Source organism: Diaphorobacter limosus, from assembly GCF_033100095.1.
Classification (GTDB): Bacteria; Pseudomonadota; Gammaproteobacteria; order Burkholderiales; family Burkholderiaceae_C; genus Alicycliphilus; species Alicycliphilus limosus.
This window is the reverse complement of sequence record NZ_CP136921.1, coordinates 1435700-1491032: the sequence shown is the minus strand read 5'-3', so window position 1 is coordinate 1491032 and position 55333 is coordinate 1435700. Positions and strand designations below refer to the sequence as shown.

General features: G+C 66.7%; 52 protein-coding genes (2 of these 52 cut by a window edge). 23 read left to right on the top strand and 29 right to left on the bottom strand.

Going from position 1 to position 55333, the window contains the following annotated elements; all coding sequences use genetic code 11:
* The 6 genes from P4826_RS07210 to P4826_RS07185 all read right to left on the bottom strand — a co-directional run.
* Positions 1 to 529 carry the 5' portion of an ABC transporter permease gene (locus tag P4826_RS07210; RefSeq protein WP_317703176.1) on the bottom strand. Its footprint begins 287 nt before the window's first position, so 529 of the gene's 816 nt are visible here — the first part of the coding sequence; the start codon lies at positions 527 to 529; its stop codon lies off the left edge, out of view.
* A gap of 25 nt (positions 530 to 554) precedes the next feature.
* Positions 555 to 1457: an ABC transporter ATP-binding protein gene (locus P4826_RS07205; protein WP_317703175.1), complete on the bottom strand. Its 903-nt coding sequence runs from the start codon at positions 1455 to 1457 to the stop codon at positions 555 to 557.
* Between the two features lie 10 nt (positions 1458 to 1467).
* Entirely contained in the window at positions 1468 to 2736 is a 1269-nt protein-coding gene (locus P4826_RS07200; protein WP_317703174.1) for a nitrous oxide reductase family maturation protein NosD, read from the bottom strand.
* Positions 2733 to 5354 (bottom strand): 4Fe-4S binding protein, encoded by a 2622-nt coding sequence (locus P4826_RS07195; protein ID WP_317703173.1) that lies wholly within the window; start codon positions 5352 to 5354, stop codon positions 2733 to 2735. Before P4826_RS07195 ends, P4826_RS07200 begins: the two co-directional genes overlap by 4 nt.
* 64 nt (positions 5355 to 5418) lie before the next feature.
* A complete protein-coding gene (gene nosZ / locus P4826_RS07190) occupies positions 5419 to 7353 on the bottom strand; it encodes a TAT-dependent nitrous-oxide reductase (RefSeq protein WP_317703172.1) in 1935 nt (644 codons plus the stop codon).
* A 12-nt stretch (positions 7354 to 7365) separates the two neighbouring features.
* A complete protein-coding gene (locus P4826_RS07185; protein WP_317703171.1) occupies positions 7366 to 7737 on the bottom strand; it encodes a DUF2946 family protein in 372 nt (123 codons plus the stop codon).
* A 224-nt stretch (positions 7738 to 7961) separates the two neighbouring features.
* Here P4826_RS07185 and P4826_RS07180 point away from each other — a divergent pair, with 224 nt between their 5' ends.
* Entirely contained in the window at positions 7962 to 8378 is a 417-nt protein-coding gene (locus P4826_RS07180; RefSeq protein WP_317703170.1) for a c-type cytochrome, read from the top strand.
* A 17-nt stretch (positions 8379 to 8395) separates the two neighbouring features.
* Positions 8396 to 9436, top strand: a complete 1041-nt coding sequence (locus P4826_RS07175; protein WP_317703169.1) for an FAD:protein FMN transferase — start codon at positions 8396 to 8398, stop codon at positions 9434 to 9436.
* A 100-nt stretch (positions 9437 to 9536) separates the two neighbouring features.
* Here the strand turns inward: P4826_RS07175 and P4826_RS07170 are convergent, their stop codons facing one another.
* Positions 9537 to 10382: a symmetrical bis(5'-nucleosyl)-tetraphosphatase gene (locus P4826_RS07170; protein ID WP_317703168.1), complete on the bottom strand. Its 846-nt coding sequence runs from the start codon at positions 10380 to 10382 to the stop codon at positions 9537 to 9539.
* Positions 10383 to 10647: 265 nt separating this feature from the next.
* Here P4826_RS07170 and P4826_RS07165 point away from each other — a divergent pair, with 265 nt between their 5' ends.
* From P4826_RS07165 to P4826_RS07155, 3 genes are all read left to right on the top strand, one after another.
* On the top strand, positions 10648 to 10944 hold the full coding sequence (locus P4826_RS07165; protein ID WP_317703730.1) for an H-NS histone family protein: 297 nt from the start codon (positions 10648 to 10650) through the stop codon (positions 10942 to 10944).
* Positions 10945 to 11243: 299 nt separating this feature from the next.
* Entirely contained in the window at positions 11244 to 14159 is a 2916-nt protein-coding gene (locus P4826_RS07160; protein ID WP_317703167.1) for an aconitate hydratase, read from the top strand.
* A gap of 31 nt (positions 14160 to 14190) precedes the next feature.
* Positions 14191 to 15387, top strand: coding sequence for an FAD-dependent monooxygenase (locus P4826_RS07155; protein WP_317703166.1), 1197 nt, complete (start codon positions 14191 to 14193; stop codon positions 15385 to 15387).
* Positions 15388 to 15397: 10 nt separating this feature from the next.
* Here P4826_RS07155 and soxB read toward each other — a convergent pair whose 3' ends face one another.
* From soxB to P4826_RS07095, 12 genes are all read right to left on the bottom strand, one after another.
* Positions 15398 to 17131, bottom strand: a complete 1734-nt coding sequence (gene soxB, locus P4826_RS07150; protein WP_317703165.1) for a thiosulfohydrolase SoxB — start codon at positions 17129 to 17131, stop codon at positions 15398 to 15400.
* Positions 17132 to 17219: 88 nt separating this feature from the next.
* Positions 17220 to 17900, bottom strand: coding sequence for a sulfur oxidation c-type cytochrome SoxX (gene soxX, locus P4826_RS07145; protein WP_425605242.1), 681 nt, complete (start codon positions 17898 to 17900; stop codon positions 17220 to 17222).
* A gap of 11 nt (positions 17901 to 17911) precedes the next feature.
* Complete coding sequence (gene soxA / locus P4826_RS07140; protein ID WP_317703163.1) at positions 17912 to 18721, bottom strand: sulfur oxidation c-type cytochrome SoxA; 810 nt, start codon at positions 18719 to 18721, stop codon at positions 17912 to 17914.
* A 78-nt stretch (positions 18722 to 18799) separates the two neighbouring features.
* Positions 18800 to 19111 carry a thiosulfate oxidation carrier complex protein SoxZ gene (gene soxZ, locus P4826_RS07135; protein WP_317703162.1) on the bottom strand — a complete coding sequence of 104 codons (312 nt, stop codon included), beginning with the start codon at positions 19109 to 19111 and terminating at the stop codon, positions 18800 to 18802.
* Between the two features lie 53 nt (positions 19112 to 19164).
* Positions 19165 to 19626, bottom strand: coding sequence for a thiosulfate oxidation carrier protein SoxY (gene soxY / locus P4826_RS07130; protein ID WP_317703161.1), 462 nt, complete (start codon positions 19624 to 19626; stop codon positions 19165 to 19167).
* 76 nt (positions 19627 to 19702) lie between these two features.
* A complete protein-coding gene (locus P4826_RS07125) occupies positions 19703 to 20776 on the bottom strand; it encodes a c-type cytochrome (RefSeq protein WP_317703160.1) in 1074 nt (357 codons plus the stop codon).
* Entirely contained in the window at positions 20760 to 22139 is a 1380-nt protein-coding gene (gene soxC, locus P4826_RS07120) for a sulfite dehydrogenase (protein WP_317703159.1), read from the bottom strand. Before soxC ends, P4826_RS07125 begins: the two co-directional genes overlap by 17 nt.
* 111 nt (positions 22140 to 22250) lie before the next feature.
* Positions 22251 to 22910 (bottom strand): ABC transporter ATP-binding protein, encoded by a 660-nt coding sequence (locus tag P4826_RS07115; protein WP_317703158.1) that lies wholly within the window; start codon positions 22908 to 22910, stop codon positions 22251 to 22253.
* Positions 22907 to 23878, bottom strand: a complete 972-nt coding sequence (miaA, locus tag P4826_RS07110; RefSeq protein WP_317703157.1) for a tRNA (adenosine(37)-N6)-dimethylallyltransferase MiaA — start codon at positions 23876 to 23878, stop codon at positions 22907 to 22909. Before miaA ends, P4826_RS07115 begins: the two co-directional genes overlap by 4 nt.
* Positions 23868 to 25112 carry a multidrug effflux MFS transporter gene (locus P4826_RS07105; RefSeq protein WP_317703156.1) on the bottom strand — a complete coding sequence of 415 codons (1245 nt, stop codon included), beginning with the start codon at positions 25110 to 25112 and terminating at the stop codon, positions 23868 to 23870. The genes miaA and P4826_RS07105 overlap by 11 nt, the downstream gene beginning before the upstream one ends.
* 201 nt (positions 25113 to 25313) lie before the next feature.
* Complete coding sequence (locus P4826_RS07100) at positions 25314 to 25751, bottom strand: HIT family protein (RefSeq protein WP_317703155.1); 438 nt, start codon at positions 25749 to 25751, stop codon at positions 25314 to 25316.
* 92 nt (positions 25752 to 25843) lie between these two features.
* Positions 25844 to 26869, bottom strand: a complete 1026-nt coding sequence (locus tag P4826_RS07095; RefSeq protein ID WP_317703154.1) for a porin — start codon at positions 26867 to 26869, stop codon at positions 25844 to 25846.
* Positions 26870 to 27140: 271 nt separating this feature from the next.
* Here P4826_RS07095 and P4826_RS07090 point away from each other — a divergent pair, with 271 nt between their 5' ends.
* From P4826_RS07090 to P4826_RS07055, 8 genes are all read left to right on the top strand, one after another.
* On the top strand, positions 27141 to 27764 hold the full coding sequence (locus P4826_RS07090) for a Crp/Fnr family transcriptional regulator (protein ID WP_317703153.1): 624 nt from the start codon (positions 27141 to 27143) through the stop codon (positions 27762 to 27764).
* A gap of 252 nt (positions 27765 to 28016) precedes the next feature.
* The gene (locus tag P4826_RS07085) at positions 28017 to 30110 is read left to right on the top strand and encodes a sensor domain-containing diguanylate cyclase (protein ID WP_317703152.1); all 2094 of its coding nucleotides are present in this window, start codon (positions 28017 to 28019) and stop codon (positions 30108 to 30110) included.
* A 139-nt stretch (positions 30111 to 30249) separates the two neighbouring features.
* Entirely contained in the window at positions 30250 to 31851 is a 1602-nt protein-coding gene (locus P4826_RS07080) for an ABC transporter ATP-binding protein (protein ID WP_317703151.1), read from the top strand.
* Positions 31838 to 32911 carry an ABC transporter permease gene (locus P4826_RS07075; protein ID WP_317703150.1) on the top strand — a complete coding sequence of 358 codons (1074 nt, stop codon included), beginning with the start codon at positions 31838 to 31840 and terminating at the stop codon, positions 32909 to 32911. The genes P4826_RS07080 and P4826_RS07075 overlap by 14 nt, the downstream gene beginning before the upstream one ends.
* Complete coding sequence (locus P4826_RS07070) at positions 32911 to 33831, top strand: ABC transporter permease (protein ID WP_317703149.1); 921 nt, start codon at positions 32911 to 32913, stop codon at positions 33829 to 33831. Before P4826_RS07075 ends, P4826_RS07070 begins: the two co-directional genes overlap by 1 nt.
* 24 nt (positions 33832 to 33855) lie before the next feature.
* Complete coding sequence (locus P4826_RS07065; RefSeq protein ID WP_317703148.1) at positions 33856 to 35010, top strand: BMP family ABC transporter substrate-binding protein; 1155 nt, start codon at positions 33856 to 33858, stop codon at positions 35008 to 35010.
* A gap of 64 nt (positions 35011 to 35074) precedes the next feature.
* Complete coding sequence (locus P4826_RS07060; protein WP_317703147.1) at positions 35075 to 36235, top strand: BMP family ABC transporter substrate-binding protein; 1161 nt, start codon at positions 35075 to 35077, stop codon at positions 36233 to 36235.
* Positions 36236 to 37175: 940 nt separating this feature from the next.
* Positions 37176 to 38225 (top strand): adenosine deaminase, encoded by a 1050-nt coding sequence (locus tag P4826_RS07055; RefSeq protein ID WP_317703146.1) that lies wholly within the window; start codon positions 37176 to 37178, stop codon positions 38223 to 38225.
* Between the two features lie 75 nt (positions 38226 to 38300).
* Here the strand turns inward: P4826_RS07055 and kynB are convergent, their stop codons facing one another.
* Both kynB and P4826_RS07045 read right to left on the bottom strand, forming a co-directional pair.
* On the bottom strand, positions 38301 to 38942 hold the full coding sequence (kynB, locus tag P4826_RS07050; RefSeq protein WP_317703145.1) for an arylformamidase: 642 nt from the start codon (positions 38940 to 38942) through the stop codon (positions 38301 to 38303).
* Positions 38939 to 39262, bottom strand: coding sequence for a YkgJ family cysteine cluster protein (locus tag P4826_RS07045; protein ID WP_317703144.1), 324 nt, complete (start codon positions 39260 to 39262; stop codon positions 38939 to 38941). Before P4826_RS07045 ends, kynB begins: the two co-directional genes overlap by 4 nt.
* 120 nt (positions 39263 to 39382) lie before the next feature.
* On the opposite strand from P4826_RS07045, the gene P4826_RS07040 reads away from it, so the two are divergent.
* From P4826_RS07040 to P4826_RS07030, 3 genes are read left to right on the top strand one after another with little or no spacing between them, the layout of a single operon-like run.
* Entirely contained in the window at positions 39383 to 39676 is a 294-nt protein-coding gene (locus tag P4826_RS07040; RefSeq protein WP_317703143.1) for a FeoA family protein, read from the top strand.
* The gene (gene feoB / locus P4826_RS07035) at positions 39673 to 41589 is read left to right on the top strand and encodes a ferrous iron transporter B (protein ID WP_317703142.1); all 1917 of its coding nucleotides are present in this window, start codon (positions 39673 to 39675) and stop codon (positions 41587 to 41589) included. Before P4826_RS07040 ends, feoB begins: the two co-directional genes overlap by 4 nt.
* 3 nt (positions 41590 to 41592) lie before the next feature.
* A complete protein-coding gene (locus P4826_RS07030; protein ID WP_317703141.1) occupies positions 41593 to 41862 on the top strand; it encodes a hypothetical protein in 270 nt (89 codons plus the stop codon).
* A gap of 55 nt (positions 41863 to 41917) precedes the next feature.
* Here P4826_RS07030 and P4826_RS07025 read toward each other — a convergent pair whose 3' ends face one another.
* Entirely contained in the window at positions 41918 to 42265 is a 348-nt protein-coding gene (locus tag P4826_RS07025) for a YkgJ family cysteine cluster protein (protein WP_317703140.1), read from the bottom strand.
* Positions 42266 to 42465: 200 nt separating this feature from the next.
* On the opposite strand from P4826_RS07025, the gene P4826_RS07020 reads away from it, so the two are divergent.
* Both P4826_RS07020 and P4826_RS07015 read left to right on the top strand, forming a co-directional pair.
* A complete protein-coding gene (locus P4826_RS07020) occupies positions 42466 to 42678 on the top strand; it encodes a hypervirulence associated TUDOR domain-containing protein (protein ID WP_317703139.1) in 213 nt (70 codons plus the stop codon).
* Positions 42675 to 43259 (top strand): DUF488 domain-containing protein, encoded by a 585-nt coding sequence (locus tag P4826_RS07015; RefSeq protein WP_317703138.1) that lies wholly within the window; start codon positions 42675 to 42677, stop codon positions 43257 to 43259. The genes P4826_RS07020 and P4826_RS07015 overlap by 4 nt, the downstream gene beginning before the upstream one ends.
* A 436-nt stretch (positions 43260 to 43695) precedes the next feature.
* Here P4826_RS07015 and argF read toward each other — a convergent pair whose 3' ends face one another.
* Together argF and P4826_RS07005 are read right to left on the bottom strand one after the other, a co-directional pair.
* Complete coding sequence (gene argF, locus P4826_RS07010) at positions 43696 to 44616, bottom strand: ornithine carbamoyltransferase (protein ID WP_317703137.1); 921 nt, start codon at positions 44614 to 44616, stop codon at positions 43696 to 43698.
* A gap of 10 nt (positions 44617 to 44626) precedes the next feature.
* Complete coding sequence (locus P4826_RS07005; RefSeq protein WP_317703136.1) at positions 44627 to 45823, bottom strand: aspartate aminotransferase family protein; 1197 nt, start codon at positions 45821 to 45823, stop codon at positions 44627 to 44629.
* Positions 45824 to 46052: 229 nt separating this feature from the next.
* Here P4826_RS07005 and P4826_RS07000 point away from each other — a divergent pair, with 229 nt between their 5' ends.
* Positions 46053 to 46367: a DUF3579 domain-containing protein gene (locus tag P4826_RS07000; RefSeq protein ID WP_317703135.1), complete on the top strand. Its 315-nt coding sequence runs from the start codon at positions 46053 to 46055 to the stop codon at positions 46365 to 46367.
* A gap of 122 nt (positions 46368 to 46489) precedes the next feature.
* On the opposite strand, the gene rpsT is transcribed toward P4826_RS07000, so the two are convergent.
* Positions 46490 to 46789, bottom strand: a complete 300-nt coding sequence (gene rpsT, locus P4826_RS06995; RefSeq protein ID WP_317703134.1) for a 30S ribosomal protein S20 — start codon at positions 46787 to 46789, stop codon at positions 46490 to 46492.
* 105 nt (positions 46790 to 46894) lie between these two features.
* Here rpsT and murJ point away from each other — a divergent pair, with 105 nt between their 5' ends.
* Both murJ and P4826_RS06985 read left to right on the top strand, forming a co-directional pair.
* Positions 46895 to 48460: a murein biosynthesis integral membrane protein MurJ gene (gene murJ / locus P4826_RS06990; protein ID WP_317703133.1), complete on the top strand. Its 1566-nt coding sequence runs from the start codon at positions 46895 to 46897 to the stop codon at positions 48458 to 48460.
* A 25-nt stretch (positions 48461 to 48485) separates the two neighbouring features.
* The gene (locus tag P4826_RS06985) at positions 48486 to 49334 is read left to right on the top strand and encodes a SirB1 family protein (RefSeq protein ID WP_317703132.1); all 849 of its coding nucleotides are present in this window, start codon (positions 48486 to 48488) and stop codon (positions 49332 to 49334) included.
* A gap of 51 nt (positions 49335 to 49385) precedes the next feature.
* Here the strand turns inward: P4826_RS06985 and P4826_RS06980 are convergent, their stop codons facing one another.
* The 4 genes from P4826_RS06980 to P4826_RS06965 all read right to left on the bottom strand — a co-directional run bounded on the left by P4826_RS06980 (position 49386) and on the right by P4826_RS06965 (position 54157).
* Positions 49386 to 49781 (bottom strand): universal stress protein, encoded by a 396-nt coding sequence (locus P4826_RS06980; RefSeq protein ID WP_317703131.1) that lies wholly within the window; start codon positions 49779 to 49781, stop codon positions 49386 to 49388.
* A gap of 127 nt (positions 49782 to 49908) precedes the next feature.
* Positions 49909 to 50994 (bottom strand): AI-2E family transporter, encoded by a 1086-nt coding sequence (locus P4826_RS06975; RefSeq protein WP_317703130.1) that lies wholly within the window; start codon positions 50992 to 50994, stop codon positions 49909 to 49911.
* A 19-nt stretch (positions 50995 to 51013) separates the two neighbouring features.
* Positions 51014 to 52063 (bottom strand): phosphoribosylformylglycinamidine cyclo-ligase, encoded by a 1050-nt coding sequence (gene purM, locus P4826_RS06970; RefSeq protein ID WP_317703129.1) that lies wholly within the window; start codon positions 52061 to 52063, stop codon positions 51014 to 51016.
* Positions 52064 to 52204: 141 nt separating this feature from the next.
* Positions 52205 to 54157 carry a gamma-glutamyltransferase family protein gene (locus P4826_RS06965; RefSeq protein WP_317703128.1) on the bottom strand — a complete coding sequence of 651 codons (1953 nt, stop codon included), beginning with the start codon at positions 54155 to 54157 and terminating at the stop codon, positions 52205 to 52207.
* Positions 54158 to 54525: 368 nt separating this feature from the next.
* On the opposite strand from P4826_RS06965, the gene hda reads away from it, so the two are divergent.
* Together hda and P4826_RS06955 are read left to right on the top strand one after the other, a co-directional pair.
* The gene (hda, locus tag P4826_RS06960; protein WP_317703127.1) at positions 54526 to 55218 is read left to right on the top strand and encodes a DnaA regulatory inactivator Hda; all 693 of its coding nucleotides are present in this window, start codon (positions 54526 to 54528) and stop codon (positions 55216 to 55218) included.
* Positions 55219 to 55245: 27 nt separating this feature from the next.
* On the top strand, positions 55246 to 55333 hold the start of the coding sequence (locus P4826_RS06955) for a histidinol-phosphatase (RefSeq protein WP_317703126.1). Its footprint extends 608 nt past the window's final position; 88 of the gene's 696 nt are visible here — the first part of the coding sequence; its start codon is at positions 55246 to 55248; its stop codon lies off the right edge, out of view.

The following is a 55333-nucleotide window of genomic DNA, read 5'->3' as shown; positions in this document are numbered from 1 at the left end:
TCGCCAGGCCCGAGGCACGCGTGCGCTCGCGCGCCAATACCGAGATCAGCACCGCCAGGCTCAGAAAGGCCAGGCCCAGCAGTACCGAGGACAGCATGAAGCCACCGTAGTGAAACAGCGCATTGGCATTCATGTGGCGCCACAGCAGAACGGCCACCAGACCGAAGCCAACCACGGTGGACAGGGACAGCGCCAGCGCCAGCCCCAGGTATTTGCCCAGCAGCAGCTCCAGCCGCGTGATGGGCAGGGCCAGCAGCAGGTCCAGCGAACCACGCTCGCGTTCGCCGACGATGGCGTCAAAACCCAGCAGCAGGGCGATCAGCGGGATCAGGTAGATCACCAGGCTCACCAGGCTGGCGATGGTGAACTCGATGGAGCGAAAGCCCACCTGGCCCTGCTGGGCGCCGCCAAAGTAGGCAATGACCAGCGAGAACACGGTGAACACCAGGGCCACAGCCAGCACCCAGCGGTTGCGCATGCGGTCGCGGAACTCCTTGGCCGCGACGGTGAGGATAGGGGTCAGTTCCATGAATAGCATTGCCCGAGAGCGGGCCTTAAGCGGAGATGCCGAAGAACATGTCTTCGAGCGAGGGCTCGTGCAGGCGCAGGTCCTGCACGCGTGCGCCCAGGGGCGTGAGCGCGGCCAGGGCTGCCATCTTGTGCTCGCGCGGACATTGCAGCTGCAGCCCGGACGGGGTCTGCGCCGGCTTCACGCCGGTGACCTGGTGCAGCACATGCAGGGCGTCGTGGCAGTCCTGGGGCGCGAGATCGACTTCGATGATCAGCGGCAGGCCGGTGCGCTCGCGCAACTCATGCACGCTGCCCAGGGCCTCGACCTTGCCCGACACAAGTATCGCCAGGCGGTCCACGCGCTCCTGCAGCTCGGCCAGGATGTGCGAGGTGATGATGACCGTCACGCCCTGCTGCTGCAGGCCGCGCAGCGTGGCGTAGAAGTCGCGTATCGCCTGCGGATCGAGGCCGTTGGTGGGCTCGTCCAGAAACAGCACGCGCGGACTGCCCAGGAGCGCCTGCGCAAAGCCCAGGCGCTGACGCATGCCCTTGGAATATTCGCGCACCGGGCGCTTGCCGGCGTGGGCCAGGCCCACTTTCTCCAGCATGGCCGGGCACTCGGCCAGCGGCGCGCCCTTGAGGCGGGCAAAAAAGTGCAGGGTCTCCAGGCCGTCCAGGTTGTCGTAGAGCACCACGTTCTCGGGCAGGTAGCCGAGCTGGCGGCGCGCGGCGCGGAAGTTGCGCCCGCCCACGGGCGTGCCGGCCACCAAAATGCTGCCGCTGGTTGGGGCCAGCAGGCCCAGCATCATCTTGAACAGGGTGCTCTTTCCGGCGCCGTTGTGGCCTATCAGACCAAAGATCTCGCCCTGGGGGATGTCCAGATCCACGCCGTCCACGGCATGCAGGGCGCCAAAATGCTTGCGCACGCCGCGCAGGGAAATCGCCATGCCCGGCGCGTTACTGGCCGGGGAAATGCTTGCCACGCCACTGACTCCAATCTTGATGATGAGGGCGCATGCGCGGGTGGGGATCGACCACCGAGGGCACACGCAAAACGGGAAACTGCTGGCCCACCAGGCGTAGCGCCTGCACGGCCGGGCTGGCCAGCAACAGCTTGATGCTGGGGTGACGCCAGGTCAGGCGATCAACCATGTCGTTGGCCTCGTACTGCACATCGCCCTTGCCGTCGTTGTTGCGATCCCAGCCGAGGTAGTTGCTCCAGTAGTTGCCACGCTGCTTGCCCCAGACCTCGTCGCGCGCGCCCACGTAGCGCACCTGCTCGCGGTTGGCGATGAAGTCGTTGCCCTCGACCTCGTTGCGCGTGGAGCCGGCCGACAGGTGCACGCCCACGACGTTGTCCACGACCAGGTTGTCGTTGAGCTTGATGTACTCCACGTCGTAGATGAAGAAGCCCCGGTTGTTGCCGGCGACCACGTTGCCCGAGATGTCGGAATCCTGCAGCGTGCGCAGCATGATGCCGTGGTCCGAGTTGCCCCAGGCACGGTTGTTGCGCACCTCCTGGTGGCGCACCTCCATCAGCGCCAGGCCGCCGCGGTTGTAGAACGTGTCGTTGTCCTCCCACAGGTTGTAGTAGGAGTTCATGTAATGCGTGCCGTAGCGGCTGTGGTGCAGCTTGTTGCCCTTGAACAGCGCGTTGTGCGAGACATCGACATACAGCGCGTCGCGCACGAAGCTGATGTCGTTGTTCAGGATCTTGGCGCCCTTGGTGTTGTACAGCTGCACGCCGTTGCCACGCTGGGGTGAGGCGTATTCGCGCTTGCCGGTGATGGTGTTGTGCTCGATCAGCACGTCGTTGGCCTTCTCTATCCACAGGCCGAACAGGTTGTAGGTCAGGTCGCAGCGGCGCACGATGGCGCGGTGCGCGCCCGGGTAGAGGTAGATGCCGGCGTTCTGGTCTTTCAGGCTGTCGCCCGAGTCGCGCACGATCAGGCCCTCGATGAGCACGTCCGGCGCCGTCACGCGTATGGTGTCGCCCTGGTTGCCGCCGCTGATGGTGGGGCGATCGAGGCCGCGCAGCGTGAGCGGCTTGTCGATCAGCAGGTTGGCGCGGTACTGGCCGCGCGCCACCTCGATCACATCGCCAGCCTGGGCCTTGGTGACGGCCTCGGCCAGATCGTCGCCGGGGCGCACCGAGATGGTGGCTGCCTGGCAGGCCCCGGCGATGGCCAGCGCCAGGGCCGCAGCTAAATGGGGCAGCATTGTCATGCGATGAGCCAGCCCAGGGTCTTGAGCATCAGGAACAGCGCAGCGCCAATCATCAGGTTCTTGAACCCTACGTAACTCATCATGTCCATCGCACCGGCGATGCGGTACTGGTCGCGCCACCATGGGCCATCCTTCACATAACGGCGACCGGACAGACGAATCAACACCTCGTACACGCTCCAGCCAAACCACCAGCCGATGATAGCGCCCGAGGACAGGTGGCCCAGGGCGGCCTGCACCCAGGCAATGGTGGCGGCGATGGCCAGCGCGAGGCCGGCGATCTGCAGGGTCTTCTGGCTGTGCCAGCCCTCGCGGCTCCAGGGCCAGAGGTGGTCGCGCAGCTCCAGCCACAGCCATTGCAGCAGGCCCACATCTTCCTTGTGCGCGGGCAGGGTGCGGTCGGTGGGCATGCGCGGATCGACGCCCTTCTTTGCCTTGGGGCTGATCTGGTCTTCCACCTTGGCCGGGTGAATGGGGATGAAGTAGCCGTTCTTGCCAATGGGCGTGATCTCCAGGCCATCGCGCTCGCGCCGTTTGCGCTCCATCGCCAGGGGCGGGCAGCCCTTGGTGTCGGTGTAAAGGATCATGCAGTCCAGGCAGTGCAGGCATTCGCGGTGGTCGATGCGGCCGTCGGCGTCGATGGCCTGCGCGCCGCAGCCCACGGCGCAGGCCTTGCAGCTGTTGCAGTCCTGCTTGCGCTTCAGGCCAAACCAGCGGAAGGTGCTGGGCATGGCCAGCGACGCGCCGAGCGGGCAGATGTATTTGCAGTATGGGCGCTCGATGAAGATGGACACGCCCAGGATGGCGGCCACGAACAGGCCGTAGGGCCAGGCGCGGTTCATCACGCCGACCAGGAAGGTGGTCTTGAAGGGCTCGACCTCGGCCAGCTTCTCGGCCAGGCCCATGGAGAACATGGAGACGGCCAGCAAACCGAAGAAGACCGCGTACTTGACCCACTTCAGCCGGTCATGCCATTTCTGCGGCAGCGCCGTCTGGAAGCGCTTCAGGCCCACCGCCTTGGCGATCTTGTAGATGCCCTCCTGCAGCGAGCCGAACGGACACATCCAGCCACAGAACAGGCCGCGTCCGAACAGGAAGACGGTGACGATGATGAAGATCCAGAACAGGAAGATGAACGGATCGGACAGGAACAGCGACCAGGTCCACTGGAACAGCAGCGAATGGAACCAGGTCAGCACCTGGGTGATGGAGGGCTGTGCCATGTAGCCAAAGCCGATCCAGAAGATGCTGATGGCCCAGAAGGTGTACTTGAAGCCATTCACCGGCCATTTGTTCTTGTGCGTGGACAGCCGCGTGAGCTTCTCGCGCAAGGCGTAGACCACGGTCACGGCGACCAGCAGCAGGGCGAACAGGCTGATCGGCAGGGCCTGGGACTTCCAGATGCGCACCCAGGGGGCTGCAGGCTCCTCGACCTTGGGGCGGCCGCCTTCGAGCAGGGCTGCGGGCAGCCAGTACTTGGACTCGAACATGGCAAAGCTGCGCTGGCCCGTGGCGCGATCGACGCGGTTACCCAGGAAGGCGAACTTCCACGGATAGGCGGCCGAGAACGAGTGTGAGCGGATGATGAAGATCGCCGACTCGGTGTAGCGCGGCGCACCCTGGGCCTCCAGGCCATAGAGGTTGAGCGAATCCAGGTCGCGGAAGGTGAACGAGTCCGCCCCTTGCTTGACCTGCACGCGGTCGTAAATGCCACCGCGCACGAAGCCCGAGCCCTTGAACGATTCCTGGCCCGCCGTCTTGATCACGAACAGGGCGTTTTCGCCTTCCTTCAGACTGGCATGCAGCCGCTCGTAGTTGTGCTTGCCCAGCAGGCTGGTGCCCACGTCGGGGTGGTTCAGGTCGCCGTACCAGAGCTCGATGAACGGCTCGGGGCCGCGCGGCAGGCCCACCTGTTCGGGTTTCACCAGCAGTTGCTTGACCACGCCCATCTGCACCAGCTGGGCCCAGTCGTAGTTCTGGCCACCGGCGATAAAACGCGCCGGCTCGCGTACCGTGGGGGCGATGATGCCGGTCTGGCGCGCGACGGCCGCGCCCGAGGCCATGACCACCTGGTTTTGCGCCACCACGGTGACGGTGGCGCCCGAGATGGCATCAACGCCAATCACGTTTTCATCGGGGCGCGAGGGGCCGACCTCGATGGTGTCGGTGACCGACTTGCCCAGGTACTGGTTGTTGAAGTTGATCAGGGCCGATTCGGGGATGCCCAGCAGCAGGATGGGCTCGGAATGCTTGAGTACCTGGATGCCGACGAAATGGCCTTCCTTGTCCATGCCGATCAGCGTCACCACGGGCTTGCCGGAATAGGCGGGGGTGTCCGTGATGTCGGTGGACAGCATTACGTAGCCGAGCAGCTTCTTGTCGGCTCCGTCGCTGTCGTAGGCCTCCACGTAAGGAGGCTGGCCCTTGCGTTCGGAAAAATGCTTGGCGCCAGGAAACACCTCGCCGCAGGGCAGCAGCGAGCACATGTCGGGTGTGGTTGCCAGGTTGGCGGGCAATTCCGCCTCATAGGCGCCTGCATGGGCGCGCGGGGCCGCCAGGGCAAGGACGAGAAGCAGGGCGGCCCAGAAGAACGCAAATCGCTGGCCAAAAGCAGACATCACACTATCCTGAAAAAAAATGGGCGCTGCGCTACCAGCGCAGCGCCCACTGTTGGCGAGAGGCTTATGCCTCGACGATCATACGCGTGCGCATTTCAAGGTGCAGCGCGTGGCAGAAGTGCGTGCAATAGCACCAGAACACACCGGGCTGGTCGGCGATGAAGGTTACCGACTTGGTCTCCAGCGGGTTGACGATGAAGTTGACGTTGTAGTTCGGGATGGCGAAGCCATGTGTCAGGTCTTCGATCTTGTCCAGGTTGGTCAGGATCAGAGTCACCTCGTCGCCCTTCTTGACCTTGAACTCGCGCAGGCTGAAAGCCGGGGCCTGCGAGGTGATCTTGACCGTGACCTTCTTGCCATTGCGTGTGACGCCGGACTCCTTGGGATCCTTGATGGCCAGTGGCGACTCGTCCAGGTCATACACTTGCTTGGGCTTGAGCAGATCGCGCTTGAAGATGATGAAGTCATGCGGCTCGCCACGCACCGGGTGGTCGGCCAGCAGCACCATCTTTTCGCCCGAGATGTCGATCAGCTGCTCGTTCTCGGCGTGCAGCGGGCCCACGGGCAGGAAGCGATCCTTGGAGAACTTGCAGCCCACGGCCAGGTATTTGCCGTCCGCGACCACGGTCTCGGACTGTGACGCGTTGATGTGGCCGGGCTGATAGTGCACGTCGATGCGATCCACCACGTACTTGGCGTTCTTGTCGCCCTTGTGGAAGGCGATGGCCTTTTCGATGTTCCACTTGACGATCTGGCTGTCCAGGAACAGCGTGGTGTAGGCGTTGCCGCGGCCGTCAAAGGCAGTGTGCAGCGGGCCCAGGCCCACTTCGACTTCGGCCACGATGGCATCGTCGAGTTTTTCCATCTTGCCGTCGAACCAGTCCAGCACCTTGACCAGCTCGATGGTGGTGGTGGTGGGCGAGAGCTTGCCGGCACAGATGAAGTACTTCTGGTCGGGGCTGGCGTTCACACCGTGCGGGTTCTTGGGAACGCTGACGTACGCCGTCAGCGCGGTGAGCGGATCCTTGTTGGAATCACGTGTGCCGTCAACCACGGGTACTTTGGACGTGCCAAAGGTTTTGAATTTGCCGGCCTTGACCGCTTCTTCGATGCGGGCCACGTTGAAGAACAGGCAGGCGTCGCGCTCGGCGGACATCATGTCCTCATAGTGCACGCCGCTCTCGGTGTTGTACTGGTTGGTGGCGGCCAGCTTGCCATCGAAGGAGGTTGCCACTAGGTCGCAGTTGCCGTCGATCAGCACCTGCCAGCGCACTTCCATGGTCTCTGCGTCCACGCAGGAGAACAGTGAGCGGTACTTGCTGCCGTCCTCGATGCCGGTGTTGTTGGGCAGGGGAATGCCGAACTCACCGCCGCAGAACACGCGCGTGGTGTAGTTGATGGCCGGATCGACCGGGTCGCGCTTGTCCGGGAAGATGCCGTGGAAGCCCTGCACGTTGGGCAGCTGCGTGATCTTGTCGCAGACGAAATAGTCCAGGCGGATGCGGGCGATGCGGCTGTTGATCTTGTCGTTGATCCAGGCGTAGCGGCCGTCGTAGTTGCCGTCCTTGTAGGAGGCGTGCGTGTGGTGGGTGTCGGCCACCGTGTACTTGAGGTGGCCATCGGGCTTGGTGCCCATGACCGCCTTGGATTCGTTGGTGACGCCCCAGCCGACCAGGGCATCAGGCACAAAGCAGGGGATGCGGTGGAGTTCGCGACCCGAGGGCATGCCCAGCACGCGCATGTCGCCGGTATGACCGCCGCTCCACAGGCCGTAGTAGGTGTCGAGCTCACCGGGCTTGAGGTGGGTGCTGGCAGCAGCGCCGCTGGCCGCGGCAGGCGCGGGTGCGGGTGCCGGAGCGGATGCCGCAGGGGCTGCCGCGGGCTTGTCGTTGCACGCGGCAACGCCCACGGTCAGGCCGGCCAGGGCGGCGGTGTTGATGAAACGGCGGCGGCCAATGCCGGCGGTTTCGGTGCTCAGGCTGTCTTTCTTGTCGCTCATGAAGTCCTCTTTTCAGGATGGGTAAACGGAAGGGAAAACCGGGGGGGCTCGCGCCGGCGGTGGCGCAGCCATGGGGGGCAGGGCATGCGCTACTGACGGTGGAGCGAATGTGTAGTGGGGCAGGGGTGCGGCCTGCGGCAAGGGGCGGACAGGCGGCGGTGCCGACGCGCCCAGAAGGCACAGGGGGCAGTCCATGCCCAGGGTGTCGGGTGCGGCCTTGCCGTCGCTGGAATGCACGACCAGGCTCAAGCCATTGCCGCCGGTGCAGACCAGCTCCATGGTGCGCGCTTGCACCATGGGCGCCGCCAGCGCCGCGCCCAGGCTCAGGAAGAACCAGGCCACGATCCACCGGCGCTGGCGATTCAGGAGGCGGAGGAAGTCCATGACGGTGGTGCAGGTTCTGGTGGCGGAAATACGGGTCACCACTTTGGCGACGGTGTATAAATGTTCACTCCAAATGTTCCTTTTGATGTTGATGTAAATCAAATAGTGAATTCTGGAAAACACCAAACTGGCGTCCATGCCAGAAGGGGTGTGGCGCGCCGCATGGTGCGTCTGCAGCACTCGCCCTTGGGGCTTACCAACGTTTCCGTACAAGAAAGGCTTTCATGAAAAAGACATCTCTGACCATGGCGCTGGCCGCCGCAACGCTGTTGCTGGCTGCCTGCGGCAAGAACGAGGCGCCGGCACCCGCGCCCGCCCCGGCACCCGCTGCCGAGGCGCCCGCCGCGGCACCCGCGCCTGCTCCCGCACCCGCCCCGGCGGCGGAAAACACCGCCGGCAAGAGCGTGTACGGCAAGACCTGCGCCATGTGCCACGCCGCCGGTGTGGCCGGCGCGCCCAAGCCGGGCGACAAGGCCGACTGGGGCCCGCGCATCGCCCAGGGCAAGGACACGCTGTACAAGCACGCCATCGAGGGCTTCACCGGCGCCAAGGGCATGATGCCCGCGCGCGGCGGTGCTTCCGCGCTCAGCGATGACGATGTGAAGGCCGCCGTGGACTTCATGGCCGACCAGTCGATGTAATGCAAGGAGTGCGTGCCATGAACAACGCAAGGCAAGGCGGGCGGCTGTCGCGGCGGCGCTTCGCCCTGGCGCTGCCCCTGCTGGGCGCCGTGGCCTGGGCCAGCCCGGGCCTGGCGCAGGCCGCAGGGCCGCAGCGTGCAAGCCGCAACCTCATGGGCACGCGCGTGGACATCGTCGCCGACGGCGGCGATGCGCGCCGTCTGCAGGCCGCGATAGGCCTGGCCTTTGACGAAATGCAGCGCCTTGAGGCGCTGCTGAGCCGCTACCGCGAGGACAGCGTGGTGCGGCGCATCGGGCACGCGGCCGGGCGCCACCCGGTTGCCGTGTCGCCCGAGGTGCTGGCCATTCTGCGCAACGCCCAGCAGGTATGGCGCGAGAGCGCTGGCGCCTTCGATCCCACCGTGGGGGCCTTGTCCGGCTGGCATTTCGAGGCGGGCCAGCAGGCCATGCCCGCCGCCACAGACATCGCGGCCGCGCTGCGCCATGTGGACGCACGCAAGCTGCGCCTGGATGAGCGCGCCGGCACGGCCTATCTGAGCGAGCGCGGCATGCAGCTCGACCTGGGCGGCATCGCCAAGTTGCCCATTCTGGCTGCGGGCCTGCGCGTGCTCGAGCGCGAGGGCGTTGCCAACGCGCTTGTCAACGGCGGCGGCGACGTGCTCGCCAGCGGCCGCCTGCAGGGGCGCCCCTGGCGTGTCGGGGTGCGCGATCCGCGCGCGCCCGAGAAGCTGCTGGGCGCCATCGAGGTCGAGGGCTTCGGCATCGTGGCCTCCTCGGGTGACTACGAGCGTGGCTTCATGCACCAGGGCCGGCGCCTGCACCATGTGCTGGATCCGCAGTCCGGCTGGCCGACATCGGGCGTGCATGGCGTGGCGCTGCTGGCGCGTGACGTGCGGGCCGTCAACGGCTGGGGCACGGCGCTGATGGTGCAGGGCATGGCCGCCGTGCCTGCCTGGAGCGCTGGCCACCCCGACGTGGCCGTGCTGGCTGCGGGCAGCGATGGCGCGCTGTGGCAGTCGCGCGGCATGGCGGCTGCGCTCAAGTCAATTGCTGCATAAAAAGCATAGCTGTTTGCGCTTGATGGCAAATGTTTTTTGGCTATTTATTGCCTGAAAGTGGTATTGATAAAACGTAGGCAGCTTTTAATTTTATAGCGAACTACTCTCCTGGCCGCTGGGCTTGTGGGCATTGCACCTTGCAGTGCTCGCGCTCGGCCAGCGTGGCGCCAAAGCGCACGGCGCTCAGTGCGCCGCCCCAGACGCAGCCCGTGTCCAGCCCCAGGATGTCTGGCCGGCTGATCCAGCCCAGCGTCGACCAGTGACCAAAGGCAATCAGTGTGCCGCGGGTGCGCCGCCCGGGCGCATCAAACCAGGGCACCAATCCTTCGGGCGCCTGCGCGGCGCTTTCGGTGCTGTCGAAATCCATGCGCCCCTCGGGCGTGCAAAAGCGCAGCCGGGTCAGTGCGTTGACGATGATGCGCAGGCGATCCGCGCCCTGCAGGCCCGCGTCCCATAGATCCGGGTGGTTGCCATACATCCGGCGCAGGAATTCAGCCAACCCCGGGCCGCTAAGCTGCGCCTGCACCTCGCGCGCCAACGCCAGAACATCGTCCGCAGACCACTGCGGCAGCACGCCGGCGTGCACCAGCAGCAGGGGCTCGCCGCCATGCTCCACCTGGCGTGCCAGGGGTTGCTGGCGCAGCCAGTCCAGCATCGCGCCCCGGTCGCTCGCCTGCAGGATGCCGTCCAGCGTGTCGCGCCGTGAAGGGGGGCGCACGCCATGCGCCGTGGCCAGCAGGTGCAGGTCGTGGTTGCCCAGCAGCGCGCGCACGCTGTCGCCCATTTGCATGCAGCGGCGCAATACCGCGGCCGAGGCGGGACCGCGATTGACCAGATCGCCCAGCAGATAAATGGTGTCGCGGCTCGGAGAAAAGCCGATCACGGACAGCAGCCGCTCGAAAGCATCGCCACAGCCCTGGATATCGCCCGCACAGTAAAGCGCCATGTGTTAATCGTCGATGGTGGTTTTGAATGGGGCGATTGTCCCGCACCGGACAGGCAGGCGCTGCGAACGGGTGAATCGGGTGTGGTGGACAAATGCTTTCTGACCATTGAAGTTGGTGAATACTCATTCAATGAGCGGACGGGCGTGATGACTTGCCGGGTTCACCAACATTCATCAGTCATTCATGCCGATAAACTCGTTACATGAACGGAATTATTTATCTATAATCGCGCCGTCTATTAATTCTCAACCCAAGCAAACTATCATGAACCCCAGCTATAAAGACCTGTTGAAGCAGCGTGAAGCCCTTGAACTGCAGATCAGTGAAGCGCGCGATCGCGAATTGGCCGCCGCCGTTGCCCAGGTGCGCGGTTTGATTGCCGAGTTTGGTTTGACGCAGCAGGAGGTCTTTCCCGTGGGGCGTGGCGCGCGCACTTCTGCAAGTATCGGCGTGAAGGTGGCGCCCAAGTACCGCGATCCGGCAACGGGCCAGACCTGGACGGGCCGTGGCAAGGCACCGAAGTGGATTCAAAATGAGGATCGTGAGAAGTTCGCCATTTGATCCGGCATGGCCGGCGCCCCGGGCTGGCCTTTGGCACCGTGGCGCAGGCCCTCTTGGTTTGCCCTCGGTAAAAACCCGCCTTTGGCGGGTTTTTTGTTTATTGGGACAGAACGGCACAACCGGCGCCGCTTGGCCACGACATGCATTGACTGGCACCTGATCGCGGCAGATGTGCCGGATTTGCATGCCGATCGCCATTTTTAACCATGGCGTGGGCCAAAGGTATTGGCCCTGATCATTGGCGATACCGTCGCTCCCTGCCAGAATGGGACGTTGTCCTTCCCAACCGGAGTTGCTGTATGGCTGTCACCACCACCCCAAGCCACGCCTTTGCTTCCACCGTCAAGAATTTCACCACGGCGTCAGGCAAGAAAGGCAAGTTCTATTCCCTGCCGGAGCTGGCACACAAGTATCCCCGTGTGAGCCGCCTGCCGGTTTCCATTCGCATCGTGCTTGAATCGGTGCTGCGCAATTGCGATGGGCGCAAGGTGACGGCTGAGCATGTGCGGCAACTGGCCAGCTGGGGCGCCAATGCAGCGCGCAAGGACGAAATTCCCTTCGTGCTCTCCCGCGTCGTGCTGCAGGATTTCACCGGCGTGCCGCTGCTGGTGGATTTGGCAGCCATGCGCAGCGTGACGCAGCGCCTGGGCAAGGATCCGAAAAAGGTCGAGCCGCTGGTGCCCGTGGATCTGGTGGTGGACCACTCCATCATGGTGGATTACTACGGCAGCAAGAATGCGCTGCAGCTGAATATGAAGCTCGAGTTTCAGCGCAACCGCGAGCGCTACGAGTTCATGAAATGGGGCATGCAGGCCTTTGACACCTTTGGCGTCGTGCCGCCGGGCTTTGGCATCGTGCACCAGGTGAACCTGGAATATCTGGCACGCGGCGTGCACAAGAGCGCCGATGGCGTGTACTACCCCGACACCCTGGTGGGCACCGACAGCCACACCACCATGATCAACGGCATTGGCGTGGTCGGCTGGGGCGTGGGCGGCATCGAGGCCGAGGCGGCCATGCTGGGCCAGCCGCTGTACTTCCTGACGCCGGACGTGGTGGGCTTCGAGCTCACCGGCCAGCTGCGCGAGGGCGTGACGGCCACCGACCTGGTGCTCACCGTGACCGAGCAGTTGCGCCGCGCCAAGGTGGTGGGCAAGTTCGTCGAATTTTTTGGCGAGGGCACGCGCTCGCTGTCGCTGCCCGACCGCGCCACCATCGGCAACATGGCGCCCGAGTACGGCGCCACCATGGGCTTCTTCCCGGTGGATGAGGCCACCCTCGACTATTTCGAGGGCACCGGGCGCACGCAGGACGAGATTGAAACCCTGGAGGCCTACCTCAAGGCCCAGGGCCTGTTCGGCATTCCGCGCGCGGGCGATATCGACTATTCACAGGTCGTGCGGCTGAATCTTGCCGACGTCACGCCCAGCCTGGCCGGACCCAAGCGCCCGCAGGACCGCATCGACCTGGGCCAGGTCAAGCAGCAGTTCACCAGCCTGTTTTCCAAGCCCGTGGAGCAGGCCGGCTTCAACCTGGCGCCCGAGCGCCTGCATGAGCGCCATGCCGTTGCGGCGCATGCACCCGATGCCGCGCAGGCCGTGCCCGACGAGCGCCCGGCGACCGAGGGCGCGCCGCGCTTCGAGGCCGAGATGGTGCACAACAAGCCGCGCCTGGAGGTGCAGCATGTGGACGCCCCCATGCACGGCCACCAGGGCGACCGGCTCACGGTGGGCAGCGGCGATGTGTTGATCGCGGCCATCACCAGCTGCACCAACACCTCCAACCCCAGCGTGCTGCTGGCCGCCGGTCTGCTGGCCAGGAAGGCCGTGGAGGCGGGGCTGAAGGTGCAGCCGCACATCAAAACCTCGCTGGCGCCGGGCTCGCGCATCGTCACCGAGTACCTGACGGAAACCGGCCTGCTGCCCTATCTGGAAAAGCTGGGCTTCACCGTGGCCGGCTACGGCTGTACCACCTGCATTGGCAATGCCGGCGATCTGACGCCACAGCTCAACGAGGCCATCACCCAGCACAACCTGGTGTGCGCCGCCGTGCTGTCGGGCAATCGCAACTTCGAGGCGCGCATCCATCCCAACATCAAGGCCAACTTCCTGGCCAGCCCGCCGCTGGTCGTGGCCTATGCCATTGCCGGCACCATGCTCAAGGACTTGATGACCGAGCCTGTGGGCAAGGGCAAGGGGGGCAAGGACGTGTACCTGGGCGACATCTGGCCCAAGGCCGAGGAGGTGCAGGCGCTGCTGAAGTTCGCCATGAACGGCAAGGCCTTCCGCGAGAACTACGCCAAGGTCAAGACCGAGCCCGGCGCGCTGTGGGACAAGATCCACGGCGTGAGCGGCGAGGTGTACTCATGGCCCGCCAGCACCTATATCGCCGAGCCGCCGTTCTTTGCCGATTTTGCTCTTGATACTGTAGCTGTTGGCGAGCAAGGGGAGGGCGCTGGAGGCCAAAAACACTCTGAATCTGTCACCGGCATGCGCATCATGGCCCTGTTTGGCGACTCGATCACCACCGACCATATCTCGCCCGCCGGCTCCATCAAGGAGAGCTCGCCCGCCGGCCTCTGGCTCAAGGCGCATGGCGTGGCCAAGGCCGACTTCAACAGCTATGGCTCGCGCCGCGGCCATCACGACGTGATGATGCGCGGCACCTTCGCCAACGTGCGCATCAAGAACCTGATGATCCCGGCGCTGGCCGATGGCTCGCGCGAGGAGGGCGGCATGACCCTGTACCAGGGCGATGGCCCGCAGCGCGGCAGCAAGATGGCCATCTTCGATGCCGCCATGCAGTACATGGCCAGCAAGACGCCGACGGTGATCTTTGCCGGCGAGGAGTACGGCACCGGCTCCAGCCGCGACTGGGCGGCCAAGGGCACACAGCTGCTGGGCATCAAGGCCGTGGTGGCCAAGAGCTTCGAGCGCATCCACCGCTCCAACCTGGTGGGCATGGGCGTGCTGCCGCTGCAGCTGCGTGCCGGTGACTCGTGGGAGAGCCTGGGCCTCAAGGGCGACGAGATCATCGACGTGCTGCCCGACGCTGCCCTGACACCGCAAAGCCAGGCGCTGCTGGTGATCCGCCGCGCCGATGGCTCGCGCCAGGAGGTGGCGGTGACGCTGCGCATAGACACGCCCATCGAGGTGGACTACTACCGCGCCGGCGGCATCCTGCCCTACGTGCTGCGTCAGTTGCTGAGCAGCTAACCCGGGCCGCGCCTGCGCCGACAATCACGGCATGCAAAAACAAGTCTTGATTGCCGGTGGCGGCATAGGCGGGCTGGCTGCCGCGCTGGGCAGTGCGCGCGCCGGTTGGGAGGTGCGGCTGTTCGAGCGCGCCGGCGCATTCACCGAGGTGGGCGCCGGCGTGCAGATCGGTCCGAATGTGGTGCGGCGCCTGCAGGCCTGGGGCCTGCACCGGGCCCTGCTGGCGGTGGCCAGCTTTCCCGAGCGGCTGCGGGTGCGCAGCGCGCTCACCGGCGCCGAGCTGGGCGCGCTGCGCCTGGGCGCCACCGCGGTCGAGCGCTACGGCGCGGCCTACGCCACCATCCACCGTGCCGATCTGCACGGCCTGTTGCTGGATGTGGCGCGCAAGTCATCGCTGGTGCATCTGAACCTGGATCACCAGGTGGAACGACATGAGGAGCAGGGCGACGCCGTCACCGTGCGCCTGGTGCGCGGTGACGGCAAGGTTATCGAGGTCGAGGGTGATGCGCTGATTGGCGCCGACGGCCTGCGCAGCGGCACGCGCACGCAGCTGCTGGGCGAGGCGGCCACGCGCGTGTCGGGCCATCTGGCCTACCGCGCCGTGCTGCGCCAGGATGCGCTGCCCCAGGCGCTGCGTTCGAATGACGTCACCGTCTGGCTGGGGCCAAACCTGCATGTGGTGCAGTACCCGCTGCGCCGCGGCGAGCTGCTGAACCTGGTGGCCATACGCCATGGCCAGCCGCCGGCCGATCTGGACTCCTGGGACCACGGCGTGAATGCCGCTGATCTGGAATCCGCCCTGGCGCAGACCTGTACGCCGCTGCAGGACTTGGTACGCGTCGTGCCTCAGGTGGGGGAGGGCTGGCGCCTGTGGCCGCTGCTCGACCGCCCGCCCGTCGCCGGCCCGCAGGAGATGGCGCGCGGCCTGGTGGCGCTGCTGGGCGACGCGGCCCACCCCATGCGCCCCTACCTGGCCCAGGGCGCCGGCATGGCCATCGAGGATGCGGTGGAGCTGGAAAAATCGCTCGCCATGCACGATGTGGATGTGGCCCTGTGCCTGCGCCGCTATGCCTTGAACCGCTGGCAGCGCAACGCCCGCGTGCAGGAACGATCGCGGCGCAACGGGCAAATTTTTCATGCCAGCGGCCCGCTGCGCTGGGGGCGCGACGCGGCCATGGGTCTGCTGGGCGAGCGCCTGCTCGATCAGCCCTGGCTCTACCGCGGCTGACGCGGCTGCGTCAGTCTGCGTAGCCGGGGTTGGGCAGGCCGGCCGTCAGGCGCGGCACATTCGGCTGGCGCGCTGTGACCTTGCCGCCGCGCGCCTTCAGCCATTGCTCCACCAGCTCCCAGACCATGGGGTTGCCGGCCTTGGCGGCATCCTCGGCCACGGGGGCCCAGCCGGCCACCTTGTAGGTCTTGTTCGGGTCGATCAGCTCGCCCTTCAGGCGCATGTCGCTGACGCGCTTGCCCATGCCCTGCAGCGGGTCGAAGGCATAGGTCAGGCCGCCCACGCGCACCATGTCGCCGCCCTGCTGGTAATACGGGTCGGGGTTGAACAGGTTGTCGGCCACGTCCTCCATCACCGTCTTGATCATCTCGCCCTTCATCTCGGTGAGGGTGGCGAAGCTGTAGGTGGTGGCCGTCATGTCCAGCAGCCATTCGCGTGTGATGGGCTGGCCGGGCAGCAGCGTCGTGCCCCAGCGGAAACCGGGTGAGAACGCCAGATCGGCGCCCTGCACCTCCATCAGCGCATCGACGATGAGCTGGTCGCCCGTGCCGTTGAAGTTGCCGCGCCGGTACAGCAGGCCCTCGGTGATGGCCAGTTGCTCGGCCAGCTTGCCCTCGTAGGGGGCGCGGATCTTGGTGATGAGCGCGTCCATGTCCTTGTCGGGCGGCAGCATGTTGGCAAACACCGGCAGCAGCTTGTAGCGAAAGTCCGCCACCTTGCCGCCCTTGACGTCGAAGTCCAGCACGCCCAGAAACTTGCCGTTGCTGCCGGCGTTTGTGACTATGGTCTGGCCGCCGGCGTTCTTCACGATGCTGGCCACGGGCATGCCGTCGTGCGTGTGGCCGCCCAGGATGGCGTCTATGCCGCGCACGCGACTGGCCATCTTCAGATCCACGTCCATGCCGTTGTGGCTGATGACGACGACCACCTGCGCGCCCTTGGCGCGGGCCTCATCGACCACCTTTTGCATGTTCTCGTCCTGGATGCCGAACTCCCAGTCCGCCACCATCCAGCGCGGGTTGGCGATCGGTGTATAGGGAAAGGCCTGGCCGACGATGGCGCAGGGCACGCCGTTGATCTGGCGAATCACGTAGGGCTTGAACACCGGGTCGCCAAAGTCGGTGGTCTTGATGTTCTGCGCCACGAAGTCCACCTTGCCGGCGAAGTCCTTCTCGACGATCTCCTGCACCCGCTTCATGCCCAGGGTGAACTCGAAGTGGCCGGTCATGGCGTCCACGCCCAGCAGCTTGCAGGCGTCCACCATGTCCTGGCCGTGGGTCCACAGCGCCGTGCCGCTGCCCTGCCAGGTGTCGCCACCATCTAGCAGCAGCGCGCCGGGGCGGCTGGCGCGCATGCGCTTGACCAGGGTCGCCAGGTGGGCAAAGCCGCCCACCTTGCCGTAGCGCTGGGCGGCCTGCTCAAAATCCAGGTAGGTCAGGGCGTGCGCCGCCGCCGTGCCGTTCTTCATGCCGGCGGCCTTCAGCAGTTGTTCACCCACCAGGTGCGGCAGTCGCCCCTGCATGTCGCCCAGGCCCAGGTTCACGCTGGGCTCGCGAAAGTAGATCGGCTTGAGCTGGGCGTGGCAGTCGGTGATGTGCAAAAAGGAGACGTTGCCGAACTTCGGTATGTCGTACAGGCCCTGGGCGGCGCTGTCGGTGCTGGCGTGGGCATAGCGGCCCAGGCCCATGCCGGCGGCACTGGCGGCGGTGAGCACTTGCAGGAATTCGCGTTTGGTCAGGTTCATGGCGGGCTCGCAGGGCTGGTATGTGGCAGCGGCCTTGGGCGCGGCGGGTTTCCACCGCAGCCAAGGCCGCAAACGGTTGCTGAAAAGCTTATTGATTCACGGGAGACTGGGGGTCGAGCAGCAGCGCCACCAGGTCGGCCACCTGGCTTTTGGTCATGATGCCCATGTGGCCCGCGCGCGGCATGTTGGAGCAGGCGCTGTAGGCCTTGCTGTTCCAGATCTTGCCCCAGGTGTATTCGACCATGGCCCGGGCTTCCGGCGCGTTCGGGTCTTTCACGCCGCGCAGCTTGCCGTAGTGGTAGAGGCTGGGGCCAATGGTGCCGAAGGAGATCTCCTTCTTGTCGATCTGGTGGCAGTTGTAGCAATTGCCGCCGTTGGGCGTCTTGGCCGTGTCGGTGAAGGTCAGGCCGCGGCCACTCTGGGCCAGTTTTTCCCCCTCCTTCCAGCTGCCCAGGAACTTGCCATCGCTGGGCCACTGCACGGTCTTCATGTTCAGGGCCTCCAGGCGCTTGGCGGTGGCGTCGTCCAGCGGCTTGCCGGCCGCGTCGGCGGCGTTGCACGCGCTGATGGTTTCGTCGTCGGCGAAGACGTTTTTCACCTTGACGATGCCGTGGTCCTTGAATGATTCCTGCACGGCCTTCTGCGTCAGGGCATCCAGCTCGGCGGGCGAGGGCAGGCCGGCGGTGCGGCTGGCACCGGCACAACCGGCCAGTGCCGCCGCGGCAAGCAGGCCGAGGCAGGCGGTGGTGATCTGTGGCTTCATGGTCATCCTCCTGCGGTTCAACGCTTGATGGTGGGCACGGCCGACTTGTCGCCCGTGGCGTTCACGCCCAGGAACACGCCAAGGGCCACGGTCACGTCGCTGGCAAACACCACTTCCGGAAAGCGCTGCTGGCGGTAGCAGTCGTGCAGGCGGTGCTGCATGCTCCACATCTGGCCGTTGGAGACGCGGTAGGCGGGCCAGGCGGCAAAGCCTATGCCGTCGCCGGGGGCCTTGCGCAGGTCGGGCAGGTCTTGCAGGCGGATGCGCTTGCCCGCCTCGCCATGGCAGGAGGCGCAGGAGAAATCATGCGCGCCGCCGCGCTGGTAGAACAGGCGCTTGCCCACTTCGTACATGGTGCGCTCCTGCGCATGGCCTTGCGGCAGGTGGAAGGCCATGCCCTTGGACTGCGCGGCAATCCAGGTGGCCAGGGCCGTGGTGTTGGCACGCTCGCCCTTGCCCCACTGGCCGTCGATGATGACCTTGGGGTCTATGCCCTGCAGCGCGCTCATGCAGGTGAGCAGGCGTGACTCCAGATCCTGCACCTTGCCGGTGTCGGCAAACCAGCGCGGCAGCTCGACGAAGGCGCCTTTGACCACGCCCGGTCCCAGGCCCAGGTCGCAGCCTTCCAGCGACGCGTTCTTGGGGCCGCGCTTTTTCTTCCACAGGTCTTCGCCCTTGGCCTCGAACAGGTCGGCCGGGTTGCCGTCCTGCAGCATCTCGCGGTACTCCTCTATGGCCTCTATCGATGTCTTCTGTGCCAGAGCCAGGCCCGATAGGCCCATCAGGCCCAGGGCCGCCGTGATCAACGCGATGGATTTGCCTCGCATGGTGTTTGTCTCCTCCGTGTGTAGCAAGAAAGCGGGGCCTGGCCTGGTGCAGCGCGGCCCGCCCGGGCGAGAGATGGGTCAGGACACCGTGGCCTCGTCGGTGCGGCTCTCGCCCTTGTTGTCCTTCCAGGTGACGCTGAGCTTGTCGCCGGCCTTGGCGCCCTTGACCACGAATTGCAGGAAGGGATTCTTCGAGACCCCGGGGCCCCATTCGCAGGAAAACACCTGCTTGCCGTTCAGGCTGGCGCTCACGTCCTGGATATGCCAGGCGGGCACCAGATTGCCGGAAGCGTCCTTGCGTTGGCCGGACTCCATTTCGTGGCTCATGAGCACACGTACCGTGGCCTTGTCGCCCTGTGCCTGGGCGCGGATGCGCATCGGATCTGCCATGTCGTTTCTCCTTGATTTCTTGATAGGGGTGCTGGTGCTAGTGCTGGTGCTGGTCAGCCGCCGCAACCACCCAGGGTGACCTTCACTTCCTTCTTGGCAAAGTGCGCCTTGCCGTCGCCGGTGATGGCCACCGCGTACACGTCGGACGATTCCCCCATCTTGGCGCGCGTGGCAAAGCTGGCCTCCAGCTCGGGGCCCATGTTGAACACGGCCACCAGGGCGTTCGGGTTCTTCTCGACCAGCAGCACCAGCTGCTTGATGCCCGGCAGCGTGCTGGCCACGGCCAGTGGCACCACGGCGCCGTTTTCGGCGATGTCCGGTGCCGTGAGGGTCACGGCGCTGCTGGCTTCAGGAGCGCCGTTGGCGCCCAGGGCCTTGAGCGCGTCCGCCAGGCTCTTGGCGTCGAATGCGGCCTTGTTGAAGGCCAGCGCATATTGCGGGAACAGCCCCGTTCCCGCCAACAGGCCGGCAACGACGGCGCTGTGCTTGAGGACTTGCCTGCGTGTGGTTTGCATGAAGAGGTACTCCTTGGATTGAAGCGAACGCGGATTTGCGTGTGGTGATGGAATGTGTGTCAACGCCCGCGGCCTGTCACTTGCCGGCGCCACCGGCCAGCCAGGCGGCAATGGCCCCGGTGTCATCCTGTGGCAGGGTTTGCGGCGGCATGGGGATTTCGCCCCAGAGGCCGGAGCCGCCGGACTTGATCTTCTCTGCCAGGTAGTCGGCCTTGCCGCCATGTTTCTTGGCGATGTCGGCAAAGCTCGGGCCGACCAGCTTGCCCTCCATGTTGTGGCAGGCGGTGCAGGCGTGCTTGTGGGTGAGCGCGATGGCGGCGGCATTGGGGCTGTTGTGGCTGGCCGGGCCCACCACCTTCACCGGGCCGGCGGCGTCGCCCAGCCAGCCCTCGGGCCGGGTGGTGTCGGAGCCGCGCTGCGCGCCCACGGTGCGGTTTTGCTCGCGCAGATTGCCGTGGTTGTTGCGCGCATGCTCGGGCAGCACCGACGTGACCACGGGCTCGGGGCCGCAGTTGCTCATGCAGGCCTTGGCCTGTATGTCGGGTTGGGTCGCCAGGCCGGGCATGTCCTTGCCGGGCCACAGGGCGTGGGCCAGGGTCATGCCGTTGCGGTTGGGCATTTTTTGCTGCACTTCGGCGATGTTGTCGTTGGACAGCGTGAAGCTGTCGGGGACGACATGAGCCAGGTTGAGCAGAAAGGCAGTGACGGCGTAGACCTCGTCGGGCTTGAGTGACTTGGGCTTGTCCCAGGGCATGGCGCGGTGGATGTAGTCCCACAGCGTGGAAACCGTGGGCACCTTCATCAGCGTGGTGCGGCCGGGGTAGTCGGTGCGCCGCAGGGTGGCGACGCGGCCGGTCTTCACGTCATCGGCGGTGGTGCCGCCCACGAGCGGCATGAAGACCGAGTTGGACTCGCCAAAAAAGCCATGGCAGCTGGCGCAGCGCTCCTCCCAGATATCCTGACCCTGGGCCACCGTGCCCTTGCCGGGTGGCAGGCCTTTGAAGTCGGGGCGCACGTCGATGTCCCAGGCGGCCACCTCCTTGGGGGTGGCGGCGCGGCCGATGCCGGGGAACTTGTCCTGCGCCAGGGCCGGCAGGGCGACGCCCGCGGCCAGCAGCGCGGCGGCGAGGGTGTCACGCAATCTGAACATTTTTCACCTCGCCGTTTTCCTGCACCAACCAGGACTGGATGGCGTTGTTGTGATAGATGGAGCGTGTGCCGCGCACCGCGCGCAACTGCTTGTAGCTGGGCTGCACATAGCCCGTCTCGTCCATGGCCCGGCTTTGCACGATGGTGGGCTTGCCGTCCCAGACCCAGTCCAGGTTGAAGCGCGTCAGGCATTTGTCGAGCACCGGCGTCTCCAGCCGCGCCGTGCGCCAGTTGCGCCCGCCATCGACGGACACGTCCACGCGCTTGACCTTGCCGCGCCCTGACCAGGCCAGGCCGGTGATGTTGTAGAAGCCTTTGTCCAGCAGCACCTGGCCGCCCGAGGGGGTGGTGATGACGCTCTTGCACTCCTGGATACTGGTGTACTGGCGGTGCTGGCCGTCGGGCATCAGGTCGATGTAGTGGATGGCCTCGTCCTTGCTGGCCCAGGGCTGGTCGCCCAGCTCGATGCGGCGCAGGTACTTCACCCAGCTCACGCCCTGCACGCCCGGCACCACCAGGCGCAGGGGGTAGCCGTTTTCGGGGCGCAGCATCTCGCCGTTCTGGCCATAGGCCACCAGCACCTGGCCGCTGGTGACCAGGCTCATGGGGATGGTGCGCGTCATCGACGAGCCGTCCGCCCCTTCGGCCAGCACGAACTTGGCCGCTTTCAGGTCGGCGCCGGCATGTTCGAGTAGCGTGATCAGCGGCACGCCGGTGAATTCGCTGCACGACAGCATGCCGTGCGTGTACTGGCAGGTGGGCACGGCCACGTTGCCCCAGTCCACGGCGGTATTGGCGCCGCATTCGATGAAGTGAAAGCGCGACACGCTGGGCAGGCGCATGATCTCGTCCATGGTGAAGACCTTGGAGGTCTTGACCATGCCGTTGATCATCAGCCGGTGCTGGGCGGGATCGACGTCCCACCAGCCCTGGTGGTGGCGCTCGAAGTGCAGGCCGCTGGGCGTGACGATGCCAAACAGCGACTGCAGCGGCGCAAACGACACCGAGGCCTGGTTGGTCTGCGTCAGCCCCGGGCTCTGGCGGCGCTGTACATTGCCCTCGTACTGCGAGGGGCGGCCGTAGCCATCGGTGGCCACGGGCTGGCCCAGGCCGGTGCTGTGCACGGGCAGGTTCAGGATGGCGGGGTCACCATCGCCCGTGTCCCTGGCTTGCGCGGCCGCATGGCTGGCGGCGCTGCCCGCCATGGCGGCGGCAAAGGCGCTGCGGATGAAGTTGCGGCGCCCCTGCCTGCCCTCGGCGAACACGGTGCGCACGCCCGTGGCGTCAAGAAAATGCTCGGGTGCCTTGCGCAGCCGCCCGCGCTCTTGGCTGGCGGGTGCGGGCTGGGCCTGTATCTGGGCCATGGGGTTGTCCCTCCATATATTAGCGACCGCTGATGTTATCTACTATTGCGGTAGCGCAACCCAGGGTTTATGCGGTCGATGTAGCCAACCAGGTCATGGATTTCCCTGGATTCAGCGTATTCCCTGGGCCGTCAGCTGCAGCACGCGGGCGGCGCGCGCCGCTGCCGCGGCCGAGTGGGTGACCAGCACCAGCGCTGCACCATGCTCCCGGGTCTGGGCCAGCAGCAGATCCATGATGCGTGCCGCCGTGCCGGGGTCGAGGTTGCCGGTGGGCTCGTCGGCCAGCAGCAGGGCGGGGCGGTGCACCAGCGCGCGGGCAATGGCCACGCGCTGCAGCTGGCCGCCGCTGAGCTGGTGCGGCAGCCGGTCGCCCAGGCCGTCCAGCCCCACGGCGGCCAGCATCTGCCCGACGCGCGCGGCATCGGGGCGGCCCTGCAGCAGCAGCGGCAGGCCGACGTTCTGCGCCACGTCCAGGTGCGGCAGCACATGGAAGGCCTGGAACACAAAGCCCACATGGCTGCGCCGCCACAGTGCGCGCTGGGTATCGTCCAGCCTGCCCAGATCGACGCCCTGGTGCAGCACCTGGCCCGCGTCCCAGCGGTCCAGCCCCGCCAGGCAGTTGAGCAGCGTGGACTTGCCCACGCCCGAGTCACCGACGATGGCGACGAACTCACCCGCGTGCACCTCCAGGTGGACGTTCTCGAAGACGCTCTGCGCGCCGTAGCGCCGGGCCAGGCCGCGCACCTGCAGCAGTGGCGCGGCGCCGGTCATGCGCCGGTGCCGAGCACATGCGCGCAGACGGCGCGCACCAGTTGTGCGCCGGCGTCGGGCGCGTCACAGGCGATGGTGTGGCGCCCCGGCATGCCGCGCAGCCAGGTGATCTGGCGCTTGGCCAGCTGGCGCGTGGCGGCAATGCCGCGTTCGGGCAGGCTGGCCATGGGGTGCAGACCGTCCAGCGACTCCCAGGCCTGGCGATAGCCCACGCAGCGCATGCTGGGCAGGTCGGGGTGCAGGTCGCCGCGCGCGCGCAGGCGCAGCACCTCGTCGAGAAAGCCCGCCGCCAGCATGGCGTGAAAGCGCTGGGCGATGCGCTCGTGCAGCCAGGTGCGGTTCTCTGGCTCCAAGGAAAAAAGGCTTGTAGCGCTTATGGGGCGGGCGTTAGCAGCTTCTGTTTTGATAGTGTGAAAGCTCGACAGCGGCCGGCCCGAGACATGCCAGACCTCCAGCGCGCGCTGTATGCGCTGGCTGTCGCCGGGCGCCAGGCGTGCGGCCGTCTGCGGATCGACGCGCGCCAGCTCGGCGTGCATGCCGGCCCAGCCTATGGCTGCGGCCTGCTGTTCCAGGCGCGCGCGCACGGCGGGGTCGGCGGCCGGCATGTCGTCCAGGCCATCCAGCAAGGCCTTGAAGTACAGCATGGTGCCGCCCACCAGCAGCGGCAGGGCGCCGCGCGCGTGGATCTCGGTGATCAGCCGCGTGGCGTCGCGCACGAACTCGGCCGCACTGTAGGCCTGCAGGGGGTCGCGGATGTCGATCAGGTGGTGCGGCACGCGGGCCAGCTCATCGCGCGTGGGCTTGGCCGTGCCGATGTCCATGCCGCAATACACCAGGGCCGAATCGACGCTGATGATCTCCACCGGCAGCCGTGGCGCCAGCGCCTCGGCAATGGCGAAGGCCGCCGCCGTCTTGCCCGAGGCCGTGGGGCCGGCCAGGGCGATGGCGGGGATGGGGTTACGGGGCATGGGCGCTCTCCTGCGGGGCGTGGCGCTGCACCAGCGTCCAGGCAATGGCAGCCAGCAGCAGCGACCACAGGGCCACGCCCTGCACCAGCGGCCAGACGGTTCCGTCCAGCGCGCCGCCCAGCCAGCGGCCAATGGCAAAGGCCGCCAGCATCATCATGAAGCCATTGAGCGCCGATGCCACGCCAGCCGCCTGCGGAAACGGCCCCACTGCGCCCGATTGCCCGCAGGGCTGGTGGATGCCATGGCCCAGCATGAACAGGTAGAACGGCGGCAGCAGCGCCGCCACGCTGTGCCAGCCCAGGGCGGCGGCCAGCAGCATCAGCAGCCCGCCGCTGGCGCTCAACAACCCGGCAATGGCCACCGTGCGCTTCAGGCCATGGCGCGCCAGCAGGCGCCGGCACAGCAGCGTGCCCAGCAGGTAGGCCGCGGCGGTGGACAGCAGCGTCAGCCCGTACTGCGTGCGCGAGCTGCCCAGCACGTCCAGGTACACGAAGGACGAGGCCGCCAGAAAGGTGAACAGCCCGCCATAGCTGGCCGTGGTCAGCAGCGAGAAGGCCCAGAACGTGGGCGTGCGCAGCACCAGTGCCCAGGTGCGCACCAGCGTCGCCGGGTGCAGCGCCCGTGGGTTGCGCTGGCCCAGCGTCTCGGGCAGGCGCAGGGCCACCAGGGCCAGCGTGGCCACGGCATAGGCGGTGAGCACTAGCAGCGCCGCGCGCCAGCCCAGCCATTCGGTCAACAGGCCGCCCAGCGGGGCGCACAGGCAGGCGATCAGCCCCAACCCGGTGAGCGCTTTGGACATGGCGCGCGCCCCCGCCAGCGGCGTGTACAGGTCGCGCACGATGGCGCGCGCACACATCACCACCGCGCCCATGGCCAGGCCCTGGGCCGTGCGCCAGGCCACCAGCAGATCCATGGACGGCGCCAGCACCGCACCCACCGAGGCCAGCGTGTACAGCCCCAGCCCGGCGAGCAGCACCGGCCGGCGGCCAAAGCGATCCGACAGCGGTCCCCAGGCCAGCTGCGAGCAGCCAAAGGCCAGCAGCAGCGCCGACAGCGTGAGCTGGCCTGCGGCCACGTCCGCACCCAGGCCGCGCGTGAGCGCGGGCAGGGCGGGCAGGTACAGGTCGGTGGTGACGGGCTGGATGCTCAGCAGCAGGGCCAGCACCACGATGGCCAGGCCAGCGGGCACGGCCGGTGCCTGCTGCGCTCCTATGGCTGCGGACGGGACGGACATGATGCGCGCGAGGGTAGCAGAGTCTGATCGGCCGTGCAGGGCGTGCCAATACGATCAAAAATGGCTGCAGCGCACTGTAGTTAAGCGCAAACAGCTATTAATAATATAGTATGAATGGGCGCTGAAGAGGCGCTGTTCAGGGGGTGCAAGCTGCGGTGGGGCGTGCCGCGCGGCGGCTTTGCCACCGCTGGCGCACCGGGTTCACAGCGCCGCGCGCAGGCGTTCGGCGTAGCCGGCCAGCGTCTGGGCCGGCGGCTCCTGGCGCGGCCAGGTCAGGCCCAGGCCATCGCCCTCGTGGCGCGGCACCACATGCATGTGAAAGTGGGCCACGGTCTGCCAGCCCAGTATGCCATTGGCCTGCAGCAGGGTCAGGCCCGGCGGGTCGAAGCTGGCCTGTATGGCGCGCGCCACGCGGTGCGCGGTCTGCATCACGGCGGCGGCCTCTTCGGGTGTGGCGTCCAGCAGCGTGGCCGCGTGACGCCGGGTGGCCACGAGCACATGGCCCGGTGTGACCTGGCCGATGTCCATGAAGGCGATGGTCAGCGCGTCCTCGTACACCTTGGCGGCGGGGATGCTGCCCTGCACCAGTCGGCAAAAGATGCACTGGCCGGGTGGTGAGGTATCGACAAACATGGGCATGGGGGGCTTCTCCGTCTTCGTGTGGTCAGGGGCAAAAACAAGGGGCACGCGGCCATCAGCCAGCGTGCCCCGTGCGCGAGAGCTTAAACCGATCAGAAGCGGTGGCGTATGCCCACGCCGAAGCTGTTGCCTGTCGGTTGGCTGGTGATGCGGTCGTTCATGAACATGGCGTACACGTCGGTGCGCTTGGACAGGTAGTAGTCGTAGCCCACGGTCAAGGTCTTGCGATCCAGGTTGGAGGCCGACAGCTCGGTCTTGGCCCAGGACGCCAGCAGGCTGCCGCCGCCCAGCGGTGCGGATGCGCCAAGCTGCAGCGTCTTGGCCTTGTCCGGGCTGTTGTCGGCCTTGGTCTGGCCATAGCTCAGGTAGGGCTTGACCGCCTTGAAGTCATAGGCGGCGGCCAGCATCCAGTCCTTCTTGGTCGTGCCCAGGTAGGTGTTGGGAACCGCGGGGTTGCTGATCTGGTCGCGTTCGTAATAGCCCGTCACCGTCAGGGGGCCGCCAAAGTAGAAGAAGTTGGCGCCAATGTTCTTCTTGCCGTTGTCGCCCGGCTGCTCGCCAAACTGGTATTGCAGGTTGGCCTTGAAGCCGCCGATGTTGGGCGTGCTGTAGACGATCTGGTTGCTCCAGCCGGTGTCGGACGGCGTGGTGGCCTTCCAGTTCGAGGCGTTGAACAGCGGCACGTTCTTGTGCAGGATCAGTGGTGAGAACTCGAACGAGTCGCCCAGCGGATTGCCGATGACCGAGGGCAGGAAGTTGGGCGCCATCCAGCGGCCCAGCAGCACCGAGCCAAAACCGCCCGACAGGCTGACGTTGGCGTCGCGCGAGAAAAAGGTGTCCTTCGGAAAGCGCCCCTGGGTACCGTCATCGACCTGGATGAACGAGGTCAGCTGGAAGCTGGCCTTGAGGCCGCCGCCCAGGTCTTCCGTGCCCTTGAAGCCGAACCACGAGGTGGTCATGCCGCCGCTGTCGACGACCGACTTGCGCTTGGCGTCGCCGGCCATCTTCATGGAGCCGGCATACACATCCATCAGGCCGGTGACCTGGACGGAGGATTGGGCGTGGGCGCCGGCGGCGCACAGCGCGGCGGTGGCAAGGGCAATCAGCTTGTGGTTCATGGGTTTGTCTCCGGTGGGGCCTGGCATGGCTGGGTGCCTGCAGGCGATCCTGTGGGGGGTGTTGCACGGCGCCGGGCCTGGCGCAAGCGTGTCAGCGCGCCATTTTGGTGACGCGCCATCCATGTCGCCAGTTTTTTCGGCCGTACGGGTGCAGAGTGTTGCGTGTATACAAAAATAGCATGCAAAGAGCCGCATATTGTTGACGGCCGTGCTAACCCACTATTGATATTCCTCAAAGTGCAAAAGTGGGTACGCCGGCACAGTGGCGCCTATGTTCCCCATTCCGTCCTCAGACCAGTCCGTGCAGATCGAGGTGGCCACCGCGGGCGAAGTGCTGCGTCAGCGCCACCAGCAACCCGCCTCCGTGCTCTACCTGGACAGTGGCCGAGTGCTGCTGGGCGTGCGCGAGGACGGCGTGTTGCGCCACCAGCTCGGCGTGATCGAAGGGCCGTTCTGGCTCGACGCCGCCACGGCCCTGCTGGACCAGCCCTGCGCCGTGGACATGGTGGCCGACACGCGCGTGCAGTTGCGCCGCGTGCCGCTGGAGGACTTCAAGCGCAGCTTTGACGATCTGCCCGAGCCGGCGCAGGCCCTGCTGCGCGACATGGCCACCGGCTATTGCCAGCAAACCGAGCTGGCCGTCAGCCGCCTGGCGCAGGACGCCGAGGCGCGCTGCGCCCAATGGTTGCTGCGCCACGCGCACAACGCCGAGGATGGCGGCCTGCGCGTCACCCTGCACCAGCGCAAGCGTCTGATCGCCGCGCAACTGGGCATCGCGCCCGAGACCCTGTCGCGTGTGCTGCGCCACCTGCGCGAGCATGGCTTGATCACCGGCACCGGCAATGTACTGAACCTGCCGCAGCCACGCGCGCTGCAGATGGTGGCGGGGTTTTAACCACCCCTGTCTTGCTTTCAGCAGGCAAAAGCGCTGAAACCCGGCGGTTTCAGCGCTTTTTGCATCTATTTGTTTCAAATATGACGTGCATTTGCCGCGTGTCAGGGTTTTCATCCGTGGCTCACAGGGTTCCACCCAAGCCGGGCCATGGAGGCGCTGCGTATATTGGCCCGAGGTCATTTTCTCGCCCGCCCATATGCAGCGCTTCACCTTCCATCTGCTTGCCACAGGCGCTTCAAAAGCGGAGTGGGTATGAACTTGCCTGCGCATCAACCCGCGGCGTGGGAGCCGGAGGCTGAGGAATCGACGGCCTCGGGCTGGTTCCCCGGGCCGCTGGTGCGCAAGCTGCTTCTGGTGGCGCTGGCCGCCATTGCACTGTCTGGCTCGCTTGCTGCCTGGTGGGTCTCGCATGCCATGGGCCAGGAGGCCATGGACAGGCTGGTGAGCCAGCAGAACGACGAGGTGGAGTTGGTCGCGCGCCTGCTGGCGAGCAAGATCGAGCAGAGCCAGAAGGTGCTGTCCACCGTGGCCGAGGGCATCACGCCGGAGATACTTGAATCGCCCGCGTCGCTGGGCTGGCTGCTGCAGCAGGGCCTGCCGGCGGTGCGCTTCTTCGATGCCATCCAGGTGGCGCGCAAGGACGGCACCCTGAGCGTGAATCTGCGCTATGGCCGGCTGGCCAAGGCCTCGGATCTCGACCCCACCGAGCGCGACTACCTGGTGCGCACCCTGGTCAACGGCAAGCCGCTGGTGTCGGGCCTGATCGGCAATAGCCCGACCGATGCGCGTGTGATGTTCACCATGCCGCTGCTGCGCGGCGAGGGGCGGGTCATGGGCGTCGTGTCGGGCGTGCTGCGGCTGCAGTCGCAGGGCTTGCTGCCGCATTCGCTGTCGTTGCCGGAACGCAGCGATTCACGGCTGGTCATTTTCACGCGCGACGGGGTCATCCTGTCGCACCCGAATCTGGAGCGTGTGCTGGGCCAGGTGAGCGATGAGCCCGGCCTGGCCCAGGCCTATGCCGATTGGCGCGCTGCCGGGCAAACATTCGCGGGTGGCGCGGCCGCGCAGCCGCAGGCCGATCATGTGGTCAGCCTGGCCGGCGTGCCCATGCCGCAGTGGATGGTGGCGCGGGTCAGCGACGCCCAGTCCATGTTGGCGCCGTTGCAGCAGGCCCAGCGCCGCGCCTGGGGGCAGGTGGCGGTGGCCGCGGGCGGCGTCTGCCTGCTGGCCACGCTGTTCATGCTGTGGCTGGCGCGGCCGTTGACGCTGCTGCGCCTGCGCGTACGGGCGGCGCTGGAGGCCGACGAGCGCTCGGCCTCGACCGCCGAGGGGGCTGACGAACCCTGGCCCCGCTCCAGCGGTGAAGTGGACGATGTGGTGCGCGTGTGCACCCGGTTGCTGGAGGGCCGGCGCAAGTCCCAGCGCGGCGCGGACACCCTGGTGCGCCAGCTGCAGGCGGTGCTTGAGCATGTGCCGCTGGGCATTGCGGTCACGCGTGCCGAGCAGGTGGAGGTGGTGAGCCAGCAGGTTTGCCGCCTGCTGGGTCATGCGCCACAGGAGTTGCAGGGGCGCAACCTGATCGACCTGCTGGCCCCGCATGAGGATGGGCTGGATACGGCCCAGCAGGTGCATGAGGCGTTTGCCGCGCATGGCGCGTTTGACGGTGAACTGCCCCTGCTGCGCAAGGACGGCAGCGTCTTGTGGGGCCATGTGCGAGGCCAGCTGGTGCAGCCCGGCGAGCCCGGGCGCGGCGTGGTCTGGACCGTGCAGGATTGCACCGCCGAGCGTGAGGCGCGCGCGCAGCAGGCCTGGGAGAGCAGCCACGATGCGCTGACCCAGCTGCTCGACCATGGCGAGTTCGAGCGCCGCCTTCGGGTGCTGCTGGCCGAGCGGGCCCAGCGCGCGGCGCAACCGGGCGCGCTGGCGCCGGAGCAGGGCGTGCTGCTGTTCATGGACGTGGATCATTTCACCGTGGTCAATGATCTGGCGGGCCGGGCCGTGGCTGACGATGTGCTGCGCCGCCTGGCACGCCTGCTGGAGGCCGAGGTCCAGCGCAGTGGCTGGGCGGCGCGCCTGGGTGGTGATGAATTCGCCGTGCTGCTGCCCGCCAGCAGCCTGGCCAATGGCCAGGCCGTGGCCGAGCGTTTGCGTGCCACGGTGCGGGCCTGGGAGCCCGCCTACCAGGGGCGCAGCTTCACGCTGGGCCTGAGCATAGGCCTGGTGCCGCTGGCGCCGGGGCTGCGCGACGCGGCCGCCGTGCTGCACGCGGCCGACATGGCCTGCTACGAGGCCCAGTGTGCCGGGCGCAACCGCGTCCACCTGGGAGCGGTGCGCGTTCGCGCGTGATGCACGATGCTGCGGCGCGGGGGGGCTGTGCCGGAGCGTTGATACTATTAAATAAATAGCTATCAGCACGCATTGGGGAAGCGCTATATGCCTTTTTCATTCAAAATCGCAAGACAAAAAACTAGGAGACAATCTCGGCATGAATCCACCCCCCCAATCTGATGCCGCCGCCATGCCCACGCGGGCGGCGCCGCGGCTGCAGTTGGCGGGCATCACCAAGCGCTACCCGGCCGTGCTGGCCAACGACGCCATATCGCTCACCGTGCAGCCCGGCGAGGTGCATGCCGTGCTGGGCGAGAACGGCGCCGGCAAGTCCACCTTGATGAAGATCATCTACGGCGCCGTCAAGCCCGACGCCGGGCAGATGCTGTTCGACGGCCGGCCCGTGCAGGTGAAGAACCCACAGGAGGCGCGCCAGCTCGGCATTGCCATGGTGTTCCAGCATTTCAGCCTGTTCGACACCCTGACCGTGGCCGAGAACGTCTGGCTGGGCCAGGACAGGCGCCTGCCACTGGCCGAGGTGGCGCGCCGCATCAGCGCCACGGCGGCCGAGTACGGGCTGGACATTGACCCGCAGCGGCCCGTGCACACCCTCTCGGTGGGCGAGATGCAGCGCGTGGAGATCATCCGTGCGCTGCTCACCGCGCCCAGGCTGCTGATCCTGGACGAGCCCACTTCGGTGCTCACGCCGCAGGCCGTGGACAAGCTCTTCGTGGTGCTGAGAAAGCTGGCCAGCGAGGGCTGCTCCATCCTCTACATCAGCCACAAGCTGCACGAGATCCGCGAGCTGTGCAGCGCCTGCACGGTGATGCGCGCGGGCCGGGTGACGGGCGTGTGCAACCCGGCGCAGGAGTCCAACGCCTCGCTGTCGCGCCTGATGATTGGCGCCGAGCCGCCACGGCTGACGCACCGCGCGCTGAGCGCGGGCGAAGTGGTGCTGCACACGCGCAACCTGAGCTTGCCGGCCACCGACCCGTTTGGCGTGCCGCTGCTGGCCATCGACCTGGATGTGCGCGCCGGCGAGGTGGTGGGCATTGCCGGCATCTCGGGCAACGGGCAGAAGGAGCTGCTCTACGCGCTGTCGGGCGAAGACCAGCGCGCGCAACCGGCCATGGTGCAACTGGCGGGCAAGAACGCCGGCCGCCTGAGCCCGCGGCGCCGGCGCGCCCTGGGCCTGCACTTCGTGCCCGAGGAGCGCCTGGGCCGTGGCGCCGTGCCCAGCATGAGCCTGGCGCACAACCTGCTGCTCACGCGCGGCAACGCGGTGGGCCGGGGCGGCTGGCTGCGCATGGGGCAGCTGCAGCACCAGGCGCGCGCCATCATCGAGCGCTTCCATGTCAAGGCCGGTGGGCCGAATGCGCCGGCCCAGTCGCTGTCGGGCGGCAACCTGCAGAAGTTCATCGTCGGCCGCGAGATCGACGCCGCGCCCAGGCTGCTCATCGTCAGCCAGCCCACCTGGGGCGTGGACGTGGGCGCGGCGGCGCAGATCCGTGGCGAAATACTGCAGCTGCGCGACAAGGGCTGCGCGGTGCTGGTCATCAGCGAGGAGTTGGACGAATTGTTCGAGATCTGTGACCGCCTGCATGTGCTGGCCAAGGGGCGGCTGTCGCCCAGCGTGCCGCGTGCCGAGGCGACGGTGGCGCGCATAGGCGAATGGATGAGCGGCCTGTGGCATGCCGATGTGCAGCAGCACCTGGGCGCTGGCGGCGCAGATCAGGGGGGCGGCCATGCTCAAGCTTGAGGCGCGGCCCCAGGCCTCGCGCCTGTGGGCCTATGGCTCGCCGTTGCTGGCGCTGGCGATCACGGTGCTGATCGGCGTGGCGCTGTTCGCCGCGCTGGGCAAGGACCCGCTGCGCGGCCTACAGGTGTTCTTCTGGGAGCCCATCAAGTCGCCCTATGCGCTGGGCGAGCTGGCGCTGAAGGCCACGCCGCTGCTGCTCATAGCCCTGGGTCTGGCGGTGTGCTTTCGCTCCAATGTCTGGAACATCGGTGCCGAGGGGCAGTTCGTCATCGGCGCCGTGGCCGCCGGGGGCGTGGCGCTGCTGGCCGACAAGGGCACGGGGCCGTGGATCGTGCCGGCCATCCTGGTGGCGGGCGTGCTTGGCGGCATGGCCTGGGCGGGCATCACGGCGCTCTTGCGCGACCGCTTCAATGCCAACGAAATTCTGGTCAGCCTGATGCTGGTCTATGTGGCCACGCTGCTGCTCGGCTACCTGGTCTATGGGCCGTGGAAGGACCCGATGGGCTACAACTTTCCGCAGACCAAGATGTTCGAGCGCGTGACGCAGATGCCCAAGCTGTTTGCCGGCTCGCGCGTGACCATCGGCCTGCCGCTGGCGCTCATCGGCGTGGCGCTGCTGTGGGCCTTTCTGTTTCGCACGCGCGCCGGCTTTGCGCTGCAGGTGGGCGGGCTGGCGCCGGCGGCGGCGCGCTACGCGGGCTTTTCGTCGCGGCGCGCGCTGTGGACGGCGCTCTTGATATCGGGCGGCACGGCCGGCCTGGCCGGCGCGCTGGATGTCGCCGGGCCGATCGGTCAGCTCACACCCTTCGTGCCGGCGGGCTACGGCTTTGCGGCCATCATCGTGGCCTTCGTGGGGCGACTGCACCCGGTGGGCATGGTGTTTTCGGCCCTGCTGATGAGCATGTTCTACATCGGCGGCGAGCTGGCGCAGTCGCGCCTGGGCCTGCCCAAATCGCTGACCGGCGTGTTCCAGGGCCTGCTGCTGTTCACGCTGCTGGCCTGCGACACGCTGATCGCCTACCGCCTGCGCTGGGTGGCAACGCAGAAGGGGCTGGCTTGATGGAATCGTACGCATTGCTGCTGGGCAGCACGCTGAGCGCCGGCACCGTGCTGGCCATTGCTGCGCTGGGTCTCTTGATCAACGAAAAAGCCGGCATCGTGAATCTGGGGGCCGAGGGCATGATGCTGTGCGCCGCCATCGCCGCCTTTGCCACCGTGGTGCATACCGGCAGCTTTGCGCTGGGCCTGCTGGCCGGCATGGCCGCGGGCGCGCTGCTGGCGGCGCTGTTTGGCTGGCTGGTGATCTGGCTGGGCACCAACCAGTACGCCACCGGGCTGGCGCTGTCGCTGTTTGGCGTGGGGTTCTCGGCCTTCGTGGGCATTGGCTACGTGCAGGCCAGGCTGCCGGATACGCCCAAGTTTGCCTGGCCCGTGCTGGGCGAGTTGCCCGTGCTGGGGCAGGCGCTGTTTCGGCTGCATCCGCTGGTGTATCTGACCATGGTGTTGGCGCTGTTCATGGTGTGGTTTCTGTTCCGCACGCGCGCCGGCCTGGTGCTGCGCTCGGTGGGTGAATCGCCCCAGTCGGCCCATGCGCTGGGCTACCCGGTGCGCCGCATACGCCTGGCCGCCGTCATGGCCGGCGGGGCGCTGTGCGGCTTGGCGGGTGCTTATGTCTCCACGGTCTATACGCCGCTGTGGGTCGAAGGCATGGTGGCTGGGCGCGGCTGGATCGCGCTGGCGCTGACCACCTTTGCCACCTGGCGGCCGGCGCGCGTGCTGCTGGGGGCCTATTTGTTTGGCGGCGTGACCATGCTGCAGTTCCACCTGCAGGCATCGGGCGTGCACGTGGCCAGCCAGCTGCTGTCCATGCTGCCCTATCTGGCCACTATCGTGGTGCTGGTGTTGATCTCGCGCAACCCGACCTGGATTCGTGCCAATATGCCGGCCTCGCTGGGCAAGGCCTTCCACCCCGGCAGCTGATTTTTTACCCCTCCGTTGACTCCCATGCAGCACCTGAACAAACGCACCCTGCTCAAAACCGCCGCCCTGTCGGCCATTGCACTGGCGGCACTGGCCGGCTGCGGCAAGAAGGAAGAGGCCGCCGCACCGGCCGCCGCTCCCGCTCCCGCCGCCGCGCCCGCGGCCGACAAGCTGAAGATCGCCTTCATGTACGTCAGCCCGATTGGCGACGGCGGCTGGACTTTCCAGCATGACCTGGGGCGCAAGGCCATCCAGGAAAAGTTCGGCGACAAGATCGAAACCTCCTTCGTCGAGAGCGTGCCCGAGAGCGCCGACGCCGAGCGCGTGATGCGTGACATGGCGGGCCAGGGCAACAAGCTGATCTTTGCCACCAGCTTTGGCTACCAGGAGTTCGTGCAAAAGGTGGCGGCCGATCTGCCGGACGTGAAGTTCGAGCACGCCACCGGCTACAAGCAGGCCGCCAACGTGGCCACCTATGACACCAAGACCTTCGAGGGTGCGTATCTCGCCGGCATCGTCGCCGGCGGTATGAGCAAGACCAAGACCGTGGGCGTGGTGGCATCCGTGCCCATCCCCGAGGTGGTGCGCAACATCAACAGCTTTGTGCTGGGCGCGCAGAGCGTCGATCCGTCGATCAAGGCCAAGGTGGTCTGGGTCAACGAATGGTTCAGCCCGCCGAAGGAGGCCGAGGCCGCCACCAGCCTGATCAACGGCGGCGTGGACGTGATGTACCAGAACACCAACTCGCCCGCGGTGCTCAAGACCGCCGAGGAGCGCGGCATGCGCGCCTTTGGCAAGGACGGCGACATGAGCGCCTTTGCGCCCAAGGCGCACCTGGGCTCGGCCGTGATCGACTGGACGCCGTACTACACCAAGGTGGTCACCGACATCCTGGGCGGCCAGTGGCAAAGCGGCAACTTCTGGTGGGGCGTGAAGGAAGGCGCCATCGACCTGCTGAAGATCGCCGACGACGTGCCCCAGGACATCAAGGACCGCGTGGCCAAGGCCCGCGCCGGCTTGAAGGACGGCAGCTTCGCCGTCTGGACCGGCCCGGTGAAGGACAACACCGGCAAGGAACTGCTGGGCGCCGGCCAGGTGGCGGACGACAAGTTCCTCACCGGCATCAATTTCTATGTGGCGGGCGTGGAGGGCAAGGTGCCCGGCACCGAAGGCAAGTAAACCCCAGCAACGCGCCTGACCACATTCAGGCGCGTTTTTTTGTGTTCATCATCTGAAAGAAAACATGACCGATCTGCACAAGCGCTCCCTGTTCAAGCTGGCCGCCCTGTCGGCCGTCGCCGCCACCGCACTGATGGGCTGCGGCAAGAAGGAAGAGGCCGCGCCGGCCGCCCCCGCCCCCGCGCCCGCGGCGGCACCCGCGGCCAAGGCCGAGCCGCTGAAGATCGCCTTTGCCTATGTCGGCCCGGTGGGCGACGGCGGCTGGTCCTATGCCCATGACCAGGCGCGCAAGAAGCTCGAGGCCGAGTTTGGCGACAAGATCCAGACCTCTTACGTGGAAAGCGTACCCGAGGGCCCGGACGCCGAGCGCGTGCTACGCGACCTGGTCACGCAGGGCAACAAGCTGATCTTTGGCACCACCTTCGGCTACATGGACGTGATGCAGAAGCTGGCCGGCGAGTTTCCGGACGTGAAGTTCGAGCACGCCACCGGCTACAAGACCAGCGCCAACATGCGCATTTACGACAGCCGCACCTACGAGGGTGCCTACCTCGCTGGCATCATCGCCGGCGCCATGACCAAGACCAATACCCTGGGCGTGGTCGGCTCGGTGCCCATCCCCGAGGTGCTGCGCAACTTGAACAGCTTCACCCTGGGCGCACAAAGCGTGAACCCGAAGATCAAGACCAAGGTGGTCTGGGTCAACGAATGGTTCAGCCCGCCGAAGGAGACCGAGGCCGCCACCAGCCTCATCAACGGCGGCGCCGACGTGCTGTTCCAGAACACCGACTCGCCCGCCGTGCTCAAGACCGCGCAGGAAAAGGGCAAGCGTGCCTTCGGCTGGGACAGCGACATGACCGCCTACGGCCCCAAGGCCCACCTGGGCTCGGCCGTCATCAACTGGGCGCCGTACTACATCAAGGCCACGCGCGACGTGCTGGACGGCAGCTGGGCCACGGCACAGAACTGGTGGGGCGTGAAGGAGGGCGCCATCGACCTGGTGTCCATCGCCGAGGATGTGCCCGCCGACATCAAGGCCAAGGTGGATGCCGCCAAGGCCGGTCTGAAGGACGGCAGCTTCGTGATCTGGAAGGGCCCCATCGTGGACAACACCGGCAAGACCGTGCTGGACAAGGACGCTGCGGCCGATGACAAATTCCTCACCGGCATCAACTTCTACGTCCAGGGCGTGGACGGCCAGGTGCCGGGCGGCGACAAGAAGTAAGCCTGGTCTGACCCTCTGAACCCGGAGGCCGCCGCAAGGCGGCCTTTGTTATGTGCGCCCAGCATGGGCGCACTCTTGGAGGTGCAAGTCCTCCCGTAAGTTGTTTACAGCGAACGAAGCGAAGCGCAACTGCGAGAGGGTGACTGACCGTGGAGAGGAAGCGTGGAGCGAAGCTGCGAGCCGATGAAAAAGAACCGGATAGAAGGCGGTGCCGAGCAGGGCGAGCGGGCATGAAACCGCAAAGCTCTCGTGATCAAGGCTCAGGCGGCGTAGATCCGGCGGCTGTGCAGCGAAGGAGTGCGTTCTTACCTGGGGAGATCTCGCCTTGTGGGTGAAAGCCCGACGCTCATGCCGGAGCGAGAAGTCAGCAGAGGTCGTAGTAGCTGGAGCCGGGGCCGATGAGGCCAGAAGGCGACAGCCAAGTGCCGAACGAGAGTGAGTGACCAAGGATCAGGAGATGTCAAAGGCCATGCGTCAGATGCCGGAGCAATCCGGGCGGGCAGGAGCACGCGGTGAAGCCGCGGGTGACTCTGTCAGTGACGAAGCCTGCGGCCCGCTCCTGCAGCACCGGGGCACAGGGTCGGCAAAGCCCAAGGCAGGCACCGGTGGCTTGCTGGAAGCGGCGCTGACGAGACAGAACCTGCAAGCCGCGTGGAAGCGGGTCAAGGCCAACAAGGGTGCGGCAGGGGTGGACGGGCTCGACATCGAGCGGGCCGCCCAGGTGATACGCCAGACTTGGCCCGACATCCGCCAAGCACTGCTGGCAGGAAGGTACCGGCCCAGCCCGGTGCGCAAGGTGATGATTCCCAAACCCGACGGCAGCCAGCGCGAGCTGCATCCGACAATGGAGGCTCCCTATGCCGATCGCGGTCATTGCAAACGCTCTTGCGCGGCCTGGCCGCCGGGGCATCATGGGGCCATCACGCCAAGGAAAGCCCCCATGCCGACAATCCCCATCATCGCTCCCGAACGCCTGCCGGCTCTGCTGGCCGCCATGCCAAAGGCCGAGCTGCACATCCACATCGAGGGCTCGCTGGAGCCCGAGATGATCTTTGCCCTGGCCCGGCGCAATGGCGTGGACCTGCCCTATGCCAACGTCGAGGCGCTGCGCCGCGCCTACGCCTTTACCGACCTGCAGAGTTTTCTGGACATCTACTACGCCGGCGCCAGCGTGCTTTTGAAGGAACAGGATTTTTACGATATGGCCAGCGCCTACCTTGCGCGGGCAGCTATGGATAACGTAGTGCACGCGGAAATCTTCTTCGACCCGCAGACGCATACCGCGCGCGGCGTGGCGATCGACACGGTGATCCAGGGCCTGCACCGCGCCTGCGTGGATGCGCGCGCCGAGCTGGGCATATCCGCCAGCCTGATCCTGAGCTTTCTGCGCCACCTGAGCGAGGAAGACGCCTTCGCCACGCTGGAGCAGGCACTGCCCTGGATGGACAAATTCATAGGCGTGGGCCTGGACAGCAGCGAGCTGGGCCACCCGCCAGAGAAATTTGCCCGCGTGTTCGCACGCTGCCGCGAGTTGGGCCTGCATGTGGTGGCCCATGCGGGCGAGGAGGGGCCGCCGGCCTATATCTGGGGCGCGCTCGATGTGCTCAAGGCCGAGCGCATAGACCATGGCGTGCAGGCTGTGCATGACGCGGCGCTGATGCGCCGCCTGGCAGAGGAGCGCATACCGCTCACCGTGTGCCCGCTGTCCAACCTCAAGCTGTGCGTGTTCCCCAGCCTCGCGGCGCACAACCTGCCGGCGCTGCTGGAAGCGGGCCTGGTGGCCACGGTCAATTCCGATGACCCGGCCTACTTTGGCGGCTACATCAACGCCAACTTCATCCAGACCTTTGCGGCCCTGCCCATCCTCACGGCGCGGCATGCCTGGCAGCTGGCGCACAACAGTTTCGAGGCCAGTTTCGCCCCGCAGGCCGAAAAGCGCGCCTGGGGCGACAGGCTGCAGGCATGCTTTGAGCATCATGCCTCGGCGTGAACGCTTCTTTTTTAATAGCTGCTGGTGCTTTATGGGTAAACTCTAGAGCCATAAATCGCTTGAAATTTGTAGTCCTCACGCCAGCGCCCGCAGCACGGCGCGCACCGGCGAGGCATCGGCCGTGGTCAGCTTGAGCGGCAGGGCGATGAGCTCGTAGTCGCCCTCGGGCACGGCGTCCAGCACCAGGTTCTCCAGCACGCGCAGGCCGCGCCGGCGCAGCACCTGGTGGCTGGGCAGCTCCCGGCTGTCAGCCGGGTCCACGCTGGCCGTGTCTATGCCCACCAGCAGCACGCCGGCGTCGGCCAGGCGCTCCAGGGTCTCGGGTGCGACGGCGCTCAGCTGCGCATCCCAACGATCGACGGGCGCGCTCGCATAGGTGCGCAGCAGCACGCGTGGCGGCAGGTCCGCGCTGACGGCGTGGGCGATGTGGCGCCATTCGACCAGCGGGCCGCAGCCCAGGGCGTGGATCACGCGGCAGGGGCCGATGAAGGCCTGTAGCGCCACGGCGCCTATGGCGACGCCTGCGTTGTCGTAGTGCAGCGGCGCATCCGCATGCGTGCCTATGTGGGGCGACAGGGTCAGGGTGCTGACGTTCACGGCGCTGTCCGGCCCGATGGTGGCGCTCCAGCGCTGCTCGTAGGGCGTGTCGCCGGGATAGACCGGGCTGCTGGCATGCAGCGGCGCCGAGATGTCCCACAGCAGGGGCTGGTAGCTCATGGTACCAGGCCTTCCAGCGGCGCCAGGCCGTGGCGCTGGCGCGCGCGGTTGCAGGCTGCGCTGCCGGCTTCGAACTCACGGCAGGGCGAGGGCCGCCACTCGTAGATGCCGCAGGCTGCGCGCTGGCCCACCTGGCCGGTGAGGGCGGCGCAGCGCGGCCGGGCATGGTCGGTGCCGCGCATGCGGGCGGTGTGGCCGGTCACCTCCACCACCAGGCCCTGGGGCACGCTGCCGCCCATGTCCTCGGTCTCGTGGACGGAGAAGTCGACGCGGAAACTGGCGCAGCAGGCGCCGCAGCTCAGGCAGGGATGGGTGCTCATGGGGTGACAGGAAGAAAGATGGGGATTGTGCAGTGCCTGCCAGGCGCTGAGCTGGATCAAGCCCAGGGCGCGCCGATGCATTAAAATGAGAACCATTTTTATTTGCAACACCCATAGAACATGCAACTCCAGGGCGATACCCAGGCAACCCAGCAAACCCAGGGACTCGACAGCCTGCCGCGCGGCGTGCCCGCCGTGGTGGCCGGCCTGCGCCAGGCCGAGGATGGGCGCGCCAGCGCCATGGCGCTGCGCCTGATGGAGATCGGCTTCCTGCCCGGCGAGCCGGTGCGCGTCATCGCCAAGGGCTTTCCCACGGCCGATCCACTGGCCGTGCGCGTGGGCCAGGCCACGTTTGCGCTGCGCCGCCATGAGGCCGCGCAGGTGCTGGTGCATGTGCCGAGGGGCGCGGCATGAGCGCGGGCCAGGCTGCGGCGGCAGCGTTTACCCATATCGCCCTGCTGGGCAACCCCAACTGCGGCAAGACGGCGCTGTTCAACCTGCTCACCGGCGCGCGCCAGAAGGTGGCCAACTACGCCGGCGTGACCGTGGAGCGCAAGGAGGGCGTGTTTGCCACCGCCAGCGGCCGGCGCGTGCGCGTGCTGGATCTGCCCGGCGCCTACAGCCTGCATGCGCAAAGCCTGGATGAGGCCGTGACGCGCGACGTGGTCACGGGCCGGCGCCCCGGCGAGGCCGTGCCCGAGCTGCTGGTCTGCGTCACCGACGCCACGCACCTGCGCCTGAACCTGCGCCTGGTGCTGGAGGCGCGCGAGCTGGGCCTGCCCATGGTGCTGGTGCTGAACATGAGCGACATGGCCCAGCGCCAGGGCATCGCCATAGACCGTGCGCTGCTGGCGCGCGAGCTGGGCATGCCGGTGCTGGCCACCGTGGGCGTGCGCACCGATGGCGCGCAGGAGCTGCTGCACTGGCTGGATCAGGCCAGGCCAGATGGCCCGGTACAACCACGGCCGCCGACCGATGCGCCGGCCCCGGCCCTGAACGCGCTGGAGCAGGATCAGCCGCAGCGCGTGCAGCGCCTGCACCAGGAGGTACGCCGCATCATGGGCCTGGCCGTGCGCGAGCCGGCGCAGCGCCTGGAGCAGGATGACCGCATCGACGCCGTGGTGCTGCACCCGCTGTGGGGCACGCTGCTGCTGGCGGTGACGCTGTTCTTGATGTTCCAGGCGGTGTTCAGCTGGGCCGAGCTGCCCATGGGCTGGATCGAGGGCGCCACGGCGCTGGCCGCCGAATGGCTCAATGCCCACATGGCCGACGGCCCGCTGCGCAGCCTGCTGGCCGACGGGGTGATTGCCGGCGTCGGCGGGGTGGTGGTGTTTTTGCCGCAGATCCTGATCCTGTTCTTCTTCATCCTGGCGCTGGAAGAGTCGGGCTACCTGCCGCGCGCGGCCTTTCTGCTGGACCGCATCATGGGCGTGGTGGGCCTGTCGGGGCGCTCCTTCATCCCGCTCTTGTCCAGCTTTGCCTGCGCCGTGCCGGGCATCATGGCCACGCGCTCCATCCCTGACTGGCGCGACCGGCTGGTGACCATCCTGATAGCGCCGCTGATGACCTGCTCGGCGCGCCTGCCGGTGTATGCGCTGCTCATCGCGGCCTTCATCCCCGAGCGCGAGGTGGCCGGCCTGTTCAACCTGCAGGGCCTGGTGCTGTTTGCTCTGTACCTGGGGGGCATCCTGAGCGCCATGGCCGTGGCGGCGGTGGCCCGGCTGGCGCGGCGCAGTGCCGGCGTGGCGCCGCTGCTGATGGAGCTGCCCAGCTACCGCTGGCCCAGCCCGCGCAACCTGGCGCTCGGCCTGTGGGAGCGCGCCGGCATCTTTCTGCGCCGCGTGGGCGGCATCATCCTGGCCGTCACGGTGCTGCTGTGGTTTCTCTCGACCTACCCGGCGCCGCCCGAGGGTGCCACCGGAGCGGCCATCGAATACAGCCTGGCCGGCCGCCTGGGCGCCGTGCTGGAAATGATCTTCGCCCCCATAGGCTTCAACTGGCAGATCAGCATTGCCCTGGTGCCCGGCATGGCCGCGCGCGAGGTGGCGGTGAGCGCCCTGGGCACGGTGTACGCCATTGCCGCCTCGGCCGACGACACGGCGGCGCAGCTGGCGCCGCTGCTGGCCGGCCAATGGTCGCTGGCCACGGCGCTGTCGCTGCTGGTGTGGTTCATCTTCGCGCCGCAATGCGTCTCGACCATCGCCGCCGTGCGGCGCGAGACCAACGGCTGGCGCTGGCCATTGGTGATGACGGCCTATCTGTTCGCGCTGGCCTATGGCGCCAGCTTCGTGACCTATCGCTTGGCCCTGGCATGGGGCGGAGGTTGAAGCATGTTGCAAGAACTCATCGTCGCCCTGATCGTTGTCGTTGCCGTGGCCTATATGGCCTGGCGCTATCTGCCTGCCGCCTGGCGCCAGCGCCTGGGCCGCGTGCACCCCGGGCTGGCTGCGGGGCCGGGTGGCTGCGGCAGTGGCGGTGGTGGTGGTTGCAGCAGCTGCGGCGGCTGCGGTACGCGGGCCAAGGCCGGGGTGCAGCAGCAGAGCGTGGCGCCGCCCGCGCCAGTGGCACGCAACGCCGATAGTTTGCAATCAAATCAATAGCTGTAGGCACTTGATGGACGGGTGTTAGAACCCATTTTTGCCCTATAAATTGGCATCAGGCCGCGAGCGGAAAATCTTCCCGGGGCGCATAAAGCGGCGGCAGGCCGTGGCGTGCACGCGCTTCGTTGCAGCGCTCTGTGCCCATCTGGAACTGGTCGCAGGTCGAAGGTCGTCGTTCGTAGATGCTGCAGATCGACTGCTTGCCGCAGCGTCCTGTCAGCGCCACGCAGCGCACCGGATGGCGCTGCGTGCCATCCATGCGCCAGCGGTTGCCATGCACCTCATGGGCCAGCGCATCGGGCACGCTGCCGCCCATGGATTGCAGTTCGTAGACGGGAAATTCGACACGGTATTCGTGGCAGCAGGCGCCACAGGTCAGGCAGGGATGGACGGAATCGGACATGGTTTCGGGCCAGGCGGACAGCCCGAAGGAGCGCGAGGCGCCTGTCAGGAGGGGGCTGCCGGTGGGCGTAGAGGAGGAAACGCGCCCGCGGACAAGCCACCGGGCGATCAGATCGGGGCGTGCATGCGATGCGGCGGGCGCATCATGTGGTGGCGGTAGGCGTCGGTCATGGGCGCGCGCCGCGTGCAGGAGGAAAAACCATGGGGCAGGATTTTCGCATCGGCGAGCATGTGCGCTGGAATTCCGAGGCCGGTTTCGTGACCGGCCGCATCATCGCCGTGCACACGCAGGATTTTGACTACAAGGGCCACCGGCACCGCGCGACGCCCGAGAACCCGCAGTACGAAATCCAGAGCGACAAGACCGAGCACATCGCCGCGCACCGCGGCGCGGTGCTGCAGCGCATCCCATGATGCCGACCGTCTACACCGTCGGCCATTCCAACCACAGCCTGGCGGATTTTCTGGCGCTGCTGGCGCAGGTCGATGTGCAGTGCCTGGTGGATATTCGCAAGCTGACCGGCTCGCGCGCGCAGCCGCAGTTCAACGCCGACGCGCTGGCCGCCGCGTTGGCCACGCAGGGCGTGGGCTATCTGCATTTGGCGGCGCTGGGCGGCCTGCGCGGACGCAGCCCAGGAATGGACGGCCAGCGCAATGGCTGGTGGAGCAACGCCAGCTTTCACCGCTATGCGGACTACGCCTGCACAGAGGCGTTTGCCCAGGGCCTGCAGCAGCTGCTGATGCTGAGCGAGCAAAAACGCTGCGCGCTGATGTGTGCCGAGGCCGTCTGGTGGCGCTGCCATCGGCGCATCGTCGCCGACCACCTGCTCGCGCACGGCTGCCAGGTGCTGCACATCATGGGACTTGGCAAGGTGGAGCCCGCGCACCTGAGCGCTGGAGCTGTCGTGGGGGAGCAAGGGATGGTGAGCTACCCGGGGGGTGATTGCAACCGCGTTGGCCTCACGCCACCCGGCCGAGCAGAAGGTACTCCATGAGTGCCTTTTGCACGTGCATGCGGTTTTGGCTTCGGCGCGCGGCCTGCGGCCGCTTCACATCCGCTGCGCGGATATGAGCCTGCGCCGGAATCGAATGCCTGCGCTGCGCGCAGCCGTGTGGCTTACGCCACCCGGCCGAGCAGAAGGTACTCCATGAGTGCCTTCTGCACGTGCATGCGGTTTTGGCTTCGGCGCGCGGCCTGCGGCCGCTTCACATCCGCTGCGCGGATATGAGCCTGCGCCGGAATCGAATGCCTGCGCTGCGCGCAGCCGTGTGGCTTACGCCACCCGGCCGAGCAGAAGGTACTCCATGAGTGCCTTTTGCACGTGCATGCGGTTTTGGCTTCGGCGCGCGGCCTGCGGCCGCTTCACATCCGCTGCGCGGATATGAGCCTGCGCCGGAATCGAATGCCTGCGCTGCGCGCAGCCGTGTGGCTTACGCCACCCGGCCGAGCAGAAGGTACTCCATGAGTGCCTTCTGCACGTGCATTCGATTCTCTGCCTCGTCCCAGACGACGGATTGGGGGCCGTCGATCACGTCGGCCATGACCTCCTCGCCGCGGTGCGCGGGTAGGCAGTGCATGAACAGGGCGTCACTCTTGGCCACGGCCATCATCTCGGCGTCCACGCACCAGTCGGCAAAGGCCTTCTTGCGCGCCTCGTTCTCGGCCTCGTAGCCCATGCTGGTCCAGACGTCGGTGGTGACCAGGTCGGCGCCGCGGCAGGCGTCCATCGGGTTGCTAAAAACTTTGTAGCAGTCTGCGCGCGGCTGGCGGGCGCCGAAGGCCAATTTTTCATCTACTTCATAGCCGCCGGGGGTGCTCACATGGACGGTGAAGCCAAGCAGGTCGGCGGCCTGCAGCCAAGTGTTGGCCATGTTGTTGCCGTCGCCCACCCAGGCCACCACCTTGCCGGCGATGGATCCGCGGTGCTCGATGAAGGTGAAGATGTCGGCCAGGATCTGGCAGGGGTGGAACTCGTTGGTCAGGCCGTTGATGACGGGCACGCGCGAATATTCGGCAAAGCGCGCGATCTTGTCCTGGCCGAAGGTGCGGATCATCACCAGGTCGGTCATGCGGCTGATGACGCGGGCGCTGTCCTCGATGGGCTCGGCGCGCCCGAGCTGGCTGTCGCCCGTGGTCAGGTGCACCACCGAGCCGCCCAGCTGGTACATGCCGGCCTCGAACGAGACGCGGGTGCGCGTGCTGGCCTTCTCGAAGATCATGGCCAGGGTGCGGTCAGCCAGCGGGTGGTACTTCTCGTAGCTCTTGAACTTGCCCTTGATGATGGCGGCGCGCGAGAACAGGTACTGGTACTCGTCGGCGCTGAAATCGGCAAATTGCAGGTAGTGCTTCATAACGGGGCTTTCATTCGGCCAGGAAGGCTTGCACCAGGGGCTTGAGCAGGGCGACGATCTCGTCGGCCTCGGCGGTCGTGAGGATCAGCGGCGGCACCAGGCGGATCACGCGCTCGGCCGTCACCGACAGCAGCAGGCCGGCGTCCGCCGCGCGGTCTATGAGCGCGCCGCAGGGGCGGTCCAGCTCCACGCCGATGATCAGGCCCTGGCCGCGCACCTCGTTCACACCGGCTATGCCGCCCAGCGCCTGCTGCAGCGCGGCCTTCAGGTGCGCGCCCACGGCCGTGGCGTTGTCCAGCAGCCGGTCTTCTTCCATGATGCGGATCGTCTCCACGCCGGCGCGCATGGCCAGCGGGTTGCCGCCGAAGGTGGAGCCATGGTTGCCGGGCTTGAGCACCTCGGCCGCCGCGCCATGCGCCAGCACCGCGCCCACCGGCACGCCCGAGCCCAGGCCCTTGGCCAGCGTCATCACGTCAGGAACGATGCCGGCCCACTGGTGGGCAAACCACTTGCCGGTGCGGCCCATGCCGGCCTGCACCTCGTCGAGCATCAAGAGCCAGCCGTTGGCGTCGCACAGCTGGCGCACCTGCTGCAGGTAGTCCACGCGCATGGGGTGCAGGCCGCCTTCGCCCTGGATGGGCTCCATCAGCACGGCAACGATGTTGGCGTTGCCCTCGGTGGCCTCCTGCAGCGCCTCGATGTCGTTGGGCGCCACGCGGATGAAGCCGTCGAGCAGCGGGCCGAAGCCGTTCCGCACCTTGGGGTTGCCCGTGGCCGTCATGGTGGCGATGGAGCGGCCGTGGAAGGCGTGGTCGTAGACCACGATCACAGGCTTTTCAATACCCTTGTCCACGCCGTACTTGCGCGCGATCTTGATGGCGGCCTCGTTGGCCTCCAGGCCGGTGTTGCAGAAGAACACGTTGGTCATCTGGGCGCGTTCGGTCAGCAGCGCAGCGAGCTGTTCCTGCCCGGGCACATGGTAGTAGTTCGACGTGTGGATCAGTTTGGCGAGCTGCTCCTGCAGCGCCGGCACCAGACGGGGGTGGTTGTGCCCCAGCGTGTTCACCGCGATGCCGCCCAGGCCGTCGAGGTACTGCTTGCCGTTCACGTCCCACACGCGCACACCCTGGCCGCGCTCGAGTGCGATGGGCACGCGGCCATAGGTGTTCATCACGTGGGGCGAGGCAGCCTCGATAAATGCGGTCATGCGGACTTCTCCTGCGGTACGGTCATGGCCCTTGTGGGCCGACAAAAGGGAAGCGCGATTCTAGGCGCTGGCCCCAAGCGCATCATTGAAGAATGCGCATCGCAGTCATGCGTACATCAACCATGCAGGGTGGGCAGCGGCTGTTATTAGGGTTAGCTCTTATATAAGAGTTAGAATCGGCGCCACGCTGACATACCAGGCCAGCGGCCTTTATTACGACCGGAACCCGATGGTTGCTCCCACCTCCAAAGAAGTCTTCATCCAAGGCATTACCCATGAAGGGCGAACCTTCCGACCCAGCGACTGGGCCGAGCGGCTGGCGGGAGTGATGAGCCAGTTCCGCCCTGGTGGCGCCCGGCCCGGCAGCCACCTGAGCTATTCCCCCTGGTGCATTCCGACGACGATGGGCGGCGTGAAATGCGTGGTGGTGAATCGCGAGCTACAGGACTTCGAGCCCATGGCCTGGGACTTTGTGCTCAACTTTGCCAAAGACAACAACCTGCAGATTGTCGAGGCTTGCCTGCTGCCCGATCCGCCGCGTTGACTGCGGGGCGCCATGCGCCAGACACAAAAAAACCGCCCTTGGGCGGTTTTTTGCTTTGCTGACAGCGCACCCGTTACAAACGGCGGGTGACTGCAATCACCCGGGCTGTTTGCCTGAGAGGGTCAGGCGGCCAGTGCCAAGGCCTTGACCTTGGCGGACAGGCGGCTCTTGTCGCGAGCGGCCTTGTTCTTGTGGAAGATGCCCTTGTCGGCAATGGTGTCGAGCACGGACTGGGCCTTGGCGAACAGCTCGGTGGCCTTGGTCTTGTCGCCGGCCAGGACGGCCTTCTCGACGTTCTTGACGGCAGTCCGGTATTTGGAGCGCAGCGAGGTGTTGGCTGCGTTGAGCTTCAGGCCTTGGCGGGCGCGCTTGCGGCCCGATGCCAGGCGGGGGTTCTTTTTCTTTGGCTTGGTAGATGCCATGGTATGTATTCCTTAGTGTCTGAGGATGTTGTCAGCAAAGCCGGCCATTATAGCCCGTGCGTTGCTTCGCGGCTAGCGCGGCGTCAAACGCATACACTTGCGCCGGTGTCACTGTTCAAAGCCGCTTCCACCGTATCCCTGCTGACCCTGGCCTCGCGCGTGACGGGGCTGGTGCGCGACCTGCTCATGGCCTCGATCTTCGGGGCGAATGTGTTGACCGACGCGTTCAACGTCGCATTCCGCATCCCCAACCTGTTTCGCCGCCTGTTTGCCGAAGGGGCTTTCAGCCAGGCCTTTGTGCCCGTGCTGGCGGCGCACAGGACGCAGCATGGCGAGGAAGCCACACACCAGCTGATCGACGCCGTGGCCACGGCCCTGTTCTGGGTGTTGCTGTTGACCTGCGCACTGGGCGTGGTGGGCGCGCCGCTGCTGGTGTGGGCCCTGGCGAGCGGGCTGCGCCAGGATGCAGCGGGTTTCGAGGCCGCGATCTTCATGACGCGCTGGATGTTTCCCTACATCGGCTTCATGTCGCTGGTGGCGCTGTCGGCGGGCGTGCTCAACACCTGGAAACGCTTTGCCGTGCCGGCCGCCACACCCGTGCTGCTGAACCTGTGCATGATTGCCGCCGCCTGGCTGGGTGCGCCGCAGCTGGCGGCGCGTGGCATCGAGCCCATTTACGCCATGGTCGGCGGTGTGATGCTGGGGGGCGTGCTGCAGCTTGCGGTGCAGCTGCCGGTGCTGTACCGCCTGGGCCTGCTGCCGCGCATAGGGATGAGCTGGGCCAGCGTGCGCAGCGCCTGGCAGAACCCGGGCGTGCGCCGCATCCTCACGCTGATGGCGCCGGCCTTGCTGGGCGTGGGGGTGGCGCAGATCTCGCTGATGATCAACACCCAGATCGCGTCCTATCTCACACCGGGCAGCGTGACCTGGCTGTTCTACGCCGACCGGCTGATGGAGTTTCCGACGGCCCTGCTCGGCGTGGCCCTGGGCGTGGTGCTGACACCGCAGCTGTCGGCGGCCAGGGCGGCGGGCGATGAGGAGCGCTATTCCGGCATGCTCGACTGGGGCCTGCGCCTGGTGGTGCTGCTGGCCGTGCCCTGCGCCGTGGGCCTGCTGACCTTTGCCACGCCGCTGGTGGCCACGCTGTTCCACCATGGCGCCCTGCAGGCCAGCGACGTGGGCCAGATCGCCGTGGCCCTGGCCGGCTATGGCGTGGGCCTGCTGGGCCTGGTGGCCATCAAGGTGCTGGCGCCGGGCTACTACGCCAGCCAGGACATTCGCACGCCCGTGCGCATCGCCATCGTGGTGCTGGTGTTCACGCAGCTCATGAATGCCGCACTGGTGCCGCTGTTGGCGCATGCCGGCCTGGCCTTGTCGATCGGCCTGGGGGCCATCATCAATGCGCTGTGGCTGCTCTCGGGCCTGCTGCGCCGCGGCAGCTTCCGTCCCCGGCCGGGCTGGGGGCGCCTGGGGCTGCAGGTGGTGGCGGCGAGTGCGTTGCTGGCGGTGTTTCTGGCCTGGGGCTCGCTGCATTTCGACTGGCTGGCGCTGCGCGCTCACAGCCTGGAGCGTGCAGGCTTGCTGGCGCTGCTGCTGGGCGTCGCGATCGTGCTTTATTTTGGTGCGCTGTGGGCCTGCGGGCTGAAGCCGCGCGAATTCCTGCGCCGGTAGGCCTGCGGATATTGGCGAGCAGCCCATGCCATCGAACTACTCTGTACCCACACCGCTGGAATATTTTGCTGCACTGGTGCAAGTGGGGCAGGGTGATGCCATTGCCCTGCTGGAGGCTGCGGCCTGCATTGCCCATGACACCTATCCAGACCTGGACGTGCAGCAGTTTCTGGACGAGATGGACAGGCTGCAGGAGCGCCTGCAGCGCCGCATGCCGCAAGACGCGCAGCCGCTGCAGCGGCTCAATGTTCTGAATCGCTTTTTCTATGGTGAGCTGGGGTTTAGCGCCAACCTGAACGACTACTACGCGCCCGACAACAGCTACCTGCATGTGGTGTTGAGCACCCGGCGTGGTATTCCGATATCGCTGGCCTTGTTGTGGCTGGAGCTGGCACAGGCTGTGGGGCTGAAGGCGTATGGGGTGTCCTTCCCCGGGCATTTTCTGGTCAAGGTGCTGTTGCCGGGCGGGCAGGCGGTGCTTGATCCGATTTCTGGCCACGCTCTTTCGCGCGAGGCGCTGAGCGAGCGCCTGGAGCCTTTTCGCCAGCATCAGGGCGCGGTACAGGAGGAGGTGCCCCTGGGTCTGTACTTGCAGGCCGCCAGCGCGCGCGACATGCTGGCGCGCATGCTGCGCAACCTCAAGGAAATTCACCGCACGCGCCTGGACTGGCAGCATTTCGTGGCCGTGCAGGACAGGCTGATCACCCTGCTGCCCGACGCCTGGGAAGAATGGCGCGACCGCGGCCTGGCACAGGCGGAACTGGGGCGGCCGCTGCAGGCGGCGCAGGATTTGGAGGTCTATCTGGCGCACGCCCAGGGCGCGGGCGATGTGCGGCAGATACAGCAGCGCATCCTGGAGCTGCGCAGGCCCTGAAAACGACAACGCCCGCCATGGTGGCGGGCGCGCAGGCGAGGGCGGCGCTCGTCAGGCTGTGGCCTTGACGGCCAGCACCGGGCATTCGACGTTGAGCAGGATTTCCTGCGCCATGCTGCCCAGCAGCAGCTTGCCCACGGGTGAGCGCTTGCGCAGGCCGATCACGAGCACCGACACCTGCAGCGCCGAGACCAGTTCCTCGATTTCATCAATGGCGCTCTTGCCGCGCACGAACTGGCGGAACTCGGCGGTGATGGGCAGCGCTGTGAGGCGTTCCTCGACGCGTTCGACTTCATAGCCGTTGACGATGCTGGGATCGTCCTGGCGCCCGCCAGGTCCGGCGTTGATGACGACCAGGCGCTCATTGCGGCGGGTCGCGATTTCTATCCCCTTGTCCAACGCGGCCCGGCCTTCTGGGCGAGGAACGTAGGCGACGAGAATGGTCATGCGGGTGTCTCCCTTGTGGTGAGTTGAAAAAATGTCGGGCGCTTTGACGCCAGACAGCAGAATAGCCCAAGGCCTGCCCATTGACGAGGGCAGGCATGGTGCATGAGAAAAAATCGCGGTGCCGTCGTCATATCAGGCGCGCCGCTGCCAGCTCTTTCTTGAGATAGGCATAAAACAAGGGGGCGGCCACCAACCCTGCCGGGCCGAATACCGCCTCGGCCACGAACATCACGCAAAGCAGTTCCCACACGCCGATATGGGTGCGCCGGCCCACGACCTTGGCGTTGATCACGTATTCGGCCTTGTGGATCAGGATCAGGAATGACAGGCAGGCAGCTGCGGCGATGGGGGATACCGACAGGCCCACCAGCGTGATCACGGCGTTGCACAGCAGGTTGCCCACGATGGGCACCAGCCCGGCCAGAAAGGTGAGGGTGATGAGCGCCGGCGTGTAGGGCAAGCGCAGATCCCACAGCGGCAGCACCAGCAACAGGAACACGGCCGTGAGCAGGGTATTGAAGGCGGCAATCCAGAACTGCGCCGCCACGATCTGGCGAAACGCCTCGCCCATGCGGGCCACGCGCAGCACCAGCTGCTGCGTCAGCGGGCCGCGCGCCGCGCCCAGGCTGCGCACGGCCGCCAGCGCGCCTATGAGCAGGCCGACATAGGCATACAGCAGGCCCGTGAGCCAGGCTCGTCCGGCCATGGCGAGGGTGCCGGCCTTGGCCGCCAGGTAGGAGGCGATGACGCGCTGCACCTCGGCCGTGCCGGCGGGCAATTGGTCTGCGATATCGGGCGGAAGTTTCTGGCGCAGCTCCAGAACGGTGCTTGCCAGATAGTCCAGCAACTCACGGTACTGCTGGGGTGCATCAACGATGTAGGTGCGCGAGTGCGACAGTGCGAAAGCGATCAGCAGCAGCGGTGACAGCATCACCACCGCCGCGGCCACGCTTTGGCCGCTGTGGGAATAGCCGCGCCCGCCCGGGCCCAGCCGGCGCAGCCGCACCAGTCGCGGCGCCAGCCAGCGCGTGAGCAAAAAGCCCAGGCACACGCACAACAACCCGGGCAGCAGTCCCTGCAGCATGACCAGCAGCAGGGCGGCACCCATCAGCACAAAGCTGGCGATGGCCACGCCGCGCGCCACTGGTGCAGCGGCGCTCTTGGACGTCGGCAGGGGTTCGGGTGCGCCTTGCGGCACCGGTCCCGATGACATGTTGGGTGGATGCCGTGGGTCAGGCAACAACCACGGCGGCGCCCGCGCCACGCTCGGCAATGGCACCAATCTGGTACACCGTCTCGCCCAGCGCACGCAGTGTTGCGGCCGTGGCCTCGGCGGCATCAGAGGGCACGACCACGACCATGCCGATACCGTTGTTGAAGGTGCGGTTCATCTCCAGGTCATCGATGCCGGCGGTCTTCTGCAGCCAGGCAAACAGCTCGGTCTGGGGCCAGCTGCCGGCCTTCAGGTGGGCCGCCAGGCCGTCGGGCAGCACGCGCGGAATGTTCTCCAGCAGGCCGCCGCCGGTGATGTGGGACAGGGCCTTGATCGGGTGTTGCGCCAGCGCGGCCAGGACGTTCTTCACGTACAGGCGCGTGGGCTCCATGATGGCGGCCTTGAAGGGCTTGCCATCGAGCTGCTCCGGGAGCGTGCCATTGGCGCTGGCCCGCTCTATGCACTTGCGCACCAGGGAGAAGCCGTTGGAGTGCACGCCGCTGGAAGCCAGGCCCAGCACCATGTCGCCGGCGGTCACGTTCTGGCCATTGAGAATCTTGGACTTCTCCACCGCGCCCACGGCAAAACCGGCCAGGTCGTACTCGCCGGCCGGGTACATGCCGGGCATTTCGGCGGTCTCGCCGCCGATCAAGGCGCAGCCGGACAGCTCGCAGCCTCTCGCAATGCCACCCACCACGGCGGCGGCCGTGTCCACATCGAGCTTGCCGCAGGCGAAATAGTCGAGGAAGAACAGCGGCTCCGCGCCCTGCACCAGCACGTCGTTGACGCTCATGGCCACCAGGTCTATGCCCACCGTGTCGTGCATGTTCCATTCAAAGGCCAGTTTGAGCTTGGTGCCCACGCCGTCGGTGCCCGAGACCAGCACCGGCTCCTGGTAGCGCTTGGGAACCTCGAACAGCGCGCCAAAGCCGCCGATGCCGGCCATCACGCCCTCGCGCATGGTCTTCCTGGCCAGGGGCTTGATGCGCTCGACCAGCGCGTCGCCCGCGTCGATGTCAACGCCGGCGTCTTTGTACGAGATGGGGGTGGAGGGGGTAGAGGAGCTCATGAATATTGCGGGACTTGGGGTTTGGCCGGTGCGGCACAAACCGGTAATTTTAAAGGCCCGCCGCGTGAACTTGGCCAATGCCCGTTTGGCAGGAAAAAAGCCCCGCCATGGGCGGGGCTTGAGGAGCATGGGGGCAGGGGTTCAAAGCGAGCCGTCGCCCAGCACGATGCCCTCACGCCGGGGGTCTGCGCCGCCCTGCAGTTGCGCCCTGCCATCCTTGGTCACACGCATGATGGTGGCCACGCCGCTGGACTGGGCATTGCTGCTGACCGTATGCCCCTTGGCCTTCAGGTCGTTGACCAAGGCCGTCAGATCCAGCGTGGTGTTGGAGCCGTCCACGCCGGTGGTCGGGCTGTTGGCCGCGCCAAAGTTGACCAGCGAGGTGGCCTGCTGCGCATCCAGCCCCCAGTCGAGCGCGCCGACCACGGTTTTCAGCACGTACTGAATGATGGCGCCGCCGCCCGGTGAACCCGTGGCCATGACCAAGTCGCCCGGCGCGTTGCCCTTGAAGACCAGGGTGGGCGCCATGGTGCTGCGCGGGCGCTTGCCCGGGGCGATGCGGTTGGCCACGGGCAGGCCATTGCTGTCCACCGGATTGGCCGAGAAGTCCGTCAGCTGGTTGGTCAGCAAGAACCCTTCCACCATGTGGAATGAGCCCATGCTGGATTCCACGGTGGTCGTCATCGACACCGCGTTGCCATAGGCATCGACCACCGACAGGTGGGTCGTGCCATTTTCCGGCGTCTTGTCCACGCCCTGCGGCACCGGGCCGAAGTCGCCCGGGGCGGCCGTGCCCATGCTCTTGTCCAGGCTGATCAGGCTGGCGCGCTGCTTGAGGTAGTCGGGGCTGAGCAGCGAGGCCAGGCCCTGGGCCGGCAGCGGAACGAAGTCGGTGTCGGCGACGTACTTGTCGCGGTCGGCGTAGGCCAGGCGCTCGGCTTCCGAGACCAGATGCACACCCATCACGCTGGGCACGCCGCCTTCGTTGGCCGGGTTGCTGGGCGCGTACTGCGCCAGGTCGAACTGGCTCAGAATGCCCAGCGACTGCGCAATGGCAATGCCGCCCGACGAGGGCGGCGACATGGTGCACACATGGTAGGTGTTGCGGTAGTTGGTGCACACCGCCTCGCGCTTCTTGGCCTTGTAGTTGGCCAGGTCGCTGAGGGTCATCAGGCTGGGGGTGATGGGTGTCTTGGCCGGGTCGTCGCCCACCGTCTGCCCGGCCTTGGCAACGATGGCCTTGGCGATGTCTCCCGTGTGCAGTGCATCTGCACCCTGGGCTGCCAGGGCCTTGAGCGTCCTGGCGTAGGGCAGGTTGGTCATGGTTTCGCCCGTGATACGCGGCGTGCCATCGGCGTGGAAGTAGGTGGCCATGGCGTTGGCATCCAGCGCCAGGCTGCTGGCATTGCTGGCGATGGCCGCGCCCAGGCGGCCGGGAATCTGGAAGCCATTCGTGGACAGCTGTATGCCGTAGTCGAACAGTCCGTTCCAGGCCAGCCTGCCATGCTCCTTGTGTGCCAGGTCGAGCATGCGCATCACACCCGGCACGCCGATGGAACGGCCGCTGCGCCGCGCACTTGGCACGGGTGTTGGCGAGGTCGTGTCGCCCTGGTCTTGCCGCACCAGGTAGTAGTTGGTGGCGGCCGCGGGAGCGGTCTCGCGCCCGTCGTAGGCCGTGACCTTCTTGGTTTTCGCGTCGTAGTAGACCATGAAGGCACTGCCGGCGATGGTGCTCGACTGCGGCTCCACCAGGCCCAGCACGGCCTGCATGGCGATGGCAGCGTCCACCGCCGAGCCACCGGCCTTGAGCACGTCGCAGCCGGCCTTGGTGGCCAAGGGGGTGTTGGCCACGGCCATGTATTTGCTGGAATGCTTGGCCGTCAGTCCCAGGCGGTAGCCGGAGGCCTTCTCCGGCGCCGCCGGGTCGCCGCTCACGCCGGAGCCCACGACCACCGCAGCGCCCCCGCTGCTGCGCACGGTGCAGCTGTTGGGATCGCTATCGACTATCAGGCGGTCGCCGTCACCGCCGCCGCAACTGGCGAGAAATACCGCCGCGGGCAGTGCGGCCATAACCCATAGAGTCTTCTTGTACATGGTCCATTCCTCTTGGCGAATGAGCGCGGTCTGGGCGTCGTCGCGGGCGCCTTGACCAGGTGCTCGGGTTTGGGTGATTTGCTCTGAAAGAGGCTGAAAAGCTTAGTGACGCGCCCCCGGATGGCGGCTGGTGCAAACCCTTGAATTCTTGTGTCGGTAGCACCTGGTTACCTCTGTCCCCATGGCGCGCCGGCTGGCACAAGGGGTGGCCGCCGTGGTACATGGCGACCGACTAAAATCAAACGTTTTGCATTTCGTCTCGGCCATGCCTGGCCGGGCTGTTTTTCCTGTCCCTGGGCCATGCCCTTTCCTTTGCCAAAGCCCCTATTCGCCGCACCTGCCAATGACCAGGTGCCGGCATCAGCCCCATGAAGCAACTGGCGCTCGACATCGGCCTGGCCACGGGCCCCACGCTGGACAACTTCCACGCCGGGCCCAATGCCCAGGCGCTGCAGCACCTGCGCCTGGCCGTGGGTGACGGCGCCGCGCCGCGCTCGCCCGTGCCCAGCTACCTGTGGGGCGATGCCGGCACGGGCAAGACGCATTTGCTCAAGGCCACCTATGACGCCCTGCGCAGCCAGGGCGCCAGCGTGGGCTGGCTCGATCCTTCGGTGGCCGTGCCGACCGCATTCGACGAGCGCTGGAGCGCCGTGCTGCTGGACGACGTGCAGCTCTACAGCACGGCCCAGCAGGCGGCGGCGTTCAACTGGTTTGTCAACGCCATCAACCCCACGGCCGGCGTGCCGCGCTGGGTGCTGGCCGCCGGCAACCTGCCGCCGGCCGACCTGCCGCTGCGCGATGATCTGCGTACGCGCCTGGGTTGGGGCCATGTGTTTCAGCTGCAATTGCTGGACGAGGCCGAGCGCCGCGCCGTGCTGCGTCAGCAGGCCGATGAACGCGGCATCGTTCTGGCCGACGAAGTGATGGACTACATGCTCAGCCGCTTCTCGCGCGACCTGGGCAGCCTGGCGCAGCTGCTGGAGCGCCTTGACGGCTTTGCGCTGCGCACCCAGCGCGCCGTGACCATACCGCTGCTCAAAACCATGCTGGAGACCGAATGACCGGCCTTCGGCTTCACTGGAAAACCCATGCCTTCTGACCAATCGGCGCCCCGTCCACGGCTGGCGCTGTTCGACCTGGATCACACCCTGCTGCCACTCGATTCGGACTACGAGT

What these genes read in the sequence shown, in the direction of transcription:
- P4826_RS07115 (WP_317703158.1), bottom strand. Translation starts at nt 22,910, where the DNA reads ATGACCGGCGCCGCGCCACTGCTGCAGGTGCGCGGCCTGGCCCGGCGC.
- P4826_RS06975 (WP_317703130.1), bottom strand. Translation starts at nt 50,994, where the DNA reads ATGTCATCGGGACCGGTGCCGCAAGGCGCACCCGAACCCCTGCCGACG.
- soxC (WP_317703159.1), bottom strand. Translation starts at nt 22,139, where the DNA reads ATGGCCCAGATACAGGCCCAGCCCGCACCCGCCAGCCAAGAGCGCGGG.
- P4826_RS07065 (WP_317703148.1), top strand. Translation starts at nt 33,856, where the DNA reads ATGCAGCACCTGAACAAACGCACCCTGCTCAAAACCGCCGCCCTGTCG.
- P4826_RS07165 (WP_317703730.1), top strand. Translation starts at nt 10,648, where the DNA reads ATGAACCCCAGCTATAAAGACCTGTTGAAGCAGCGTGAAGCCCTTGAA.
- P4826_RS07180 (WP_317703170.1), top strand. Translation starts at nt 7,962, where the DNA reads ATGAAAAAGACATCTCTGACCATGGCGCTGGCCGCCGCAACGCTGTTG.
- P4826_RS07080 (WP_317703151.1), top strand. Translation starts at nt 30,250, where the DNA reads ATGAATCCACCCCCCCAATCTGATGCCGCCGCCATGCCCACGCGGGCG.
- soxB (WP_317703165.1), bottom strand. Translation starts at nt 17,131, where the DNA reads ATGAACCTGACCAAACGCGAATTCCTGCAAGTGCTCACCGCCGCCAGT.
- P4826_RS07175 (WP_317703169.1), top strand. Translation starts at nt 8,396, where the DNA reads ATGAACAACGCAAGGCAAGGCGGGCGGCTGTCGCGGCGGCGCTTCGCC.
- kynB (WP_317703145.1), bottom strand. Translation starts at nt 38,942, where the DNA reads ATGAGCTACCAGCCCCTGCTGTGGGACATCTCGGCGCCGCTGCATGCC.
- P4826_RS07155 (WP_317703166.1), top strand. Translation starts at nt 14,191, where the DNA reads ATGCAAAAACAAGTCTTGATTGCCGGTGGCGGCATAGGCGGGCTGGCT.
- miaA (WP_317703157.1), bottom strand. Translation starts at nt 23,878, where the DNA reads ATGCCCCGTAACCCCATCCCCGCCATCGCCCTGGCCGGCCCCACGGCC.
- P4826_RS07095 (WP_317703154.1), bottom strand. Translation starts at nt 26,869, where the DNA reads ATGAACCACAAGCTGATTGCCCTTGCCACCGCCGCGCTGTGCGCCGCC.
- P4826_RS07125 (WP_317703160.1), bottom strand. Translation starts at nt 20,776, where the DNA reads ATGTTCAGATTGCGTGACACCCTCGCCGCCGCGCTGCTGGCCGCGGGC.
- P4826_RS07105 (WP_317703156.1), bottom strand. Translation starts at nt 25,112, where the DNA reads ATGTCCGTCCCGTCCGCAGCCATAGGAGCGCAGCAGGCACCGGCCGTG.
- P4826_RS07020 (WP_317703139.1), top strand. Translation starts at nt 42,466, where the DNA reads ATGGGGCAGGATTTTCGCATCGGCGAGCATGTGCGCTGGAATTCCGAG.
- P4826_RS07090 (WP_317703153.1), top strand. Translation starts at nt 27,141, where the DNA reads ATGTTCCCCATTCCGTCCTCAGACCAGTCCGTGCAGATCGAGGTGGCC.
- soxY (WP_317703161.1), bottom strand. Translation starts at nt 19,626, where the DNA reads ATGCAAACCACACGCAGGCAAGTCCTCAAGCACAGCGCCGTCGTTGCC.
- P4826_RS07075 (WP_317703150.1), top strand. Translation starts at nt 31,838, where the DNA reads ATGCTCAAGCTTGAGGCGCGGCCCCAGGCCTCGCGCCTGTGGGCCTAT.
- P4826_RS06985 (WP_317703132.1), top strand. Translation starts at nt 48,486, where the DNA reads ATGCCATCGAACTACTCTGTACCCACACCGCTGGAATATTTTGCTGCA.
- P4826_RS06980 (WP_317703131.1), bottom strand. Translation starts at nt 49,781, where the DNA reads ATGACCATTCTCGTCGCCTACGTTCCTCGCCCAGAAGGCCGGGCCGCG.
- P4826_RS07000 (WP_317703135.1), top strand. Translation starts at nt 46,053, where the DNA reads ATGGTTGCTCCCACCTCCAAAGAAGTCTTCATCCAAGGCATTACCCAT.
- P4826_RS07200 (WP_317703174.1), bottom strand. Translation starts at nt 2,736, where the DNA reads ATGACAATGCTGCCCCATTTAGCTGCGGCCCTGGCGCTGGCCATCGCC.
- rpsT (WP_317703134.1), bottom strand. Translation starts at nt 46,789, where the DNA reads ATGGCATCTACCAAGCCAAAGAAAAAGAACCCCCGCCTGGCATCGGGC.
- P4826_RS07040 (WP_317703143.1), top strand. Translation starts at nt 39,383, where the DNA reads ATGCAACTCCAGGGCGATACCCAGGCAACCCAGCAAACCCAGGGACTC.
- hda (WP_317703127.1), top strand. Translation starts at nt 54,526, where the DNA reads ATGAAGCAACTGGCGCTCGACATCGGCCTGGCCACGGGCCCCACGCTG.
- soxZ (WP_317703162.1), bottom strand. Translation starts at nt 19,111, where the DNA reads ATGGCAGATCCGATGCGCATCCGCGCCCAGGCACAGGGCGACAAGGCC.
- P4826_RS07025 (WP_317703140.1), bottom strand. Translation starts at nt 42,265, where the DNA reads ATGTCCGATTCCGTCCATCCCTGCCTGACCTGTGGCGCCTGCTGCCAC.
- P4826_RS07160 (WP_317703167.1), top strand. Translation starts at nt 11,244, where the DNA reads ATGGCTGTCACCACCACCCCAAGCCACGCCTTTGCTTCCACCGTCAAG.
- purM (WP_317703129.1), bottom strand. Translation starts at nt 52,063, where the DNA reads ATGAGCTCCTCTACCCCCTCCACCCCCATCTCGTACAAAGACGCCGGC.
- nosZ (WP_317703172.1), bottom strand. Translation starts at nt 7,353, where the DNA reads ATGAGCGACAAGAAAGACAGCCTGAGCACCGAAACCGCCGGCATTGGC.
- feoB (WP_317703142.1), top strand. Translation starts at nt 39,673, where the DNA reads ATGAGCGCGGGCCAGGCTGCGGCGGCAGCGTTTACCCATATCGCCCTG.
- P4826_RS07060 (WP_317703147.1), top strand. Translation starts at nt 35,075, where the DNA reads ATGACCGATCTGCACAAGCGCTCCCTGTTCAAGCTGGCCGCCCTGTCG.
- P4826_RS07195 (WP_317703173.1), bottom strand. Translation starts at nt 5,354, where the DNA reads ATGTCTGCTTTTGGCCAGCGATTTGCGTTCTTCTGGGCCGCCCTGCTT.
- P4826_RS07015 (WP_317703138.1), top strand. Translation starts at nt 42,675, where the DNA reads ATGATGCCGACCGTCTACACCGTCGGCCATTCCAACCACAGCCTGGCG.
- argF (WP_317703137.1), bottom strand. Translation starts at nt 44,616, where the DNA reads ATGAAGCACTACCTGCAATTTGCCGATTTCAGCGCCGACGAGTACCAG.
- P4826_RS07185 (WP_317703171.1), bottom strand. Translation starts at nt 7,737, where the DNA reads ATGGACTTCCTCCGCCTCCTGAATCGCCAGCGCCGGTGGATCGTGGCC.
- soxX (WP_425605242.1), bottom strand. Translation starts at nt 17,900, where the DNA reads ATGACCATGAAGCCACAGATCACCACCGCCTGCCTCGGCCTGCTTGCC.
- P4826_RS07030 (WP_317703141.1), top strand. Translation starts at nt 41,593, where the DNA reads ATGTTGCAAGAACTCATCGTCGCCCTGATCGTTGTCGTTGCCGTGGCC.
- P4826_RS07170 (WP_317703168.1), bottom strand. Translation starts at nt 10,382, where the DNA reads ATGGCGCTTTACTGTGCGGGCGATATCCAGGGCTGTGGCGATGCTTTC.
- P4826_RS07055 (WP_317703146.1), top strand. Translation starts at nt 37,176, where the DNA reads ATGCCGACAATCCCCATCATCGCTCCCGAACGCCTGCCGGCTCTGCTG.
- soxA (WP_317703163.1), bottom strand. Translation starts at nt 18,721, where the DNA reads ATGCGAGGCAAATCCATCGCGTTGATCACGGCGGCCCTGGGCCTGATG.
- P4826_RS06965 (WP_317703128.1), bottom strand. Translation starts at nt 54,157, where the DNA reads ATGTACAAGAAGACTCTATGGGTTATGGCCGCACTGCCCGCGGCGGTA.
- P4826_RS07070 (WP_317703149.1), top strand. Translation starts at nt 32,911, where the DNA reads ATGGAATCGTACGCATTGCTGCTGGGCAGCACGCTGAGCGCCGGCACC.
- P4826_RS07045 (WP_317703144.1), bottom strand. Translation starts at nt 39,262, where the DNA reads ATGAGCACCCATCCCTGCCTGAGCTGCGGCGCCTGCTGCGCCAGTTTC.
- P4826_RS07005 (WP_317703136.1), bottom strand. Translation starts at nt 45,823, where the DNA reads ATGACCGCATTTATCGAGGCTGCCTCGCCCCACGTGATGAACACCTAT.
- P4826_RS07100 (WP_317703155.1), bottom strand. Translation starts at nt 25,751, where the DNA reads ATGCCCATGTTTGTCGATACCTCACCACCCGGCCAGTGCATCTTTTGC.
- P4826_RS07085 (WP_317703152.1), top strand. Translation starts at nt 28,017, where the DNA reads ATGAACTTGCCTGCGCATCAACCCGCGGCGTGGGAGCCGGAGGCTGAG.
- P4826_RS07205 (WP_317703175.1), bottom strand. Translation starts at nt 1,457, where the DNA reads ATGGCGATTTCCCTGCGCGGCGTGCGCAAGCATTTTGGCGCCCTGCAT.